Source organism: Allobosea sp. OK403, assembly GCF_900113835.1.
In the GTDB taxonomy this organism is placed as follows: domain Bacteria; phylum Pseudomonadota; class Alphaproteobacteria; order Rhizobiales; family Beijerinckiaceae; genus Allobosea.
On sequence record NZ_FOQV01000016.1, the window covers coordinates 56,530 to 114,200 of the forward strand.

Consider the following 57,671-nt stretch of genomic DNA (forward strand, 5'->3'; position numbering starts at 1 on the left):
GCGGAACCGGATTGGTGGGAAGCCGAATTGCTTTCAGGTCATAGCGGAGCGCTCGGCCACGGCTGCGGCAGAGCCTCCACTGACGGCGACGCATCGCAGCCTTGCGTCGCCATCCGGGCATTTTTCAACAACAGCCCTAGCGGCGGCGTCACACGCATGATAACGGGCCTCGTCAACCCGATCACGGCTCCCCCGCCAGATCTTGAAAACAGGCCGCTCGAACCGGCCCTGGAGTTGACGATGGCATTCCCGACTGACGGCCTCATTCGCGACGGTTTGACCTTCGACGACGTGCTGCTTGAACCCGGCCCGTCCGAGGTCATGCCGGCCGATGTCGATATCTCGACCAAGCTTACCAAGACGATCTCGCTGAACCTGCCGATCATCGCCTCGGCCATGGACACGGTGACAGAGGCTAGGATGGCGATCGCTATGGCGCAGGCAGGCGGCCTCGGCGTCATCCATCGCAATCTGGAGGCCGATCAGCAGGCCGCCCAGGTCCGCCTCGTCAAGAAGTTCGAATCGGGGATGATCGCCAATCCGATCACCATCTATCCCGACGAAACGCTCGCCGACGCGCTTGGATTGATGAAGCAGAACGGCATCTCCGGCATTCCGGTGGTCGAGCGCGGGCCGCAGGGTCATAAGGGCAAGCTCGTCGGCATCCTGACCAACCGCGATGTCCGCTTCGCCGCCAATCCGGAGCAGCCCGTCGCCGAATTGATGACCAAGGATCGGCTGATCACGGTGCGCGAGGGCGTCGATCAGGACGAGGCGCGCCGCCTCCTCCACCAGTTCCGTATCGAGAAGCTCCTGGTCGTCGACGATCATTATCGCTGCATCGGCCTGATCACCGTCAAGGACATGGAGAAGCAGGTCGCCCACCCCAACGCCGCCAAGGATTCGCGTGGCCGCCTCCTGGTCGCGGCCGCGACAACGACCGGCGATCTCGGCTTCGAACGCTCGGAGCTGCTGATCGACGCGGGCGTCGACATCATCGTCGTCGACACCGCCCATGGCCATTCCGCCAAGGTGCTGCAGGCGGTGACACGGGTGAAGAAGCTCTCCAACGCCGTCCAGATCATCGCCGGCAATGTCGCCACTGCGGGCGGCGCCCAGGCGCTGATCGACGCCGGCGCGGATGCGATCAAGGTCGGCATCGGCCCGGGCTCGATCTGCACCACCCGTATCGTCGCCGGCGTCGGCGTGCCCCAGCTCACTGCCGTGATGGACGCAGCCTCCGCCGCGCAGAAGCTGGGCATCCCGGTCATCGCCGATGGCGGAATCAAATACTCAGGCGATCTCGCCAAGGCATTGGCGGCAGGGGCTTCTTGCGCCATGGTCGGCTCGCTGCTGGCGGGCACGGACGAGACGCCGGGCGAAGCCTTCCTTTATCAGGGCCGCTCCTACAAATCCTATCGCGGCATGGGCTCGGTCGGCGCGATGGCGCGCGGCTCGGCCGACCGCTACTTCCAGCAGGACATCAAGGACGCGCTCAAGCTTGTGCCCGAGGGCATTGAGGGCCAGGTCGCCTATAAGGGCCCGGTCTCCAGCGTCCTGCACCAGCTCGCCGGAGGCTTACGCGCCGCCATGGGCTATGTCGGCGGCAAGGATCTCGCCGATTACCAGGCGAAGGCCCGCTTCATCCGCATCACCAGCGCGGGCCTGCGCGAGAGCCATGTCCACGACGTCACGATCGTGCGCGAGAGCCCGAACTATCCGACCCGTTCTTGAGCGCAAGAGCAGGATGCGAAAAAGTGGGAACCGGTTTTTCGCATTAAATCCTGCTCTCACTCTTTGATGAGAGACGGATTCAGATTTCAGATGGGATCACTTCGTGAACCCATCTGAAATCATCCGGCTCTCGAGCAGGATGCGAAAAAGTGGGAACCGGTTTTTCGCATTAGATCCTGCTCCCCACCCTTAGTTGAAAGACGGATTCAGATTTCAGCTGGGATCACTCGGTGATCCCAGCTGAAATCATCCGGCCCCAGCACAGCCTGTGCGTGGTCTCATGAAAGCCGGGAACGGGAGCGCGCGATGACGTTGAAGCTGGTCTACCCCACATTGGCGATGATCCTGTGGATCTTCGTGGTGCTCGTCATCGTCTTCCTGCGCCGCCAAGCCGCTTTCAAGGGTAAGCAGGTGCGCCTGGCCGATATCGCCATCTCCACCGAGGGCTATCCCGAGCCCGCCCGGCTGGCGGCGGCGAATTTCTCGAACCAGTTCGAGACGCCGGTCATCTTCTTCGCGCTGATCATGCTGGCAATGGAGGTCGGCGCGAGCGGCTATGCGATGGCGGGGCTGGCCTGGGCCTTCGTCGCCACCCGCGTTGTCCACACATTGATCCATATCGGTTCGAACGCGATGAAGCCGCGCGCCGGCGTGTTCGCGCTCGGCGTGCTGATCCTGTTCCTGATGTGGATCGGGGTGGTCCTCGCGGTCGTCTGAGACGACGCACGCCAGAGGCGATTCGCGAGCCTGATATATCCTGTCTGGACGCCTGTCACATCCTCGCTACATGCCGCGATAAACCGTGTTTACAGCTTGCGCCCCTGACCCAGCGTCGGCATGCTAAATGCTTGCGGCGGTAACGGTTTGGGGACAACCGTTTGGTGGGGTTCAGAGGCTCGTCCTCCCTCTGGCGCAAGGCTTGACATGGCAGTTCTGACTTTTAGGCGCGTGGCTCTTTTGGCCGTTGTCGGCGCCGTCGGCGCAGGCGCGGGTTTTCATTATGCCGGCAAGCCGGTGCCATGGCCTCTCGACAAGATACCTTACGGCAAGGTCATACCACCTCTGACGGAAGCCGCGCAGCCCGTGCAACGCGCAGCAGCCCCGCAACGCCTGCCGGTAACGATCGTCACCGCCAAGGCCGAGCGGATGCCGATGCCCGTACGGCTCGACGCCATCGGCACGGTGCAGACACTGTCGGCCGTCACTGTGCGCTCCCGCGTCGAAAGCCAGATCATGGAGGTCGGCTTCAAGGACGGCGATTACGTCAAGAAGGGTGACTTGCTCTTCCGGCTCGATTCCCGCCAGCTCGAAACGCAGCTCAGGCAGGCCGAGGCGAATGTCGTACGCGACAAGGCCTCGCTGGTCTCGGCCGAGGCCGATCTGCGCCGCGCTGAGGAACTCGCCAAGCGCGACTTCGCCACCGACCAGCGGCTCGAGACGGCGCGCGCCGCGGCCGCGACCTTGCGGGCCTCGATCCTCGGCGGCGAAGCGGCCGTCGACGGGCTGAAGGTCCAGCTCAGCTACTACACCATCGTCTCGCCGGTTTCGGGGCGCATCGGCGTCGCCGCACTGAAGGAGGGCAACATTGCCAAGGTCGGCGATACCTCCGGCGCCTTGGCGACGATCAACCAGATCGACCCGATCTATGCCAGCTTCGCCCTGCCCCAGCGCTATCTGCCGGCGATCCGCACCGCGATGAACGCCGACACGGCCACGGTGCTGGCTACGCAGCAAGGCGTCGCCAAGGGCGTCGAGGGCAAGATCGCAGTGGTCGACAACACGGTCGACGCCACCACCGGAACGATCCAGCTGCGCGCCATCTTCGACAATGCGGCCGAGGCCCTCTGGCCGGGCGCGCTCTGCCAGATCCGCGTCACCTTGCGCGTCGAGCCCGATGCGCTGACCGTGCCGCGCGAGGCCGTCCAGAACGGCCAGAACGGCCCCTACGTCTTCGTCATCGAAGACAACATCGCCAAAGCGCGCACGGTCGTGCTCGACCGCACCGTGGACGGGCGCGTCGTGCTCGCCTCGGGCCTGCAGGGCGGCGAAGCTATCGTCGTCGACGGCGCACTGCTGCTGACCGATGGCGCCCGCACGATCGAGCGCAATCGCGGCGGCCAGCAGGTGCCGAGCAACCAGACCTCTCAGCGCGGGAGTGCCGGCTGATGAACCTGCCCGAGGCCTGCATTCGTCGTCCTGTGATGACGACGTTGATCATGGCGACCTTCCTGATCTTCGGCTTCTTCGCCTTCAAGCAATTGCCGGTCGCGGCGCTGCCGCGCGTCGATTTCCCGACCATCAATGTCAGCGCCCGCATGCCGGGCGCATCGCCTGAGACGATGGCCTCCTCGATTGCGGCTCCGCTCGAACGCGAATTCGCCTCGATCTCCGGCATCACCTCGATGTCCTCGGTCTCGCAGCAGGGCTCGACCTCGATCACGCTGCAATTCGACCTCAACCGCAACATCGATGGTGCCGCGCTCGACGTGCAGGCGGCGCTGAGCGCGACCGCCCGACGGCTGCCGCCAGAGCTGCCGACGCCGCCAAGCTTCCGCAAGGTCAACCCGGCCGATACGCCGATCCTGTTCATGGTGCTGACCTCGGCCACCAAGCCGCTCTACGAGGTCCATGAGTTCGGCGAGAACGTGCTGCAGCAGCAGATTTCGCAGCTCAACGGCGTCGCCCAGGTCAACATCTTCGGCGCGCAGAAATACGCCGTGCGCGTCAAGATCAATCCCGATGCGGTCTCCTCGCGCGGCCTTGCGCTCTCGGATGTGCGCACCGCCATCGCCGCCGCCAACTCCAATTCGCCCGTCGGAACGCTGAACGGCGAGAACCAGCGCCTGACGCTGGGCGCGACCGGCCAGATGGAGCGCGCCGGCGAATACGGCAATCTGATCGTAGCCCAGAAGAACGGCGTGCCGATCCGGCTCGAGGATCTCGCGACCGTGTATGACTCGGTCGAGAACGACCAGACCGCGAGCTGGTACAATGGCCAGCGCTCGATCCTGCTCGCCGTCTATCGCCAGTCCGACGCCAATACCGTCGATGTCGTCGACAGCATCAAGGCCCGGATCGAGAGCTATCGGTCACAGTTGCCTGCCGCGATCGAGCTGTACGCGCTGAACGACCGCTCGATCCCGATCCGCGAAGCGGTCGAGGATGTCGAGTTCTCGCTCGTCGTCGCGATCGCGCTCGTGATCATGGTGATCTTCTTGTTCCTGAAGAGCCTGGCGGCGACCGTGATCCCGACGCTGGCGCTGCCGATCTCGCTCATCGGCACCTTCGCGATCATGTATGCGCTCGGCTATTCGCTCGACAACATCTCGCTGCTGGCGCTGACGCTGGCGGTCGGCTTCGTCGTCGACGACGCCATCGTCATGCTGGAGAACATCATCCGGCATATCGAGATGGGCAAGAAGCCGTTCCAGGCGGCACTCGACGGCTCGCGCGAGATCGGCTTCACCATCCTGTCCATCACCATCTCGCTGGTGGCGGTGTTCATCCCGGTCTTCTTCATGGGTGGTGTCGTCGGCAAGGTCTTCGCCGAGTTCGCCGGCACGATCGCCGCCTCGATCATCGTCTCGGGCTTCGTCTCGCTGACATTGACGCCAATGCTATGCGCCCGCTTCCTCAAGGCGCATGACCATCACAAGAAGCCCAACATCGTCGAGCGGGTCTTCGAGGCCGGCTTCCAGGCGATGCTCGACGCCTATCGCTGGACACTGGATTGGGTCCTCAAGGCCCGCGTCCTGATGCTGATCTTCACGCTCGGCACCGTCTGGGTCTCGGCGACGCTCTACACCTCGATCCCAAAGGGCTTCTTCCCGACCGAGGATACCGGCCTGTTGCGCGCCTCGACCGAAGGACCGCCCGACACCTCCTTCGAGGCCATGGCGGAGCGCCAGCAACGGGTCTCGGCCATCGTCAAGGCCGATCCCGCAGTCGATTATCTGAACGCCAATATCGGCGGCTTCAACGCCACCAGCAACGGCTTCATGTTCATCTCGCTGAAGCCGAAAGAGGAGCGCGACAAGGCCGAGGTGGTCATTGCCAGGCTCAGACGCGCGACCGCCGAGGTGCCCGGCATCACCGCCGTGTTCCAGCAGGTCCAGAACATCAACCTGAATGCCGGGCGCTCCTCGCGTGCGCAGTACCTCTATTCGCTGCAGGGGCCGGACCTGAATCAGCTCTTCACCTATGCCCCGCTGATGCAGCAGCGCCTGTCGCAGATCCCGCAATTGCGCGACGCCAATATCGACCTGCAACTACGCAATCCGCAGCTCTCTATCGATATCGACCGCGAGCGCGCCGCCAGCCTCGGCATCACCAGCGACCAGATCCGGCAGGCGCTGGGCAACGCCTTCGGCTCGCGCCAGATCGCGACGATCTTCACTCCGGCGACCGACTATCAGGTCATCATGGAGGCCGACCGCATCTACCAGCAGGATCCAGGCGTGCTCTCGCGCCTGCAACTCAAGGCCGCAAACGGTCTCAATGTGCCGCTGGAATCGGTCGCGACGATCAAGCCGAGCGTCGGGCCGCTGGCGGTCAACCGCATCTCGCAGCAGCCGGCGGTGACGATCTCGTTCAACACCGCGCCGGGCATCTCTCTCGGCGACGCGGTCAACGCCATCCGGGCGGCAGAGCGCGACGTCAACCTGCCCACCACCATCGTCACCAGCTTCGCAGGCTCCGCACAGCTCTTCCAGGATGCGCTGAAGGGCCAGGGGCTGCTGATCTTCGCCGCGATCCTGGTGATCTACATCATCCTCGGGATTCTCTACGAGAGCTTCATCCACCCGATCACGATCCTGTCCGGCCTGCCCTCGGCCGGCCTGGGCGCCCTGCTCGCGCTTGAATATTTCGGCATGGACCTGTCCGTGATCGCGATCATCGGCATCCTGATGCTCGTCGGCATCGTCAAGAAGAACGCGATCATGATGGTCGATTTCGCGATCGAGCGGCGCAAGATGGGCGATGACGCGCTTAGCGCCATCCGCGAGGCGGCGCTGGTGCGCTTCCGGCCGATCATGATGACGAGCTTTGCGGCGATCTTCGGCGTGCTGCCGATCGCGCTCGGCCATGGCGCCGGTGCCGAATTGCGCCAGCCCCTCGGCATCGCCGTCGTCGGCGGCCTGATGGTCTCGCAATTGCTGACCCTCTACATCACCCCGGTCGTCTATTTTTATCTCGACAAGGTCGACAGCTGGCTCTCGGGTCGCGACCGGCGGGAGAGCCAGCAGGACATGCTCGTGCCTGGCGTCCCCGTGGCGGTACCTCAGGCCGTCCACAAGCCGGAGCTCTGAGGCAAAGGGGCGATATTCGCCCCTGTTTGCCTGCCTCATGATCCAAAGGGCGCGCTGCGTTAAGCATCGCGCCCTTTTTCCGTGTGCTGCGCCGCAGCGGCGTTGAAGCTTAACAAAAAGTAAACTACACCCATTCGGCGGCGGACGAGTAAACAAGCGTAGGGTGGAGTCGACGCGATGTTACGTGTCCGTGAAGTCCCGGCGGGAGGTTTTTCCCGCAGTGAAAGTCTTGTCGCCGCAAGCACCGCAACGCCATCTGCGTCACGGGGCCACCGTGCGACCAGGCTCATCGCGATGACAGGGCTGGGCTTGGCGCTGGGCGCGGGCGGCGCGATCTTCACCATCTCTCTCGTCCAGGCCGAAGACGATGCGGGCGTCCGCACTTTTCTGCTGCAGGAAGGCGCCAATCGCCGCAGCGCGCAGCACGCAGCCTCAGCCCCCGCCGCGCCGACCGCCTACGCGCCCTCTCGCAGCCGCTGGGAATTGCCGCTCTGGCGCACGCAGGCCGATGGGCGCATCGCCCACCCCACGGTCAGCCTCAACCCGTTCCGACCGCATGACGCGCCCGCCGACGTGGCGCAACGCCAGCACGCCAAGACACTGCAGACCAAGACTCAGCAGGCCAGAACACAGCAAGCGGTCCGGCTCGATACGGTCTCCGGCGCAGCCGATGTCGCCCGCACCATCTGCGTGCGCCTGTGCGACGGCTTTCACGCGCCGATCGGCTATCTGCGCAACCAGTCCGACATGAAGGCGCATGAGGCGCTCTGCCAGGCGATGAATCCGGGCATCCCCGTCAAGGTCTTCCGGGTCGCCGCTGGTGCTGCGACCATCGAGGAAGCCCAGGCCGCCGACGGCAAGCGCTACTCCGCCCTGCCCGTAGCCCATGGCCATGAGACCTCAGCCGATCCCGCTTGCCGGCCTGCGATCGTCCAGGCCGGAGAGCGTCGGGTCTCGCTCTTGCGCGATTTCACCCTGCGTCCCGGCGACAGCGTCGTGCTTGACGGCAAGGTCCGCACCTTCATGGGTGGCTCGCGCTGGCCTTACAGCACCAGCGACTTCCGCGATTTCCGCAAGGCCTCCGAGCTCAGCAAGGGCCAGCGCCAGCAGATCGACGAGCGCGTCGGCATTTCACGCATGGAGGCGCAGGCGCGCGGCCTGCGCCGGCAGATGCTCCTGCGCGAGGCCAGTCTGCATGACGACAGCATCGTCAGCGATGCGGTCCCGCTGCGCGGCACGCTTGATCCCGCCGCGCGTGGGCAGGCCCGCATCATTCCGATCGCGACATCCTCGACGCAGCCCTGATCCTGGCCTCCCCGCTGAAAAAAGGCAGGTTGGGCAACCGTCCAGTCTTTAGAATTCGCCTAAAGTGATGCCAGATTAGAACGCCTTCAAGTCTCTGATCTTGCTCCATTTTCTGTTGACGCAACGCCAGCCTGCCACTACGCCTCCCGGCCTCAAGCCCCAGAAGCGGGCCTTTAATCGAGAGGGAGCGCCCCATGATCCACTCCACCCATCTGTCCGCCCTGGCGCTGGCCACCGGCTTGCTGGCGACACCGGTCATGGCGCAGAACGTCAACCTCTACACCACGCGCGAGCCCGGCCTGCTCAACCCGGTGCTCGCCGCCTTCACCCAGGACACCGGCATCAAGGTCAACGCCGTGTTCCTGAAGGACGGCTTGCAGGAGCGCATCAAGGCGGAGGGTGCCAACAGCCCTGCCGATGTGATGCTGGTGGTCGATGTCGGCGAGATCAACGCGGCCGTGGACGCCGGCATCACCCAGCCGGTCAAGTCGGCTGCCGTCGACAAGATCGTGCCGGTGCAATTGCGCGGTCCCGACGACAGCTGGATCACCCTGACCAAGCGCGCCCGCATCGTCATCGTCTCGAAGGACCGGGTGCAGCAGGACGCGATCACCTATGAGGATCTCGCCGACCCGAAATGGAAGGGCAAGTTCTGCATCCGCGCCGGCCAGCACCCCTATAACAACGCCTTCTTCGCCGCTTACCTCGCCCGCAACGGCGCCGAGAAGACGGAAGGCTATCTCAAGGCGTTGAAGGCCAACACCGCCCGCAAGCCCGGTGGCGGCGACCGCGACGTCGCCCGCGATATCCTCTCTGGCCAGTGCGACATCGCCTTGATCAACACCTATTACATCGGCCTGATGAGCCAGGCTAAGAACGAGCAGAAGGGCTGGTACGACGCGATCAAGCCGCTGAAGACGACCTTCGCCGACGGCGGTACCCATGTGAACGTCTCAGCCGCCGCGATCGCCAAGAATGCGCCCAACAAGGACAATGCGGTCAAGCTGATCGAATACATGCTCACCCCGAAGGCGCAGGAGCTTTATGGCGACGGCAACTTCGAATTCCCGGTCAATGCCGAGGTCAAGGAGAGCGCCGCCGTCAAGCTGCTCGGCGCGATCACGCCCGACAAGACGCCGCTGACCGACATCGCCAGGAACCGCAAGGCCGCGGCCGATCTCGTCGACAAGGTCGGCTTCGACAATTGAGCCTGGGCGCCCCCACCAGATCGCTGCGACGGCCGTCATTCCCATGGCGGCCGTCGACGCGTTTTGCCTGGGCGTCGCTGCTCGGCGCGGGGCTCGTCGCCACGCCTCTCATCGCGCTGGCGCTGACCGCGCTCTCGCCGGCGGCCGCGCAGATCTGGCCGCATCTCGCCACCAACGTCATTCCCCGGGCACTCGGCGACACCTTGCGGCTGCTGCTCGGCGTCGGTGCGCTCTGCGCGGTGATCGGCGTCGCAACCGCCTGGCTCGTCACGCAATATGAGTTTCCGGGTCGGCGCGCCTTCGAATGGCTGCTGGTCCTGCCGCTGGCGATGCCGACCTACATCACCGCCTATATCTACGTGGAATTCCTGGGCTTCCAGGGGCCGTTCCAGACGGTTCTGCGGGCCCTCACCGGCTGGCGCTCGCTGCGCGATTACTGGTTTCCCGACCCCCGCAATCTCGTCGGCGCGATCGTCATCATGGCGCTCGTGCTCTACCCTTACGTCTATCTCAGCGTGCGGGCGCTCTTCGGCCTGCAGGGCGCGGCGATGGTCGAGGCGGCGCGCACTTTAGGCGCCTCGCGACGGCGCCTGTTCTGGCGCATCGGCCTGCCGATGGCGCGCCCGGCTCTGGCCGCCGGCCTGACGCTCGCCTTGCTGGAAACCCTGAACGATGTCGGCGCCACCGAGTATCTCGGCGTGCGCTCGTTGACGCTGTCGATCTACACGACCTGGGTCAATCGGGGCTCGCTGCCCGGCGCAGCCCAGATCGCCTGCGTCATGCTGGTGATGGTGGTCGGGCTGATCCTTATCGAGAAACGCCTGCGCGGCCAGCGCCGCTTCGCGCTCTCGGTGCGCCAGCCGCGCCCCGTCGGGCGCATCAGGCTCACCGGGCGCGCGGCCCTCGGTGCCGCGCTCATCTGCGCCCTGCCCGTCCTGTTCGGCGCGCTCCTGCCAATCGGCTTCCTGCTCCGCGAGGTGCTGTCGCACGGTCTGCTGGAGCAGGTCGACGCCGCCTTGCTGCGAAACTTCGCCAATGCACTGCTGCTCGCGAGCCTCGCCTCAGGCCTCGTCGTCGCGCTCGGGCTGGCCATCGCGGCGGCCAGCCGGCTTGGGCGCGAGGCCTGGCTCCCGGCTCTGGCGCGCACGGCCTCGCTCGGCTACGCCGTGCCCGGCACGGTGCTGGCGCTGGGCCTGCTGGTGCCGCTCGCGGCACTGGACAACAGGCTGGCCGACGCCGCGCAGACCTGGTTGGGCGTTAATCCGGGCCTCCTTCTGATCGGCTCCGGCGCCGCGCTTGTCATCGCCTATACCGTGCGCTTCCTCTCTATCGCGATTGCCGGTATCGAAAGCGGACTCGCACGGGTATCGCCGCGCATCGACGACGCCGCCAGGCTGCTCGGCGCCGGAGCGCCCGAATTGCTGCGGCGGGTACATTGGCCGTTGATGCGCCCGGCGATCACGGCTGCGGCCTTGCTCGTCTTCGTCGATTGCCTGAAGGAGCTGCCGGCGACGCTGCTGCTGCGGCCGCTTAATCTCGACACCCTGGCAACGATCGTCTACGGCCATGCCTCGCGCGGCAGCTTCGAGGACGGTGCGCTCGCCAGCCTGCTGATCGTGCTGGCCGGCCTCTATCCCGCCATCATCCTGGCGCGGGCGGGCGGCAAGTCTGTCTGAAACACGACAAGGCAGGTTCTCGACAAGGCCGGTCACCCCGACGAGGTCCATCATCTCGACAAGGTCTTGGCATCGTCATAAACCGGACACCGGCCGAAAACCGGCTTCAGGCCGGATTCTCGCCACGCAAAGGCTCATGACAAGACGCGCCTCCATTCTCGCCTACGGCCTCGTCATCGCCGTCGTACTGCTCGGATTGCAATCCTGGAGCATCGCGGTTGGGCGGGTCGAACAGCGTGTGATCGCGGCCATCGAGCTGCGCACAGGGCTCGAGGTCACTGGGCTCGAACGCGCCGAGATCGCGCTTCTGCCCTTGCCGCGCATCAGCCTGTCCAAGGTCACCTTCCGGCAGCGCGACGACCTCCTGGCGGGCTCCGCCCTGCGGATCAAGGCCCGCGCGCGCATTCTGCCTCTGCTCATCGGGCAGTTCAGGTTCGACCGCATCGAATTGGTCGTGCCGCAGATCGATGTCGCGGTAGCAGGCACGGATGACGGGCTCGGCGACTGGCTCACTCCGCCCCTGGCCTATCTCGAGAGGCTGAAAGTCCAGAGCCGCATCATCATCACTGCCGGCTCGGTCTTCATGCGGGCGCAGGGCGTGATCCGCACCATCCTGCGCGACGTCAACCTTGTCCTCCAGGACCGCGACGCCGGCGAGCCGCTGAGCCTGTCGGGTTCGTTGACCTGGCGCGGCGTGCCAACGCAGGTCAGCTTGCTCTGGCCGATGGCCGGCGCGAATGCGCGGCTGGCGCTGACGGCGGCCTCACCCGTGATGAACCTGCAATTCGAGGGCACTCGCAGCGGCCTGAACGACCCCGTCGTCAACGGCCGGCTCTCGCTTGTGACCAAGACCTTGCCCGAACTGCTCGGCTGGTTCGGCGAAACACCGCGTCTGGCCTCCGCGATCGGCCCGCTGCAGCTGACCGCCGACGCGCAGATCAAGCCGCATGAGGCCTCGCTGAGCAACGCCGTCGTCAACCTCGAAGGCGAGCGGCTCGAAGGGGCGATCAAGCTCGGCGACGTCGGCGGGCGGCTGGCCCTGTCCGGCACGCTGGCTGGTGCGACGCTCGATCTCGGCCGGCTCTACGGTCGCCTCGGCGTGCTGCCCGTCACTGCGCCGGAGAACGAAAGCGCCCCGCTCGATTTCGACGCCTGGACCGCCCATGACATCGACCTGCGCATCTCCGTCGATGCAGCCAGGGTCAATGGCGCGCGGCTCGATGATGTCGCGACTTATCTCCTGATCAAAAAAGGGCGTTTCGAGGCTGGGCTGCTGCGCGCCGGTGCTTATGGTGGCAGCGTGAAGGGTCGGTTCCTGGCGCTGGCGGCGCCGGGCGGCGTCGACGTCAAGCTCCAGGGCGGCTTCGACAAGGTCAATCTCGGCAAGGCTGCCGGCGATGTGCCGGATCTGGCGAAGCTCGGCGGCACCGGTACGCTGCAAATCGCGCTGGATGGTCTCGGCGCGTCCTCTGAAGAGGTCGTCGCCTCACTCAGCGGCAAGGTCGGCCTGAGCCTGCGCCAGGGCGAACTCGGCGGCGTCGCCTTCGGCGAGCTGCTGCGCCGGATGGAGCGCAATCCGAGCCTCGTGGCGCGCGACTGGCGGCAAGGCAAGACCCCGTTCGACACAGCGGCCGTCAATCTCAGCATCGCCAATGGCGTCGCGATGGTGACCGATGCGCAGATGATCGGACCCGGTTACCAATTGACGCTGGCCGGCCAGGTCTCCCTGCCTGAGCGCGCCTATGAAATGGGCCTCCTGCTCACGCCCAGCAATGGCCCGCTCCGCCTACCCTTCACCTTCAAGGGTCCGCTCGACAACCCGACGCTGGAGCTCGACACCGAGGCGCTGTCGCGCGGAGCCACGGCTTTTCCGACGCAGCTGCTGCGCTGAACAGGGTCTGGCCAGCAAGGTCTGGCACGCCGCTTTTTACGGCTTTCATTGCGGGGCGAATTCCGCTCTCATGCCTTCCAAGGCCGCCGGACGGTCGTTCAAGGGGAGGAAATCGGCATGAAGTACTGGATTGCAGGCGCGGTCGGCGTCGTGGGATTGATGATGACGGGCATGATCACGACGGGCACAGCCCAGGCGCAGGAGCTGATCGTCGAGAAGAAGATCTTCGAACTGCCGAGCTACACCACGCAGGGCGGCCGAACCCTCAAGAACGTCAAGGTCGGCTGGGAGAGCTACGGCACGCTCAACGCCGACAAGTCGAATGCGATCCTGATCTGCCATTTCTTTTCGGCCAACTCGCATGCCGCCGGAAAATACGCCGCCGCGGACGCTGCTCCCGGCTACTGGGACGCCATTGTCGGGCCTGGCAAGGCGATCGACACAAACAAATATTTCGTCCTCTCCTCCGATACGCTGGTCAATCTCAACACGGGCGACCCCAAGACCACGACAACCGGCCCCGCCTCGATCGATCCCGACACCGGCAAGCCCTATGCGCTCGACTTCCCGGTCGTAACAATCGGCGATTTCGTCAATGTCCAGAAGGCTTTGATCGAAAGTCTCGGCATCAGGAAGCTGGCCCTGGTCGCCGGCCCCTCGATGGGCGCGCTGCAGACCTATGAATGGGCGGCGAGCTATCCCGAGATGGTCGCCAAGGCGATGCCGGTGATCGGCGCGGCCGAGGCCGACGCGCAGCTCATCGCCTGGCTCGACGTCTGGGCCGCCCCCATCCTGGTCGACCAGAACTGGAACAAGGGTGATTACTACGGCAAGACCCCGCCCAATGCCGGCCTCGCCAAGGCGCTGGCCGTGGTCACGCTCCAGGCCAATCACGGCGACTGGACCAACGGCACCTTCGGCCGCCGTCCTGCCAAGGAGGGCGACGCTCCGGCCAAGGCGCTCGCCAACAAGTTCCAGGTCCAGAGCATTTTGGACAGTGCCGGCGAGGCCCGCGCAAAAGTCTCGGACGCCAACCATTTCCTCTATCTCGTCAAGGCCAACCAACTCTACGCCGCCGGCGGCATCTCGCTCGCGGACGCGGCCAGCAAGATCAAGGCGCCCATCCTGCTGATCAGCCAGCCCAAGGACCTCGTCTTCACCGCGGACGCGATCGAGCGCACCGCCGAGACGCTCAAGAAGGGCGGCGTCAACGTTACCCAGGCCTTCATCCAGGGCACGCGCGGCCATCTCGACGGCGTTATCTCGATGAAGCAAGCCGAAGGCGCAATCCGGGCGTTTCTGGAGAAATAGCTCTCGTCCCTTGTCGGCCAATCGCGCCTCGTCCCTTCTCCCGCCCATCTCGGGCTTGCCCGAGATGGGCAACCCAAAGTGTCAAAGTCGGCAACAGCCGACTTTGATGCGGGAGAAGGGAAGAGGGCGCCGCTTTCTGAAGCATGCGGGAGCGGGGTTCCCCAGCCCGGCCAGAGCCACAGGTGCGCCCCTATCGGCCGGAACGGCTGTCTTGCTCCCGACGCCAGGCGATCAGGGACAATAATAGCGGCCCTACGGTTAGGGCGATGATGGCGCCGGCTGCCGTCCATCCCAGCGCGCCTCCGCCGATCAGTTCGTCGCTCACGAACGCCGCGGCGAACACTCCCGCGAGCGCGAGCAAGACCTTGGCAACCCAACCGCCTCTGGTCATCGAGAGCTCCGTCCAGTTTCCGTTCTCTGAAATTCGTACGTCTTCGGCCTGGTTCGGCTCCTTCGCAGCCGACCGACGGTCCTCGATAGCTGGTAGCGATTTAAGGAATGTCCGCAATGAGGAGCAAGCGGGTCTAAACGCCCTGCACCCTCAGCCGCTTTAAGCCGGGCTTAAGGTTGTGGCTCTTACGAGGGGAGTTGCGGCCAAAGCATAACCATGCTTTGGATTTGATAAAATAAGACTAGATCTGATCAATTTCTTGATCGGCATCTTGTCGATGCGATGCGAAGGCAAGTTATGAATAGTCAGCATATCCAAGGTATGGTGCAAAATCTGAAAGAAGGTCGTCTATCGCGACGCTCCTTCATCCAGAAGATGGCGGCGTTTGGCATCGGCGCCCCGATCGCGAGCCAGATTCTCGCCTGGAACAATGTCGCGATGGCCAACGCCACGCTCGAATACAAGCCGACCAAGGCCGGCGGCGGCGGGCCGCTGAAGCTCCTGCTCTGGCAGGCGCCGACGCTGCTGAACCCGCATTTCGCCTCCGGCACCAAGGATCAGATCGCCTCCCGCATCTTCTATGAGCCGCTGGCCGGCTGGGACAAGGAAGGCAACCTCATCCCGCAGCTCGCCGCTGCGGTTCCGAGCAAGGAGAATGGCGGCCTCTCGGAAGACGGCACGAGCGTCACCTGGAAGCTGAAGCCGGGCGTGAAGTGGCATGACGGCAAGCCGCTCACCGCCGACGACGTCGTCTTCACCTGGGAGTATGCCGCCGATCCGGCGACGGCCGCCTACACCACCGGCGCCTACAAGGACATCAAGGTCGAGAAGGTCGACGATCTCACCGTCAAGGTGATCTTCAGCAAGCCGACGCCGTTCTGGGCCGACCCCTTCGTCGGCGTCGCCGGCATGATCATCCCGAAGCATCATTTCGCCGAGTACAAGGGTGCCAAATCGCGCGAGGCCCCGGCCAATCTGAAGCCCGTCGGCACCGGACCCTACAAATTCGCCGACTTCAAGCCGGGCGATATCCTCGCCGGCACGCGCAACGAGGACTATCACGTCAAGAACCAGCCGCATTTCGACACGCTCGAAGTGAAGGGCGGCGGTGACGCGGTCTCGGCGGCACGCGCCGTGCTGCAGACCGGCGAATACGACTATGCCTGGGATACGCTGGTCGAAGACGAAGTGCTCAAGCGCCTGGAGACCGGCGGCCGCGGCAAGATCAGCGCCGCGCCCGCGGGCGACGTCGAGTTCATCACCCTGAACACGACCGATCCGTGGACCGAGGTCGATGGCGAGCGCTCCAGCGTCAAGACCAAGCACCCGACGCTGTCCGATCCGGCCGTTCGCCAGGCGATCAACCTGCTGATCGACCGCGACTCCATCCAGAAGTTCATCTATGGCCGCGGCGGCGTCGCCACGGCGAGCTTCGTCAACGAGCCCAAGCAGTTCAAGTCGAGCAAGCTGAAATACGAGTTCAGCATCGAGAAGGCCAACAAGGTTCTTGACGAGGCGGGCTGGAAGAAGGGCGCCGACGGCGTCCGCGAGAAGGATGGCAAGAAGCTCAAATTCGTCTTCCAGACCTCGATCAACGCCCCGCGCCAGAAGGTCCAGGCCATCGTCAAGCAGGCCTGCCAGCGCGCCGGCATCGAGCTGGAGCTGAAGTCGGTCACGGCCTCGGTGTTCTTCTCCTCCGACGTCGCCAACCCCGACACCTACACCAAGCTCTATGTCGACATGGAGATGTACACCACGACGCAGCCGCAGCCCGATCCCGAGCGCTTCCTCAACCAGTTCACCTCCTGGGAGATCGCCAACAAGGAGAACAAATGGCTGGGCCGCAACGTCTCGCGCTACTCCGACCCGGCGGCTGACGAGGCCTACAAGGCCGCCCAGAAGGAGCTCGATCCGGCCAAGCGCGCCGGCCTGCTGATCAAGGTCAACGAGATCTTCTGCGAGGCCAACGTCATCCTCCCGGTCCTTTCAAGGACCAAGGTCGTGGCGGCGGCGCAAAGCCTTTCGCACGACCATAGCGGCTGGGACGTCGATACCTGGAACCTCGCGGCCTGGTATCGCAGCTAAGCGTCAGCGAGCCTCGCGGAGACACCGTCTCCGCGAGGGGCTGCTTCGCAATAAGAAAGCCCGGCGGATTAGATCCGCCGGGCTTTTCATATCTGGCAGGCGCCGGGACAGAGTGAACCGCCCTACCCCGCGGTGATCACCGCCTTCACCCCATCGATTACGAATTGCACCGCGAGCGCCGCCAGGATTACGCCGAGCAGGCGCGTCAGCACGACATTGCCGGTGACGCCGAGCAGCCGGGCCATCGGCACTGCCAGCAGGAAGACGACAAGGCAAGACAGGATCACCAGGCCGCAGATCACGGCGAGCGAAGCCAGCATCAGCGGGTTGCCTTCAGCCCTGCCTGCCAGCAGCATCATCGCCGTCAGCGCGCCCGGCCCTGCCATCAGCGGGATCGCCAGAGGGAAGGCCGCGACATTGCGGATATGGTCCTGCGTGATCGCGATCTCGGCGGTCTGCGCCTTGCGCTCGTTGCGGCGCTCGAACACCATCTCGAACGAAATCCAGAACAGCAACAACCCGCCAGCGATGCGGAAGGCCGGCAGCGAGACGCCGAGCGCCTTCAGCACGATGTCCCCCGCCACGCCGAAGAAGGCCATGATGCCGAACGCGATGATGCAGGCGCGAACCGCGACCTGCCTGCGCTCATCGCCCGTCATGCCGCGCGTCAGTGACAGGAAGATCGGCGCGAGCCCCGGCGGGTCGAGCGTGACGAGCAAGGTCACCAGCGCGGAGGTGAGGAAATCGAGGTTCATCGCGGGCAGTAAGCCATGCCGCAGGCGCGACCGCCAGCGCGAAGGTGGAACGGGTTGGACAGGGCTCCGAAAGGTCGCTTCCGCCGCCAATCAAGGCAGCATTGTGGAACGGGCGGCGCCGCCGCATCTCAGAGGCTCGCAACCATTTGATTTAAATGGCTTATTTTTCCCCCGAAAAGCCAGTCGCCACACTGGCTTCCCCGGCCGGAATCGGGTAGCCAGAAGCCTGAAAAATAGCAGGAATCGGGACCCAATCCCTTGAGCGACGACACAGACGACAAGCGCCCGGACGAGCCGCATTTCGGCGGCGACATCAAGCCGATCGCGATCACCGACGAGATGAAGAAGAGCTATCTCGATTACGCCATGAGCGTGATCGTGAGCCGCGCTCTGCCCGACGTCCGCGACGGCTTGAAGCCCGTGCACCGGCGCATCCTGTTCTCGATGCACGAGAACAAGAACACGCCCGACCGATCCTACACCAAATGCGCCCGCATCGTCGGCGACACGATGGGTAAATACCATCCGCACGGCAATCTCGCGGTCTATGACGCGCTCGTGCGCATGGCGCAGGATTTCTCGCTGCGCCTGCCCTTGATCGACGGCCAGGGCAATTTCGGCTCGATGGACGGCGATAGCGCCGCAGCCGATCGTTATACCGAAGCCAGGCTCGACAAGGCGGCGATGTCGCTGCTGGAGGATCTCGACCTCGACACGGTCGAGTTCCAGCCGAACTATGACGGCAAGGAGCTCGAGCCGAAGGTCCTGCCGGCGCGCTTCCCCAATCTGCTCGTCAACGGCGCCGGCGGCATCGCGGTCGGCATGGCGACCAATATCCCGCCGCATAATCTCGGCGAGGTCATCGATGCCTGCATCGCGCTGATCGAGAACCCCGAGATCTCGATCGACGAATTGATCGAGATCGTGCCCGGCCCGGACTTCCCGACCGGCGCCTCGATCATGGGCCGCAGCGGCATCCACTCCGCCTATCACACCGGCCGCGGCTCGATCGTGATGCGTTCGAAGACGCATATCGAGGAACTGCGCAAGGAGCGCGAGGCGATCATCGTCACCGAGGTTCCCTATCAGGTGAACAAGGCCTCGATGGTCGAGAAGATCGCCGATCTGGTGCGCGAAAAGCGCATCGAGGGCATCTCGGACCTGCGCGACGAATCCAGCCGCGAGGGCGTGCGCGTCGTCATCGAGATCAAGCGCGACGCGGTCGCCGATGTCGTGCTGAACCAGCTCTACCGCTTCACCCCGCTGCAGACCTCGTTTGGCGCCAATATGGTGGCGCTGACCGGCGGCCGGCCGGAGGTCCTGAACCTCAAGGACTTCATCGCGGCTTTCGTCGAGTTCCGCGAAGAGGTCGTCTCACGGCGCACCCGCTTCCTGCTCAACAAGGCTCGCGAGCGCGCCCATGTGCTCTGCGGCCTCGCCACCGCCGTCGCCAATATCGACGAGGTCATCCGCCTGATCCGCACTGCGCCGACGCCGGCCGCCGCCCATGCTTCGTTGATGGAGCGCAACTGGCCGGCAGAGGACATCGCGCCGCTGATCGCGCTGGTCGACGATCCGCGCCATCCGATGAATGCCGACGGCACCTACAAGCTGTCGGACGCCCAGGCCAAGGCGATCCTCGAACTGCGCCTCGCCCGCCTGACGGCTCTGGGCCGCGACGAAATCGGCGAGGAGCTGTCGAAGCTCGCCACCGAGATCGCCGACTATCTCGAGATCCTGCGCTCGCGCGTCCGCATCCAGACGATCATCAAGAACGAGCTGGTCGAGGTAAAGGCCGCCTTCGCCACGCCACGCCGCACGGTGATCCAGGATTGGGGTTCCGACCTAGACGACGAGGATCTGATCGCGCGCGAGGACATGGTCGTCACCGTGTCTCATGCCGGCTACATCAAGCGCGTGCCGCTCTCGACCTATCGGGCGCAGAAGCGCGGCGGCAAGGGCCGCTCCGGCATGGCCACCCGCGACGAGGATTTCGTCGCGCGTCTGTTCGTCGCCAGCACGCACACACCGGTGCTGTTCTTCTCCTCGCATGGCCAGGTCTACAAGGAGAAGGTCTGGCGGCTGCCGCTGGCGGCGCCGAACGCGCGTGGCAAGGCGCTGGTCAACATGCTGCCGCTCGAACTGAACGAGCGCATCACCACGATCATGCCGCTGCCGGAGGATGAGGAGAGCTGGGAGAAGCTCGACGTGATGTTCGCCACCGCCTCGGGCGGCGTCAGGCGCAATAAGCTGTCGGACTTCGTCAACGTCAACCGTGCCGGCAAGATCGCGATGAAGCTCGACGAGGGCGACGCCATCGTCGACGTGCAGATCTGCACCGAGGACAACGACGTGCTGCTGACCACGGCGCTCGGCCAGTGCATCCGCTTCCCGGTGCCGGAGGTGCGCGTCTTCAAGGGCCGCGATTCGACCGGCGTGCGCGGCATCAACCTGGCTTCGGGCGACATCGTCATCTCGATGGCGATCCTGCGCCATGTCGAGGCCGACGGCGAGACGCGCCAGGCCTACCTCAAATTGCGCCGCGCCATCGCCGGTGAGATCGGCGAGGACACCGCGGCGAGCGATGGCGAAGAGGCGACCGGCAATGCCGAGATCAGCCAGGAGCGCTATGTCGAGCTCTCCGAGGCCGAGGAGGTCATCCTGACCATCTCGGTGAACGGCTACGGCAAGCGCACCTCGGCCTATGAGTACCGGATCACCGGGCGCGGCGGCAAAGGCATCGTCGCCATGGCCACGACCGAGCGCAACGGCAATCTGATCGCCTCCTTCCCGGTGGAGGAGAGCGACCAGATCATGCTGGTGACCGATGGCGGCCAGCTCATCCGCTGCCCGGTCGACCAGATCGGCGTCAAGGGTCGCTCGACGCAGGGCGTCACCATCTTCGACACCGCCAAGGACGAAAAGGTCGTCTCGGTCGAGCGCGTCAGCGACGATGGCGGGGATGATGAGGGCGAAGGCGAGGCCGAGGCCGGCTCGGCGCCGGAGGAGAATGGCGGCGAGTGATCCCCTCGCCGGAGGCGACGAAACAGAAAGGGGCTGCATCGCTGCAGCCCCTTTTTTCTTGGCTCTCTATTGGCCCTCGACCCTACGGGCCATCCCGGAGCTCGCGGAGCCTGCCATCGAGCCGGCCGAAAACCGGAGCCGGTGTGATGGCGCCCAGGATGACGCGGTTGTCCAGACAGGCGGAACTGCCTCAAATCGTCTCCAGCAGCCCCTTGATCAGCGCCCGGCGCGGCGCGATCGAGGAGACCAGCCCATACTCGCTCAGCGTATGGGCGCCGCCGCCGTCGATGCCGAGCCCGTCCAGCGTGGGAATGCCCAGCGCTGCGGTGAAATTGCCGTCCGAGCCGCCGCCGGTCATCGGCACATCCTGCAGGTCGAAGCCGATCCCCGCCGCGATGCCGCGCGCCGTCTCGAACAGCCCCGCAACGGCAGTCGATTTCTCATAAGGCGGCCGGTTCATCCCGCCCGTGACCTTGATCACGACATCGGGGTCGCGCGGCGTCAGTCCGATGATGCGGTTCTCCATCATCACGCCATCGGCGAGGCTGGTGACGCGGCAATCGACCGAAAACCAGGCGTGCTGCGGAATCACATTGGCGGCCGTGCCGCCGCCGACCAGCGCGACCGAGGTCGTGATGCCGCGCGCATAATCGGTCATGCCCTCGATCGCCAGGATCTGATGCGCCGCCTCGCGGATGGCGCTGCGGCCATCGGCATGGCGCGTGCCGGAATGGGCGGGCCTACCCTCCAGCTTGACGTCGAAGCGGCCGACGCCCTTGCGCGCGGTGACGATGCGGCCGCCATCGCGTGCCGGTTCCGTCACCAGAACGGCTGCCGATTTGCGCCCAATCTCCTCGATCACGCCACGCGTCGTCGGCGAGCCGATCTCCTCATCGGGTGTGAACAGGAAGACCATCGGCCGCTTGGCCGAGCCCGCGATCGCGACCTCCTTGAAGGCCTGCAGCGCAAGCCAGGCCCCGCCCTTCATATCGCAGGCGCCCGGCCCATAGAGCTTGTCGCCCTCGACGCGTACCGGCAGATCCTTGGCGCTCGTGCCAACCGGATGGACCGTATCGAGATGCGACATCACCGCGACGGCAAGCTCGCCATTATTGGGGCCGGCGCGCAGGATCAGGCTGTCGCCGAGCCCATCGCGGCCCGGCAGGCGCTCGACCGCGATCGGCAGCCCTTCGACCTCCTTGGCGACGAGATCCATCATCCCGTTCACGCCGGGCGCATGGTGGGTGGGGCTCTCCAAGGCAAGCCAGACGGACAGGGCGGAAACGGTGGGATCAATTGTGCTCATGTCGCAAGCTTCGCCAAGAAGCATGGCGCAAGCAAGGACGCGACCTGGCGCGGCACCCCTGCCCTCACCGCATGGCGAGCTGCAATTGCAGGTTGACATAACCTGCCGCCTATACCTAACCATATGGTTAAGTATAGGCGGCAACCAACCCAACCGCGACAGCCCCGATGGAGGACAACATGCCCGGCATCCAGAAGATCACGCCCTTCCTATGGTTCGACAATCAGGCAGAGGAGGCGGTCGCGTTCTATCTTTCGGTCTTCAAGAATGCGAAGCCCGGCCCGGTGATGCGCTCCGGCGATGCAGGTCCCGGCCCCAAGGGCAGCGTGCTCTGCGCATCCTTCGAGCTCGAAGGCCTGCAGCTCACCGCCATGAATGGCGGGCCGCATTTCAAGTTCACCGAAGCGATCTCGCTCCTGATCCATTGCGGCTCGCAGGAGGAGGTCGATTATTTCTGGGAGAAGCTCGGCGAAGGCGGCCAGACCAGCCAATGCGGCTGGCTCAAGGACAAATACGGCCTATCTTGGCAGGTCACGCCCGACCGGCTGCTGGAACTCAACATGGACCCGGACTCCGCCAAGGCGGGCCGGGTCATGCAGGCCATGATGCAGATGACCAAGATCGACATCGCCGCGCTGGAGCGCGCCGCGGCGGGATGAGCATCCCCTTTAGCCAACAGAAGCGCGCTGTCATCCCGGGCGCAGCGAAGCGAAGACCCGGGATCCATTCCGGAACGGCTCAGGAATGGATCCCGGATCAGCGCGGCTTACGCCGCTTGTCCGGGATGACGGCGCGTATTTCCAATAACGAGAGCCCCGCCTTGAAGGCCTCGCCCCTCACACTCGCTTGACGTTCCAGAAGGTCGGGAAGCTCGCCAGCACGCCGGTCAGCGTCTTGCGATAGGCAGTGGGCTGGAAATACTGGCCGAGCGGTGCATAGGGCACGTCCTCGAAGACCTGCTTCTGGATCTCGGCCGCGATCGCCTTCTGCGCGGCAAGGTCGGGCGCCTCGATCCAGGCATCACGCAGCGCCTCGATCTTGGGCGCCACCGGCCAGCCCGGCCAGGCATTGGCGCCATTGCCGCGCAGCGAGAGATGGCCGACGGGGTCGAACATGTCGAGCCCGGCCCAACCGGTGAAAAAGCAGTTCCAACCGCCTTGCGCCGGCGGCTCCTTCTTGGCGCGTCGCGCGACGACGGTGCCCCAATCCATCGCCTGATAATCGACATTCATGCCGATGCGCATCAGCATCTCGTTGGCGACCTCACATTCCGCCTTGAGATTGGCGAGGTCGGTGACGCCGAGCAGCACGACCTTTTCGCCATTATAACCGGCCGCCGCCAGCGCCTGCTTGACTTTGCCGACATCGCGCGGGCCGTTGAGCACCTCCATGCCGGCATCGCTCGCCAGTGGCGTGCCCGGCGGGAACACGCCGACGCCAGGGCGCCACAGGCTCTTATCGGGGCCACCGACCGCCTCCATGAACTCGGCTTGGTCGATCGCCAGCAGGATCGCTCGGCGGATCGCCGGATTGTCGAAGGGCGGATGCAGATGGTTCATCCGCATGATCGCAACCGCACCGGTCGTCTCCTTGATCGCAACCTCGATCGCGGGATTCTTCGCCAGCATCGGCAGCAGATCGGGCAAGGGCTGCTCGACCCAGTCCATCTCGCCGCTCTGCAAAGCGGCTGCGGCCGTCGCCGGATCGGGCAGTGTATGCCATTCGACTCGGTCGAAGTTCACGATCTTGGGTCCGGCAGTGCGGCCGGGCACGCCGCCGCTGCGCGGAATATAGCCGGCGAACTTCTCATAGACGGCACGGCTGCCGGATTGGCGCTCCGCCGCGACGAAGCGGAACGGGCCGCTGCCGACGACCTCGGTGACTTGGGTGAAGGCGTCCGTGTTCGCCAGTCGCTCCGGCATGATCACCGGCATGAAGGCGGTCATCTTGGCGAGCGCATCGGGCAGCAACGGGAACGGCTTCTTCAAGCGGAACTGCAGCGTCCTGTCATCGACGGCTGTGAGCTCGTCGGTCAGCCCCAGCAACGTCTGGCCGAAGGAATCGCGTTTGCCCCAGCGCTTCAGGCTCGCCACGCAGTCGCGGGCCAGCACGCGCGCGCCGTCATGAAAGACGAGGCCGTCGCGCAGTTTGATCGTCCAGACCTTGCCATCGGCATCGGCGACCGCACCCTCGGCCATCTGCGGTTGGGCCTTGTAGGTCTCGTCCTGCCCAAACAGCGTATCGTAGACCATGAAGGCGTGGTTGCGCGTCACCGTCGCCGTCGTCCAGATCGGATCGACCACGGCGAGATCGGCCTGCGGCACAAATTTCAGCACACTCTTGTCGGCCGCACGCCCGATATGCGGAGCGGGCAAGGCCAGCGCCGCGGCGCCAAGCTGGATGAACCTACGCCGTGTCGACATGATCGACCTCCTCTCGCTGAACCGGAAGCGCAGCATGGGCGAGAGCCTATCCTGCAGCCAAAATCAGGCAAGCGGCATGCCAATGCGCGGCAACCCACCGGTGGAGACGATCAAAAAGCCGGGCGGCCCGGACCTCGTCCGAACCGCCCGGGTTGAATGCTTGCCTAAGCATAAAGCCGACTTCGCTCGCCGCCGGGAGACTGGACCGGCCTAGAAGGGAAGAGTCGAACGGAAAATCGCAAGGCAGGCGAAAAGGCACGTATCGGCAACGACATACGCGCTCCCGCCGGTCGATCCAACGAGCGCAAAAGCGACGCAGCGTCGATAACCCCGAGAAACGGCTCCCTGTTGGACGCCGATCACCGGGATTGGCGGAGACTCATTGCCCGCCGATTTCCTCCCTGGGCCTACTTTGCCGCCCCAAGCCTCAAAGCCGTGGCCGGAGTAAGACGCTTACAAAGCCGTGGCACCATGGCTCTGAACTCGCCGTTAACCTCGATCGGTTATTTCGCCAGACCAGTAGTGGCTTCGCGCGGGCAGTATTTGCTGCGGCGCAAGGATGGCAAACCATGCGGCTCATCGTCGGCGCAATCATCGTCTTCCTCTGCGTCTTCGGCAGCTACTCGGCTATGGGTGGCCACCTCGAGGTCCTTTGGCAGCCGTTCGAGTTTGTTATCATCCTCGGTGCAGCGATGGGCGCCTTCGTCATCGGCAACACCGGGCCGGTGCTCAAGGCCGTGCCCGCCATGCTCGGCACGCTCGTGAAGGGCCCCAAATACAAGCAGGAATCCTATGTCGAACTGCTGGGGATGCAGTACTCATTGTACAAGCTCGTGAGGCAGAAGGGCATGCTCGCGGTCGAGCAGCACATTGAAAATCCGAGCGAGTCGACGCTGTTCAACGCCTTCCCGACTTTTGCGGCGAACCATCATGCGGTCGAGTTCGTCTGCGACTACATGCGCATGTTGACGCAGGGCGCCAACAACGTCCACGAAATAGACGCTCTCATGGACGAGGAACTGGAGACGCACCACCAGGAGCAGGAGCGTATCGTTGCGGCCATGCAGTCGCTCGCCGACGGAACACCGGCGCTCGGCATCGTCGCCGCCGTGCTCGGCGTGATCAAGACGATGGGGGCGATCAAAGAGCCGCCGGAGGTGCTGGGACATCTGATCGGCGGCGCGCTCGTAGGCACCTTCTTCGGCGTCTTCGTCGCCTACGGCTTCTTCGGGCCCATGGCGCAGTCGCTCAAGAGCCTCTTCGAGGCGGAATCCAAATACTACCTTTCACTCAAGGCGGGTCTCCTCGCCCATATCAGCGGTCAGCCGCCGGTGATGGCGGTAGAATTTGCCCGCAAGGCTCTGTTTAGCGACGTCCGCCCGAGCTTCAGCGAAGTGGAAGCGGCAACCGCCGGTCTGCCCGCCTAGACCTGACCCAATCTCCAGTAGGGACACGATGACCAAGCCCATCCAGCCGATCATCATCAAGAAGGTCAAGAAGGCCGCTCATGCGCACCACGGCGGAGCCTGGAAGATCGCCTATGCGGACTTCGTGACCGCCATGATGGCGTTCTTTCTGCTGATGTGGCTGATTAGCATGACGACGCAGGAGCAGAAGATCGGCCTGGCGGAATACTTCGCGCCGTCGAATTTGAGTCCTAGCACCAGTGGCTCTGGCGGCATGCTGTGGGGCACCGCCCTGGACACGTCAGGCAGCAAGTCGTCGGCGCCCCGCGACGCGACGATGGGCCTCACCAAGGAGGACGGAACGCATCGGGCCAACCCGGGCCGCACCAGCGACCGCGAGGTCAACCGCCCGGCCGCCAGCGTGCAGGACAACCAAAGCGCCATAGCCAGCCTCCGGCAGGCGCTCCAGAACATGCCCGAAATTGCCGAGCTCTCGCGCAACATCATGATCGAGGCGACCAAGGACGGGGTGAACGTTTCCCTCGTGGACCAGGAAGGCCGCTCCATGTTCCCCGAGGGCGCGGTCCAGCCCCACGAGCGCACACGTCGCGTGTTGGAGGCGCTCGCGCCCACCCTGCGCCGGATGCCCAACCGCCTGTCTGTCACCGGCCACACGGCCGCCGCGCGCCCGGGCTCGGAGCGGGCCGTCAATCCCTGGAGCCTCACCGCCGGGCGCGCGCTCGCCGTGCGCGAGATCCTGTCGGGCGCCGGGCTCCCCGACGACCGCTTCACCTCCGTGGTGGGACGCGCCGACACCGAGCCGGTCTTCCCCGACAATCCCTACATCTCGCCGAACCGACGGGTGACGATCACGCTGCTCAATGAGCCGCCGCCGCTGCCCCCGAGCGCCTTTCGCTGACGACAAGGCGCCTCGGCCGCCTCAGAGATCGCTTGAGATTGAGCTCATTGGCTGACACGACGTAAGAGGCTGACCATTGCGACGTGGATCATGGCCTCGGAGACGTCGATGCGCTGCCCGAAGTCACGAACCGCCTATGCACAACGCCTAACCGGCGAAGCAAGCTTCAAGCGTGCCATGATCCCGCTGCGCGCCGTGGCTCGGATCGGACGGACCAATCGCCCTTCCCAATCAAGTTCGACCCGCAGACAACGTGCGACACTGCTGAAATTTTCTACAAATGCGAAAGTTCCGCACTATCTGAAACCGGCTCTAACCGACAGATATTGGTAAAAAGCAAAAAGGCGTTGTAGAACAACGCCTTAGTGCCTTATTCCTTACATAACCGTCATAGGTATTCGCTAGAACGGAATATCGTCGTCGAGATGGGTCGAGGATGAACGGCCGCCACCGCCGCCGCCCGCCATGGCGGGCTGGCGCGGCGCATTGCCGCCGCCCATCGGGCTCGACCGGCCAAAGGAGCTGCCGCCGCCCGAGCGATCCTCCATCGCACCGCCGCCTTCGCCATATTCGTCCGAACCGCCCTGCCCCCGGCTGTCGAGGATGGTCAGTTCGCCACGGAAGCGCTGCAGCACGATCTCGGTGGTGTATTTCTCCACACCCGACTGATCCTGCCATTTGCGGGTCTGGAGCTGGCCCTCGATATAGATCTTCGAGCCCTTCTTCAGATATTGCTCGGCGACCTTGGCGAGGTTCTCGTTGAAGATCACGACCGAGTGCCACTCGGTGCGCTCCTTCTTCTCGCCCGACTGCTTGTCGCGCCAGGTTTCGGAGGTCGCGATCCGCAGATTGACCACGGGCTCGCCGCTGCCGAGGCGCCGCACCTCGGGATCGCGCCCGAGATTGCCGACCAGAATGACCTTGTTGACGCTACCAGCCATGAGAGGCTCCATTTCCTGCGCACATCGAAACCGGCCATCGACCGGAGCCGGACCCTACCGATCCGTGACGCCACTATCAACGATGTTCTTGTTTTGTTCAAGAGCCTTCACTAGGGTTGTCCCCGGAATTCGTGATTCGATTTTGCCGGGGCCCGCATGCGCCCCGATCAACTCCGCGCCGCCGCTGGCAAAACCTTGCCGGGCAGGAGCTTGCCGGCCTGGGTCTTGCCGGCCTGGGTCTTGCCGGGCAGGACCTTGCCAGGATTGAGGATGCCGAGCGGGTCGAGCGCCTGCTTGATCGCCCGCATGACGTCGACCGCCTCGCCATGCTCGCGCTCCATGAACTGGGCCTTGCCATAGCCGATGCCGTGCTCGCCGGTGCAGGTGCCGTCGCAGGCGATGGCGCGCTCGATCAGGCGCTCGTTCAAGCGCTTCGCCTCAGCGAGCTCGGCCGGAGAATTCGGGTCGATCACCAGGCCGAGATGGAAATTGCCGTCGCCGACATGGCCGACCGTGCCGATATAGAAGCTCGCCGCCTCGATATCGGCTTGCGTCGCCGCAAGGCAGGGCGCGAGCTGCGAGATCGGCACGCAGACGTCGGTGCTCCAGATCCGCGCATCCGGGCGCATCGCCTGCAGCGCGTAATGGATGTTGTGCCGGGCGCGCCAGAGCCGGCGCCGCTCTTCCGCGTCGGTCGCCCAGGCAAGATGCGTCGCGCCATGCTCGCCGACGATCCCCTCCACCGTCCTGGCCTGCTGCTCGACCTCGGCGGGGCTGCCATGCAGCTCGAAGAACAGGGTCGGTGTCTCCGCCAGCTCCAGCTTCGAATGCCGGTTCACCGCCGTGATCGCCCGCGCATCGACCAGTTCCACCCGCGCCACCGGCACGGCGCATTGGATCACCGCCGTGACGGCCTCGACCGCGCCCGCCACCGTGGCGAAAGAGCAGACCAGCGCCGAGACCGCCTCGGGCAGCGGGTGCAGGCGCAGCGTCACCTCAGTGATGATCCCGAGCGTTCCCTCCGAGCCGACGAACAACCGGGTCAAATCGTAGCCAGCCGAGGATTTGCGCGCCCGCCCGCCGGTCCTGATGATGCGCCCATCGGCCATCACCACGGTGAGCGTCACCACATTCTCGCGCATCGTGCCGTAGCGCACCGCATTGGTGCCCGAGGCGCGCGTCGCCGCCATACCGCCCAGCGTGCATTCGGCCCCCGGATCGACCGGGAAGAACAGCCCGACATCGCGCAGCGCCGCATCGAGCTGCTGGCGGGTAACGCCGGCCTCGACCGTCGCGTCGAAATCCTCCGGCCGGATCGCCAGGATGCGCGTCATGCCGGAAAGATCGAGGCTTACCCCGCCCTGCAAGGCCGCGATATGGCCCTCCAACGAGGTGCCCGCGCCGAAGGCGATCACAGGGGTCTCGTGCTCAGCGCAGAGCCGCACGATCGCCGCGACCTCCTCAGTCGTCTGCGCCCTGCAGACAGCGTCGGGCGGGCGGCTGGCATGGTAGGATTCGCCGCGGCCATGATGCTCGCGCTCAGCCAGCGAGGTCGAGAAGCGGGGGCCGAGCAGCGCGCGCAGCGCCTCCGCCAGCGCCGGAGCGAGCCCGCCCTCCGCGGGAGCCGTATCAAGGGAGCGCGAGGCTGGCAGGACGGCTGTCACGGCAATCTCCGGTCGAAGCGGGCGCGGGACAGTGCGGTTGCGCGCCGTCCCGGCATCACCGAGGACTGGCATACAAGCCCGTCTCGTGCAAGGTTCTGTATCTTGCATACAAGACGGAGATTGCCGTGAGCCCTCGCCATTCCCTCGCCGACAGGCTGCGCCAGCCCGGCCTCGTCGTCGCCCCCGGCTGCCATGATGCGATCGGCGCGCGCGCCATCGCGCAGGCCGGCTTCGAGGCGGTCTACATGACCGGCAACGGCCTCTCCGCCAGCCTGATCGGCGCGCCCGATATCGGCCTGCTGACCATGACCGAGATGGTGGCGCGTGGCCGCGCCTTGGCCGCCGCCGTCCCGGTTCCGGTCATCGCGGACGCTGACACCGGCTATGGCAACCTCAACAACGTCGCCCGCACGGTCGCCGAATACGAGGCCGCCGGCGTCGCCGCGATCCATCTCGAGGACCAGGTCACGCCCAAGCGCTGCGGCGCCATGGCCGGCCTTGCCCTGGTCACGCGCGAGGAGCATGCCGAAAAAATCCGCATCGCGGTCGCGACGCGGCGCGATCCCGATTTCCTGATCATCGGCCGCTCGGATGCGCGCCTGCCTTTGGGCCTAGACGAGGCAATCGCGCGCGGGAAGGCCTATGCGCAGGCCGGGGCCGATCTCGTCCTGCTGGAGATGCTGCAATCCGAAGACGAGATGCGCCAGGCCCTGCGCGAGATCGAGGCACCCCTGATGTTCAACTATGTCGAGGGCCGCGTGCCTTCACTCACTGCCGAAGAATTCGGCCGCATCGGATTCAAACTGCTCAGCTATCCCGTCTCGTCTACCCTCGCCTACGTCCATATGATGACGGCCTTCGCCCGCGAATTGAAGCGCAGCGGCACCACGCGCGGCCTGGAGGCCAATATGTTGGACCTGCCGAGCTATGAAGCCTTTCTCGGCCGCGAGCATTATGCCTGATACCGGCATCGAATCGCGGAGGGCCGAAACGTGACGAGCATGAAGGCGATCAGGCGTTTCAAGGTCCAGCAACCGAAATCGCTGGTCACCATCGTCGAGGAACGCCTGCGCAAGGCGATCATCGACGCCGAGATGCGCTTCGGCGAGGCGCTCTCGGAGGATGCGCTGAGCAGCGCGCTCGGCGTCAGCCGCACGCCGGTACGCGAGGCCTTGGCCCGCCTCCAGCTGCAGGGCCTCGTCACCATCGTGCCGAAGAAGGGCACCTTCGTCTTTGCGCCCACGGCCGAGGATGTCGCCGAACTCTGCACCTTCCGCTTCATGCTGGAAACCAACGCGCTGCGCGAATGCCTGGCAACCGCGCGGGAGGCGACGCTGGACGGCATGGCGAGTGCGATCGCGGCTATGGATGCGGCCCAGGCCAGCGGCACGCGCCATGACTATGCGCGCGCCGATACCGGCTTCCACGAGGTCTTCTTCCTGCATTGCGGCAACCGCTATCTCGGCAATGCCTATCGCAGCGTCTCGGGCCGGGTCGCGGCGCTGCGCACGCATCTCTCGGTGCCGCTGGAAGGCGAGCAGGCCCGCTCCATGAGCGAACACCGCCTGATGGTCGAGGCTTTCGCCAGTGGCCGCCTGGCGGATCTCGACGGCCTGCTGCGCCAGCACATCCTGCGCGCCCGGGACGCCTATGGTGATGTCCTGCGGCGCGCGAGCGCCGGCTGAGAACCGCCCGGTCCCAGACACAGCGCCTCACTGCAATCGCCCTGCCCCGCTCGGCAAGCGACGATCCGGGCTAGCCCATTCGCACCACCAACGACACCAACCGTACGCAAATCCATCTTGCATACAGTGTCCTACAGACTATGATCGTGACTAGAGCCATTCAAGGCCGCTGTGATCTCGGGAGGATCCGATGAAGTTCATGCTGAAGGCGGCCGCATTGGCGGCTGCGCTCGCCGCCGCGTCGCCAGCGCTCGCCCAGGACAAGGTCAAGCTCGTCACCATCGCCGAGCTCTCCGGCCCCGGCGCCACGGCCGGCGTCAACTGGAAGAGCGGGATCGAGCTCGCCGTCGAGGAGATCAACGCCAAGGGCGGCATTCTCGGCCGCAAGATCGACTTCGTCGCCTACGACACCCAGACCAATCCGGCCAATGCGCGCGCCGCCGTGCAACGCGCCATCGACGAGGGCACCCATGCCGTGCTCGGCCCGGTCTATACCGGCTCGATCCTGGCCTCGATGCAGGTGGCACAGCGCGCCGAGATCGCCCAGCTCGCGGCCGGCGACGGCGCGGCCTACACCCAGCAGGGCAACCCCTTCATCTTCCGCACCTCGCTCAGCCAGACGGCGTCGATGCCCAAGATCGCGGCCTATCTCAAGGACGTGGTCAAGGCGAAGTCGGTCGCCGTGGTCTGGGTCAACAACGACTTCGGCAAAGGCGGCCATGACGCTATCGTCAAGGAGCTCGCGGGCCGCGACATCAAGGTCGCCGTCGACCTCTCGACCGAGCAAGGCCAGGCCGATTTCACCAATGACGCGATCAAGATCAAGAACATCCAGGCCGACGCCGTCTTCGTCTATTTGAACGAGGAGGAGAGCGCCCGCCTGCTCGTCGCCCTGAACGACCAGAAGGTCGGCAAGCCGATCATCGGCGAGACCACGATCCTGAGTTCCAAGGTGATCGAGCTCGCCGGCAAGGCGGCCGAAGGCGTGCGCGGCCATGTCGGCCAGACGATCGACGCTCCGATCCCGGCCCTGCAGGAGTTCGGCAAGCGCTTCCAGGCACGCTTCAACTTCCTGCCCGACCATAACGGCATCAAGGGCTATATGGCGGTCCATGCCGTGAAATGGGCAACCGAGAAGCAGGGCAAGTTCGAGCCGACCAAGCTCGCCGCGATGCTGCACGGCGCCACCATCACGCCGGCGGAGGAGCCGGGCATCCTGATGGAGACCACCTTCGACAAAAACGGCGACGTCCAGCGCGAGAGCTTCCTCGCCGAGGTCGTCGACGGCCGCCAGAAGATCATCGGCCGCCTGCCGAAGATCAGCAACTGAGGCCGCTGCGGCCGGGCCGGTCGCATGACCGGTCCGGCCGCAGTCCACAACCTCAGAAGGCGTAGCGCAGCCTGAGCGAGCCGGCATAGCTGCGCGCGCTGGACGACACTTCGCTGTCGAGGCGTGCGCCCAGGCTCATCTGCGAGCTGAGCTTCACATCCGCACCGACACTGAGCAGCGCCGCGTCGCGCGCGGGCTTTGCCCCCTCGGTGACGAAACTCGCGCCGCTCAGGCCGACAAGGCTCGCGGAGAAGCCCGCATCGCGCACATAGTAATGCGCCCAGGCCGCCTTGGCGTAGAGATTGACCTGCGCCCCGGCCAGCACGGTATCGAGGTCGAGCTTCGCGCCCAATTCGCTGCGCACGGTGTTGTTGGTGCGCCCGAGCGAGCTCACGCCGAAGGCCGCGCCGGTGAAGCCGTTCGTCTCGGTGAAGCCCGGCGTCCTGACGCTCTGCGCCTGGATCGCAGCGGTAGGCGACAGGGTGACGCCGGCGAAGCTCGCCGCCGCCCGGGCCCCTTCCAGGCGCCCGCTCCAGCCTTCCGCCCGGTACGAGCCCTTGACCGAGTTGACGCCGAGCACCGGCACCGCCCGCCTGGTCTCGACCTGCAGGGACGAATAGGCGCCTGACGCATTGAAGCTGAACGCCCCGAACCGGGTCATGCCGTAGAGGCCGGCCTGATAGACATCGGCCGTCGCCGAACCCATGCCGTTGCCGAGCGTCGCATCCGACTGGCCCCCCGAGACGGCGATGCCGGCGATCGTTCCCGGCAGGATGGCGACATCGACGCCAACAGCAACCTGCCCATCGGAGGTCTTGTTGCGGGCCGCGCCCGCGACGGCATCGCCGTCGAGACGGGCCGAGCCGCCGGCCACAGCGCCCCAGACGCGATAGGTCCTGGGCGCCTCGCGCAGGGCAGGCCGCGGCCCCTTGCCGCTCGGCAGCTCGACCGCACTGCGGCTGGCGGAGAAGGCCGCCGCGCCGAGGCCAGCCTCGGCGGCCGAGACCAGCGTTCCGTCGCGGCCATTGGCGAAGGGGTCGAGCATCATGCCCAGAAACTGGCCGGACGCCTGGACCGCCATGGTGTTGGCGCTGGTGTGGACCTCGCCCGAGAGCGAATTCAGCGCCGCCGGAAGGGCGCCGACCTGGGTGTTGTAGAGATTGAAATAGGCCGACGGGTCCGCCCCACCGGCAACGGCCCGGTCGAAGGCCGAGGCGACGCCGAGCGCGTTGCGGCTGAGCGGTGTAGCCCCGACCACCGAGAGAATGGCGTTAGGATCGAGGCTCAGCAGCACATCCGTGCCGGTATAGCTCACATTCGTCCGGATCGCGGGACCAAACGAGCCTTGCGTGTCCACGCTGGCGAAGCTGCCGGAGCGGCCGCCCTGCGCCGAGATCAGTGTATAGTTCGTCCTGAAGGCATAGGGCCCGGCCAGCGGCACGAGCCGCAGCGTGCCGGCAAGCGCCGCGGTGCCGCTGACGTTGATGCGGTCAGCCGCCGTGCCCTGGATTTCCATCACGGTGGTCGATCCCGCGCTCAGCGTCAGGTTGCCGTTGATCGTGATGGTGCCGATGGAGTTGCCGGGCGAGATCGTGCCGCCGCTGGCGATGGTGACGCTCGGCAAGGTGGAGTTGCCGCCGAGAATGCCCCCCGCGCCGACGCTGAGGCCCGATGAGCCGCTGATCATGCCGTTGACATGCACCTCGCCCGACTGGATCGCCGTCGTCGCGAACCCGCTGATATTGCCGTTGATGGTGAAGCTGCTGCCCTGGCCCAACGCGAAGGTCAGCGTGTTGCTGCCGCTGCCGGCTGTCAGATTGCCGGTGATGCTGCCGCCCTGGATGGTGACGCTGTTGTTGCCGTTGCCGAACAGCACCGCCGTGCCGGCCGCGCTAGCAGCCGTGATCTTGCCCGAGCTGGTCAGGCTGTTATTGCCGTCGCCGAACTGGATGGCGGGGCCCGTGCCGCTCGCCGAGATCGTGCCGGTATTGACGACGGTGTTGTTGCCATTGCCATTGAAGAACAGCGCCGGCTCCGAACCCGTCCCCGAGATTAGGCCGGAATTGGTGACCGAATTGGCGAAATTGCCGACGATCGTCACGCCCGAGCCGGCAAGGCCCTGGATCGTGCCGGCATTGTTGATCGTGATCGCGCCATAGGCCGAGCCATTGGCGCCGTCATCGATGAGGATGCCCCTGACGGCGCCGGAGATCAGCGCGCCATAGGCGTTCTCGATCAGGCCCCCGCCCATGGCGATGCCTTCGGAACCGTTGGTGCGGCCGCCGGAATCGACGCCACCGGCGCCGGTGCCCTGGATGATGCCGAAATTGCGGACCGTGCCGATCAGATCGATATCGACGCCGTCGCCATCGCCGTTCACCGAAGCGGTGCCATCCGAGTTGAAGATGTTGCCGACCCCGGCATAGGCCCCCGTGATGGTGCCGTAATTCGTCACCGTGCCGGTGCCGTCCGAGCCGACGCCGGAACCGTTGCGCCCGATGATCGTGCCGCCGGCCAGGTTGACCACAGTGATGTCGGTGTCGGCGGTGATGCCGTGGCGCGCGCCCGAGATCAGCCCGGTGCTGGTGTTGGTGACCACGATGCCGGTGCGCCCGCCCGCATCGATGCCGTCGGCCGTGCCGCTGGCGCCGCCGGAGGTGTTGGCCCCGAAGCTGCGGATGATCCCGGAATTGCTGATCGAGGTCGCCTGGCCCGGCCTGACCGCGTCATCGGTCAAGGATTCGATGATGCCGGTCGCGCGGTTGACGACGCTGATGCTGTTGCCCGAAGTCGCGGTGATCGCGCGCAGGTCGAGCGCCTGCCCCTGCCCCGCATAACCACTTCCGCCCGCCTGGATCAGCCCGGCATTGTCGATCAGGATGGTGCTGCCGGTCACTGCCGTGTTGATGCGCAGGGTGTCGTTCTGGGTCGAGCGCAGGATCGCGCCCGCCTCGTTGATGAAGGTGTAGTTGCGCGGCGTCAGGGTGCCGCCCGAGCTGTCGATCGCGCGCCCCGTCCCGGTCTGCTGGATGGTGCCGCGATTGGTCAGGATCACATTGCTGGCGGTGTTGTTCCAGGTCACCGCCACGGTCGAGCCCGAGATGCTCAAGGTGCCGCCGGCCTCGACGGTTCCGGTCTGCGTCCCGTTCAGCGTCTTGGCGGTGTTGTCGGTCGTTCCGGTGGTGACCGTGAAGGTCTGGGCTGTGGCCGCCGGCGCCTCGAACATGGCGAGCGCGGCCGCGACCAGCGCGGTGCTGCGCAACAGCATGCGGCGGCGTGACGTGAAGAAAACGCGCACATCGCGGGCAGCACAAATCGCGGCAGAACTCATCGCAGAGGCTCCAGATCGAATTGAGAGAGCGGCTCTTCGGACGAGCAAACAGCGCGGCTCTTCGGGACGAACCTGATCGGAAATTCCGATAGGTCAGTCCGGCACAAAACCGGGCGCAGGCATGAGTTTTATGACAATCGGACACCAACCGCCGCGGACCCTGGGAGGGCTCATCTTCGGCTAGCCAATTGTTACCCACTGTTGCATTTGCAACACGCAGCAACAGCCGGTTCCCTTGCCTCCATGCATCCTCACCGGCTCGCGAGCAGGATGCAAAAAAGTGGGACAATCCTGCCCTGGCTCTTTGATGAGAGCGGCGCCCCTGCCATCCCGGCATTCCAGCCCTGCATGACGCGGCCAATTGCGCTGCTGCGTCCGCGCGCAATCCGGCTCTCATCAAAAAAAGAGAGCAAATCGATGCAAAAAACCGGTTTCCCCTTTTTCGCATCCTGCTCTAAGGCCATCGCCAATCATCGGCCCCTGCGCGCCAGGACAGCCGAGCAAGATAATTGGGGATTTCGAGATGAGCGTCGCAAACGGCCGGGCTTTCCTGGCGACTCCAGGCCCGACCAATATTCCCGACCGGGTTCTCCAGGCGATGATGCGTCCGGCCGAGGAGCTCAGCTCGGCCACGATCGTCAACCTCACCGAGTCAGTGCTCGACGACCTCAAGCAGATCTTCCGCACCACCGGCGAAACCTTCATCTACACCGCCAACGGCCATGGCGGCTGGGAGGCGGCCCTGACCAATGTGCTCTCGCGCGGCGACAAGGTGCTGGTGCTGGCGAGCGGGCGCTTCGCCGTCGGCTGGGGCGAGATGGCGCGTTTCATGGGCGCCGAGGTCGAGGTTCTCGCCGGCACCTGGCGCCGCGCGGTCGATCCCGCCGCAGTCGAGGAGCGTCTGCGGCAGGACACAAGGCACGAGATCAAGGCCGTGCTCATGGTCCAGATCGACACCGCCTCAGGCGTCGTCAACGACGTGCCCGCGGTGCGCAGGGCGCTGGATGCCGCCGGCCACCCGGCCTTGTTCATGGTCGACGGCGTCGCCTCGGTCGGCTGCATGCCGTTCGAGATGGACGCCTGGGGCATCGACGTCGCGATGTCGGCCTCGCAGAAGGGGCTGATGTCCTCGCCCGGCCTCGCCTTCGTCGCCGCCAATGAAAAGGCGATGCAGGCTCATCAGACCGCCACGATGAAAACGCTCTACTGGGACTGGTCCTCCCGCATGAACACGCTGGCCTATATGAAGCATTGCGGCACGGCCCCGGAGCACCTGCTCTTCGGCCAGCGCGCCGCGCTCGACATGATCCTGGGCGAAGGGCTGGAGGCGGTCTGGAAGCGCCATGAACTGCTCGCCGGCGCGACCCATGCCGCGGTGTCGAAATGGATCGAGGGCCAGGCGCTTGCCTTCAACATCCCGGAGCCCTCGCAGCGCGCGCCCTCGGTGACGACGATCCTGACGCAAGGCGTCGAGGCCGCGACGATCACCGACCATGCCCGCGACATCTGCGGCGTGACGCTGGGTCTGGGCATCGGCGACCTGACCGGAAAAGCCTTCCGCATCGCCCATATGGGCCATGTCAACGCGCCGATGGTGCTGGGCGCGCTCGGCGCCGTCGAGATGACGCTGCAGGCCAAGGGCATCCCCCATGGCAGCGGCGGCGTCGCGGCGGCAGTGGCCTTCCTGGCGGAAGGCGTGCGCTGAAAGGGCGTTTCTTAGAGCCCATTCGGCCCCCCAGCCCTCATCTTGAGGAGCCTTCCTTGAAATGAGTCGAGTGATATCAAGAGCTTCTGATCGCTTGCCATCACCCGCACCGTCATCCCGGACAAGCCGCGCAGCGGCGCAGATCCGGGATCCATCGTAGGGCTCCGGAGTCCTACGATGGATCCCGGGACGACCTTCGGTCGCCCAGGATGACGATGCGTGGGCGTTTGAGGCAGTGCCTTTAAAGTCATTGGCCTCATTCGGGCCAAGCTCTGAGGAGCCGCGAAGCGGCGTCTCAAAGGACGGTCCGAGAGGCTCCAAACAGAAGTCTCCAATCGGTTCGGCCTGCGCTGGGGCTGAACCGATCCAGGCCCTTGTCCCGGCGGCTCAGCCCCCAACAGCCCCGGCCGGAACGACGCCCTCAAAACCATAGAGCCTGTGCGCGTTGTCGACGAAGACGCGCTTGCGCGCCGCCTCGTCCGGCACCCACTCGGCCAGGAGGTCGAGCAGCTCGCCGACATTCATCATCCCCTGCCAATGCGCGACATGGGGCCAGTCAGAACCCCAGACGCAGCGCTCGGGCGCCGCCTCATGCAGCAGCCGGGCGAAGGGAATGGTGTCCGCATAGGGCGGCCCCTCGACGCTGTTGCGATAGGCACCCGACAGCTTGACCCAACCGCCATCGCGCAGGAGCGAGAGCAGCGTCTGGAAGCCCTCGTCGCAGAGGCCGCGCGAGACCGGGAAATGGCCCCAATGGTCGACCACGAAGGGAACCGGCAGCGTCCCCAGCTTTGGTGCGAGCGGGACGAGATCGCGCGCGTCGATCAGGAATTGCAGATGCCAGCCCATCTCCCGGGCCAGCGCCGCATAGGCGTCGAGCTGCTCGAAGCCGATGCCGCCGCCATAAAGGATGTTGAGCCTGAGGCCGACGATGCCGGCCTCCTTCAGCTCCGCAAGCTCCCGGTCGCGCAGGCCAAGCGGGATGACGGCGATGCCGCGCAGCCTGTCGCGATGGGCCTTCAGGGTCTCGACGGTCAAGCGGTTGTCGGTGCCATGCACGCTGACCTGGACGAGCACGCCATAGCTCATGCCGGTGGCGTCGAGCATGGCAAGATAGCGCTCCGCTGTGGCCTCCGGTGGCGTGTAGCTGCGGCTGTCCACGAAGGGATAGGCCGGCGGCAGGCCGATGACATGGGCGTGAGTATCGACTGCGCCTTGCGGCACGCGATAGCGCCTCGGCCCGTGAGGGCGAGGATCGGGGCCCGGACATGCCGGAGCCCGATCCTGATGGGAGCCCGCCTCACGCATCGGCATGGAGTACCTTGCCGCGGGTTTCGGGCAAAGCGTAGGCCGCCGCGAAGAACACCACATAGGCGATGACGGCAAAGATGCAGATCGCATTGGCGAGCGTCGTGGTCTGCGAGAGATAGCCGACGAGGAAGGGGAAGAGCGCGCCCATGCCGCGTCCGAAATTATAGCAGAAGCCCTGGCCCGAGCCGCGCAGCCTTGTGGGATAGAGCTCGGTCAGGAACGCGCCCATGCCGGAGAAGTAACCGGAGGCGAAGAAGCCGAGCGGGAAGCCGAGCACCCACAGCACCTCGTTCGAGAGCGGCAATTGCGTATAGGCCGCGACGACCGCGATCGCGCCGAGCGAAAAGACGAGGAAGAGGTTCCTGCGGCCGAATCTGTCGGCATACCAGGCCCCGACGAGATAACCGGCGAAGGAGCCGACGATCAGCGCCGCGAGATAGCCGGTCGAGCTCACGATCGAGAGCTTGCGCTCGGTCGTCAGGAAGCGCGGCACCCAGAAGGTGATGGCGTAATAGCCGCCCTGGCAACCCATCGAGACGAGGGAGGCGAGGACCGTGACCTTCAGGATCGGGCCCTGGAAGATTTCGAGAATGGAGGGGCTCTCACCCTTGGCGGCGACCTTGGCGCGCGTTTCGGCTGCGACCTCGGGCTCCTTCACATAGGCGCGCAGATAGAGCACCAGCAGCGCCGGCAGCGCACCGATCGCAAACATCCAGCGCCAGGCCTGTTCGGGCGGCAGGTAGGAGAACAGGGCAGCCTGTGCCAGCACGGCAAGCCCCCAGCCGACGGCCCAGCCCGATTGCACGGAGCCCACGGCGCGGCCGCGATATTGCGCCCGGATGGTCTCGCCCATCAGCACGGCGCCGGCCGCCCATTCGCCGCCAAAACCCAGGCCGAGCAAGGCGCGGCAGATCAGGAGCTGGTCGAAATTCTGCGCGAAGGCGCAAAGCAGCGAGAAGACCGAGAACCAGATGATCGTCAGTTGCAGCGTCCGCACCCGGCCGATCCTGTCGGCGAGATAGCCCGCGCCCCAGCCGCCGAGCGCCGAGGCCAGCAAGGTCACTGTGCCGGCGAGGCCAGCGGTGCCGGCATCGACCTTCCAGAGCTGGATGATCGTGCCAATCACCAGCGGGTAGATCATGAAATCCATGCCATCGAGGGCCCAGCCGGTGGCGCAGGCCCAGAAGGTGCGCTTCTCCGGGACGGTCATGTCCTTGTAGAAGCCGGTCAGGCTCGTATCCTCGATCGGAACGATCGTTGTTGGTGTCGTCGACATCCTTGCCTCCCTTGCCTCGCCTTCGGACGGGCGAGCGCTAGGGCGGGACGATGTTGCGATGCCAACGGGAATGTCTGCCAGAAAACCGGCGGGCGGCACGCGGAAACCGGCGCCTCTGTCAGAAAATCACTCTTCGCCGCGTTTGAGGCGCCGAAAGCGCGCCGGGCTCAAGCCAGTGATCGCCCGGAACGCCGTGCCGAGATGGGATTGCGAGGAGAAACCGACGGCGAGCGCGATCTCGGCGATCGTCATCCCGGAATCACAGAGAAGATCTCCGGCCGCCTCGACCCGTTGCTCGACGACGAAGCGATGCGGCGTCTGGCCGGTGGAGCGCTTGAAGCTGCGGATGAAGGCCGAAGGGCTGAGGCCTGAGAGTTTCGCCATGTCGGAGAGGGTGATGTCCCGCCCCGGATCGGCCCGGACGAAATCCGCCATCCGCGCGCGCATGCTGGCGTCGAGATCGCGGGGCTGCTCGCCTGATGCGCTGCTCGGAGCGGCGTAGCGATCCGACAGATGCAGCGCCAGCGTATAGGCGAGCTGCTCGGCCAGCAGCGATTGGCCGGAATGGGCGGCGTCGCTCGCCTCGACCAGCCGCTGGGCAGCCTGCGACAGGAACGGGTCGTCGACGTCCCAGGCCTTGTCCATCAATTCGATCGGCGTCGACCTGCCCTGGCCGGCCCCGACATCCCGGAGCAGGGCATCGCCCAGATAAAGCAGCAGCAGCTTTCCGGATGGGACATCGGGCACGGCGTCGACGAAAACCTTCCGTCCCGGCTGCCCGATGCGGAAGCGCCCGGCCGCAACGCGGCCGTCGCGACGGACCCGGCCGTCTTCGATCAGCACATGACGGCGCACATCATAGAGAGTGATCGCGACGGTCGCGACGGGCAGCTCGCCATAATCATAGAGATGCGGGCCCGTGACGTCGCTCAGCGCCGCGGCAAACCCCGTCTTCGACCACAGGTCGACGAGTGCCGACTGCCGGCGGCCGGTCACGAACTCCGCGTGCCGAACTGGATCTAGCCTCATGGGAAACAAACCGGTTTCAGACGATCGGCGACTTTCCGCATACAAGCGCGGCAACCGCAAGAGAGCGCTGCGAAGAGCGCAGATCCCACCGCCGAGCCTTGATCACCTACGCGCCGTCATTCCGGACGCAGCGAAGCCAACCCGGGATCCATCGGAGGCCACAGAACTCTACGATGGATTCCGGATCGGCGCTGCTAACGCGGCTTGTCCGGAATGACGGTGCGGGTGATGGCCAGCGATCGGAGTCCCCGATGCCGCTCTATTCTTGCAGGCCGGTTCCTCAGGATGAGGACTCAGGAGGTTTCCCGCTGCTCGCTTGCGAGGTCCCCCTCGACGACCCGCCCCGCCTCCGACAACGCCTTCAGCGCCTTGACCGTCTCCCTGAGGCCGCGATGCAGGAGCTTGTCGCGGCGGATCACCACCGCGAGCGTGCGATGCAGTCGCGGCGAGAGCGGGTGCACCACAAAACTGTCCCGGTTCTTGTCCCTGCTCACAGCCATGCCCGGCAGCACGGCACAGCCGAGCCCCGCGCCGACCATCTCCTTGATCGCCTCGACGCTGCCCAGCGACATCACCGGCTTCAGGCTCACGCCGCCGCGCGCGAACCATTCATCGGCGATCCGCCTGGTATTGCCGCCGGGCTCGTAGAGGAGCACCGGCAGGCCCGACAGCGCCGCCGCGGTGACGCGCGCGGGCAGGCGCATCTCGGGTGGCGCGATCACGACGAACTCATCCTCCAGGACCGGCGTGATCTCGAAGATGCGGCCGGAGACCGGCAGCGAGACCAGGCCGAGATCGAGCAGGTTCTCATCGATCGCCTTGACCATATCCGAGGTGTTGCCGGTGCTGACCGTGATCTCGAGCGTCGGAAAGCGCCGGCGCAATTCGCGCAGGATCGGCGGCAGCAGGAAGGTGCAGGCGGTCGCGCCAGTACCGAGCCGCACCCGTCCCATCGCGCCCGTGGCATGCCGCGCCATGCCGTCGAGCGCAGCCGACACCACAGCCTCGATCTGGCCGGCATGGCCGAGCAATTCGACGCCGGCCGCAGTCGGCCGCGCCCGCCTTCCGACGCGTTCGATCAGCACCACGCCGAGGCGCCGTTCGAGCTGGCGGATCTGCAGGCTCACCCCCGGCTGGCTCAGATTCAGCTTTTCGGCGGCGGCAGTGAAGCTACCGAGCGCGACGACGTCGCAGAAGGTCTGAAGCTGGTCGAGATTGAAATCGCGCATGCCCGAGAACTTTCTTGGTCCAAGAACCTCCTTGGCCCAAAAGCCGCCTTGGCCCCGAGCCTCCCTTACCAAAGAATTTCTCATGCTTTGCATAATTGGCAAAATCTTCTTTTATCGAATGCCCTCCGGCACTGTGACCCGGTCGCTCGGACAAGCCCCTGAGGCCATCCCCTACCCCACAAGTTCGGCCGCGCCCGGCCGGAGGAGAATCCGTGAGAAATCTGGAATTGCATGAAGCCGTGGCCAGCCGGCCGTCGGTCCTCGTTCGGGACGCGGCCGAGGCCGACATGGCCGCCGTGCAGGCGATTTACGCCCATCACGTCCTGCACGGGCTGGCGAGCTTCGAGGAAACGCCCCCCGGCATCGACGAATTGCTGGCGCGCCGCGCCGCCGTGCTGGAGCTTGGCCTGCCCTATCTCGTCGCCGAGCTCGACGGCAAGGTCGCCGGCTATTGCTACGCCACGGCCTATCGCCCCCGGGCGGCGTATCGGCACACCATCGAGGATTCCGTCTATGTCACTGAGGGACTCAGCGGGCACGGCATCGGCACGGCGCTGCTCGCAGCCTTGATCGCCCGCTGCGAGGCCGGCCCCTGGCGGCAGATGCTCGCCAATATCGGCAATAGCGGCAATGCCGGTTCGATCGCGCTGCACCGGCGCTTCGGATTCGAGCCCGCTGGCACCCTGCGCTCCGTCGGCTTCAAGCTCGGCCAGTGGGTCGATACCATCCTGATGCAGCGCCCCCTGGCCACCGGCGACAGCACGCTTCCCGCGATCGGCTTCAGCTCAGAACCCAGCTCTTGATCCCGCGCCGGACCACCCTTTGCCTTGGCCTGTCGCAGCTCGTCTCCTGGGGCATCTCCTATTACCTGATCGGCAGCTTCGGCGAATTGATCGCCAATGATCTCGGCTGGTCGGGCGCCGTCGTCTATGGCGGCTTTTCCGCCGCGCTGCTGGTGATGGGCCTGACCTCGCCCATCGTCGGACGCCTGGTCGACCGTCATGGCGGCCTGCCCGTGATGACGGCGGGCGCGCTGCTCAACGCCGCCGGCTGCGCAGGGCTCGCTCTCGCCGAGACGATCCCGGCCTATTACGCCGCCTGGATCTGCCTCGGCCTGGCGATGCGCCTGACGCTCTATGACGCCGCCTTCGCGGCGCTGGCGCGGATCGGCGGCCCACAGGCGCGCGGCCCGATCGCACAGATCACGCTGCTCGGCGGGCTTGCCTCTACCCTGTTCTGGCCTGTTGGCGCCGAGCTCGCCGCGCATTTCGGCTGGCGCGGCGCACTCCTGGTCTATGCCGGCATCGCGCTGCTCTCCGCACCGCTCTATCTCGCGATCCCGAACCGCCGCTACCAAAACCCCGTTCCGCGCGGCGCCGCGACCGAGCAGCGCCCCCTCGCCACCAGCCCGCGCGACATCGCGATCGCCGGCGCGCTTTATGCGGCGATCGCGACGCTGGCCAATTTCCTCAATGCCGGCATGTCCGCCCATATGATCGGCATCCTGGCCGGGCTGGGTCTCGCGGCCTCGGTCGCGGTCTGGATCGCCACGCTGCGTGGCGTCGGCCAGTCGCTGGCGCGCCTCTGCGAAGTCCTGTTCGGCCGGCGGATCGAGCCGCTGACCCTCAATCTCATGGCCTGTGCGCTGCTGCCGTTCTGCTTCGTCGCCGGCCTCGCCAGCGGGCACTCCGGCAGCGCGGCCTTCGCCTTCGCCTTCTGCTACGGGGCCGGCAACGGCATCCTGACGATCACGCGTGGCACCTTGCCCTTGCTGCTCTTCGACCACCGCAGCTATGGCAGCTTCGTCGGCAGGCTGCTCGCACCGAGCTTCTTCCTCTCCGCCACCGCGCCCGTCGTCTACGCCTCCGTCATCAGGCATTTCGGCGAGACGGGAGCACTCTATCTGTCGATCGCCGTCGCCGTCCTCATGCTGATCGCGGCCGCCCTGCTCAGGCAGCGCTTCCGGCCGCCGCCGGCTTGATAGGCTCTTTGGAGCCCTGAGCCCTCATCCTGACAGGCTGGCCTGAAATCAACCGAGCAATATCAAGGATCTCCGATTGCCCGCCATCACCCGCGCCGTCATTCCGGACAAGCCGCGATAGCGGCGCAGATCCGGAATCCATCGGAGGCCACCGAACTCTCCGATGGATTCCTGATCTCCGCTTCGCTGCGTCCGGAATGACAGCGCGTTGGCGGCAAAGACAGAGCCATGGAAATCTTCGGGTTCATTTCATCATCCAACGATCCAAGGCTCCGGCAGCGGCAGGCTAGGTGACAGCCAGCCAGCCGACGAAATCGCCGATATCGCTGTCGAGCTCCGCAGAGGTCGACCTGAGTTGCTTGGCCAGGTCGCGCGCCTGTCCGGTCGTCTCATGCAGGATGCCAACCGCATTTTTGACAATCCCGGCGCTCGTCATGGTTCCTTCCGCGATCGTCGAGACCTCCGCAGCATCGCCATAAATCAGCGCTGTGGCAGCGCTCTGCTTTGAAGCCAGTTCCGAGATCGACCGCATCTCCGTTTCCATCTCGCGAATTGTCGCGGAGATCGATTTCACCGCGAGGATGGAGCCGTTTGCGATCGCCTGCAGTGCGGTGATCTGTGCGGAGATATCCCTGGTCGCCAATTCCGTCTGGCCGGCCAGGGCCTTCACTTCGCTGGCGATCACGGCAAAGCCGCGGCCTGCCGAACCCGCCCGCGCGGCCTCGATGGCGGCATTGAGCGCCAGGAGATTGGTTTGCGCCGCGATGGCCGCGATCAGGCCGACGACGGAGCCGATCTGGTTTGCACCCGCGCCAAGGCTTTCGACATTGGCGGAGAGCCTGAGCGCGTCCGCGACGCCACGGACGGCGATGTCCCGGTTGCGCTCCATCGTGCTGCCGATCTCCGCGGCGGCCATCGAGAGCTCTTCCGTCGCCGAGGCGGTCACGGCTGCGCTTTCCCGGGTCCGGCGCGCCGCCGAGCTGACCTCGGCGGTTTCGTGGGCCGCAGCCTCGCTCATCTGCGAGGCGCGATCGGCGCTTTTGAGAAAACGGTCGGATGAATCGTAGACGGCCTGATTCAGCTCGCGCATTTTCATCTGAAAATCGGCAGCGCCCTCGGCGAGGCGCATTTGTCGCGCGGCGCCATCATCCGAGAGCTTCTGCTGCTCCAGGGCGATGGTCGTATTGATATCCAGCGTGAAGACCCGCCCGACGATCTCCATGTCGCGCGCCATTCCTGCCGGCGAGAAACGGTTTTCCCGGGCCAGCACCAGCGCGATCGGCTCGAGCAGACGCATCGCGATCGACAGGCGTGACCGGGCGCCGAGCGACGATTCAATCTCGATATTGCGGAACCTGACGACTGACGCGACGTATTCCTCGTCGAAATTCGCAGCGAACAACACGCTGAAATGGCTCGAAGCACAGGCAACCATTTCGTCCATTCTGGTCGAAATATCCGCCACCTTGTCGGCATGCACGGCCAGAGCTCGTGCGTAATCAAGGTAACACAGCCTCTCGATATTCTTCTCGACAACCGGTTTCAGCCGCCGGAGGAGCGATCGTGTCTTGCTATCGAGCGCAAACATCGGCAGACGTTTGCCGATCTCATGCCTGACGATTTCGACGAGGGCTGTCACAGGACGGCCAGACGGTTGGATACTGAGGCAGAGACTACGCGGCAATTTCCTTAACGGCTCGTTACCGATGGCGCCGATCGGAAAAGTCGACCGCCATCGCCATCCTCATGCGGATCGCGGCGGCCCTGCTCAGGCTGCGCTTCCGGTCACCGCCGGCTTGAGAGGCTGGGCGCTGGGGGGCTCCAAACCGGCGCCGACGCCACGGCCAGAAGCAAGCGATCAGGTCTGCTGACAGCTGTTGTCAGGAGAACGGCTGCGGAACATGGGCTTGCATGCTAATCATGCCCGGCGCGCGAAGCCGGGCCTCGTATGGCCCGACATTTGCCCTATCTCTACCGCTTACCCGAACCGGACGCCCCCATGGCCCGCAAGTCTTCCCTGGTCAGCAAGACCACTCTCGCCGACCAGGCCGCCGCGCTCGAGGATATGTTCGACGCCAACCGCAAGGTCGATTCGCGCGTGATTTCCGTGCGCGGCGCGCGCGAGCATAATCTCAAGAATATCGACCTCGCGATTCCGCGCGACAAGCTCGTCGTCTTCACCGGGCTGTCGGGCTCGGGCAAGTCGTCGCTCGCCTTCGACACGATCTATGCCGAGGGCCAGCGCCGCTATGTCGAGAGCCTCTCGGCCTATGCCCGCCAGTTCCTCGAGATGATGCAGAAGCCCGATGTCGACCAGATCGACGGGCTCTCGCCGGCGATCTCGATCGAGCAGAAGACGACCTCGAAGAACCCCCGCTCGACGGTCGGCACCGTCACCGAGATCCACGACTATATGCGCCTGCTCTGGGCGCGGGCCGGTATTCCCTATTCGCCCGCGACCGGCCTGCCGATCGAGAGCCAGACCGTGCAGCAGATGGTCGACCGCCTGACCGAACTGCCGGAGAAGACGCGCGGCTATCTGCTCGCGCCGGTGGTGCGCGGCCGCAAGGGCGAGTACCGCAAGGAGATGGCCGAGTGGCTGAAGCGCGGCTTCCAGCGCGTCAAGGTCAATGGCGAGTTCTTCGAAATCCCCGACGCGCCCGCGCTCGACAAGAAGTTCAAGCACGACATCGACGTCGTGGTCGACCGCATCGTGATCAGGCCCGACCTCGGCGCCCGCCTCGCCGATTCGCTGGAGCAGGCGCTGGAGCTCGCCGACGGCATCGCCGTCTTCGAATATGCCGATGAGAAGGACGAGAATGGCGAGGCCAGGCGCGTCACCTTCTCCTCGAAATTCGCCTGCCCGGTCTCCGGCTTCACCATCCCCGAGATCGAGCCGCGCCTGTTCTCCTTCAACAACCCCTTCGGCGCCTGCCCGGCCTGCGACGGCCTCGGCCATGAGATGCGCATCGACCCCGAGATGATCGTGCCCGATCACGCGCTCTCGCTGAAAAAGGGCGCGATCGCGCCTTGGGCCAAGTCGACCTCGCCCTATTACGGCCAGACGCTCGACGCACTCGCCAAGCATTTCGGCTTCTCGATGACGAAGCCCTGGAGCGAATTGCCGGAGAAGGCCAAGACCTCGATCCTGTTCGGCACCGGCACCGAGCCGGTGCGCTTCGCCTATAATGACGGCCTGCGCGCCTATGAGGTGAAGAAGCCCTTCGAGGGCGTGATCACCAATATGGAGCGGCGCTGGAAGGAGACGGAGTCGGACTGGGCCCGCGAGGAGATCGGCCGCTTCATGTCCGAGACGCCCTGCGCCGCCTGCAACGGCTATCGCCTGAAGCCGGAAGCGCTGGCGGTGAAGATCGACATGCGCCATATCGGCGAGATCTCGCGGCTTTCGGTCAAGGACGCGCTGGAGTGGGTCAGCGCCCTGCCCTCGCGCCTGTCGAAGAAGCAGAACGAGATCGCCCCGCGCATCCTCAAGGAGATCCGCGACCGCCTGACCTTCCTGCTCGATGTCGGGCTGGAATATCTGACGCTCGCCCGCGGCTCCGGCACGCTCTCGGGCGGCGAGAGCCAGCGCATCCGCCTCGCCTCGCAGATCGGGTCGGGCCTCACCGGCGTGCTCTATGTGCTGGACGAGCCTTCGATCGGCCTGCATCAGCGCGACAATGAGCGCCTACTCGGCACGCTGCGTCGCCTCAGGGACCTCGGCAACACCGTCATCGTCGTCGAGCATGACGAGGACGCGATCCTGACCGCCGATTATGTCGTCGATGTCGGCCCCGGCGCCGGCATCCATGGCGGCGAGATCGTCGCCAAGGGCACGCCGCAGGACATTCTCGACAATCCGGATTCGCTCACCGGCCGCTATCTCACCGGCGAGCTCTCGGTCGCGGTGCCCGACAAGCGCCGCAAGGCTACCAAGGGCCGCTCGCTCAAAATCGTCGGCGCGCGCGGCAACAACCTCAAGGATGTCACGGTCGATATCCCGCTCGGGCTGTTCACCTGCATCACCGGCGTCTCCGGCGGCGGCAAGTCGACGCTCGTCATCGACACGCTCTACAAGGCAGTGGCGCGCAAGCTCAACGGCGCGATCGACCACCCTGCCCCGCATGAGCGCATCGAGGGCATCGAGCTGCTCGACAAGGTCATCGACATCGACCAGTCGCCGATCGGCCGCACGCCGCGCTCCAACCCGGCGACCTATACCGGCGCCTTCACGCCGATCCGCGAATGGTTCGCCGGCCTGCCCGAGGCCAAGGCGCGCGGCTATCAGCCCGGTCGGTTCTCATTCAACGTCAAGGGCGGCCGCTGCGAGGCCTGCCAGGGCGACGGCGTCATCAAGATCGAGATGCACTTCCTGCCCGATGTCTACGTCACCTGCGACGTCTGCAAGGGCAAGCGCTACGACCGCGAGACGCTTGAGGTGAAATACCGCGACAAGTCGATCGCCGATGTGCTCGACATGTCGGTCGAGGAGGCCAAAATCCTGTTCAAGGCCGTGCCCTCGATCCGCGAGAAAATGGAGACGCTGCACCGCGTCGGGCTCGACTACGTCAAGGTTGGCCAGCAGGCCACCACGCTCTCAGGCGGCGAAGCCCAGCGCGTCAAACTCTCCAAGGAGCTCTCCAAGCGCGCCACCGGCCGCACCCTCTACATCCTGGACGAGCCGACCACCGGCCTGCACTTCCACGATGTCGCCAAGCTGATGGAGGTGCTGCACGAGCTGGTCGACCAGGGCAATTCCGTGGTGGTGATCGAGCATAATCTCGAAGTCATCAAGACCGCCGACTGGATCATCGACATGGGCCCCGAAGGCGGCGATGGCGGCGGCGAGGTCGTGGCCCAGGGCACGCCGGAGGATGTGGTACGCATCGGCAAGGGCCACACCGCGCGCTTCCTCAAGGAAGTGTTGGCGCGGCGGCCGATCAAGAAGGGGGCGGGTGCGAGGCAGGCGGCGGAGTGAGGTGGCGGAAGACGGCAATAACTGACCTCAGGCAACATCCCGAAATGCTGCCGGATTCGGCTTTTGGCCGGCGCGGGGACAAAAGCTCTGCGCAAAGCCTGAGAATCTCGGACCGGATGAGGCGCCCAAACCTCCGCGCCCTTTCCCTTCTCCCCTCGCGGGAGAAGGTGGATCGGCGCAGCCGAGACGGATGAGGGGGCGCTCGACGATTGCCGTTTTGCCTTGTGACGCCAGCCGGAAAGGGCACGGCGCCCCCTCATCCGGCGCTGCGCGCCACCTTCTCCCGCCAGGGGAGAAGGGAAGAAAAGCAGCGGAAACGCAGGGGAGCTCTCCTGCGACCGTTGGAAATAGCCGCGAGGAACCCCTCTCCTGTAAGGAGAGGGGTAGGGGTGAGGTGTCGACCCCTGGACCAGTGGCGTGACGTCCTTGCTGTCATTGCGAGCGCAGCGAAGCAATCCAGGGGACGTAGAGCGAACCCTCCTGGATTGCTTCGCTGCGCTCGCAATGACGACGGAGCAACGGTGAGGTCGCGGCCAAAGCGTCAAACGGCCGACCCCTCACCCTGCCCTCTCCCTACGGGAGAGGGTTCCCCGCGCTAACTGGGCTTCGGATTCTCAGGATCAAACGTGCGGCTGCAAGGTCCCATTCGGGCTCAGCGCGTTGATCAGCGTCGGCAGATGCGCGGCGAGGAAGCCGGCCACCTCGTCGGGCGAGCGGTTGAAGGTCGAGGCGATCTTGCCGATGACATTGTCGCCGAGCGCCGCCTCGATCTGATCCGCCGTCACCGGCTGGTTGGCGCCGCTGCCCAGCCAGGACGCGACCTGCGGGCCCAGCCCCGATGCCTTTAATTTGTCGAGCAGCCCCTGCACCGAGCCGAGGCTGGTGCTAGCCAGGGCCTTCGATAGCAATTCGGGCAGCAGTTGCGCCTCCGCCTGTTCGACCAGGCCACCAAGCGCACCTTTCAATCCATCAAACAAACTCATCTCGCCCCACCCCTTTATGTCTCGCAAACCTAAAAAAAGGCCCGCCGCCGATAAATGGCGCGCGGGCCAGGCTCAGGCTATTTTACTCAGGCTTTCTTGCAAGCGTCGCGGAATTTCTTGCGCTCCTTGCCGTGCAGACCCTTCTGGTCGGCCTGTACAGAGCATTCCTTGGACTTCGCCGTCCGCGTCGCGGGAGCCGCGGCGGCAGGCTTGGCAGCAGCGGGGGCCGCGGTGGTGGCGGGTGCGGTCACCGCCGGCTTGGCGGGCGTCGCCGGTGTGGCGGGCGTCGTCTGCGCACCGGCAAACGACATCGACATCAAAAGCAGGCCGGCAGCACCTGAGAGAATTGAGACGTATTTCATGATGAACCTCGCTCGGCTGGCCCGATATCGAGCAGCGAATGCCAAGGAATGACTTAATAAGGGCAGAAATCAGGCGCGGCTGGCTCGCTTCGACGAAGTCATCACAAGCGCCTTGATGCCGCAAGGGACGTTTTCGCCAAGCGGATACTTGCCAGGCTGATACTTGCATGGACGGAGCCCGGCCGGCGAGCCCCGCCTGCGATTTGCGCAGCGCCGCCACAAGGCGCAACTCTCCCCGGCGAAGCTCGACTCGGCATCGCGCCGCAGCCGGGAACGATGCAACTCGACGAGACGACCATGCCTCAAACCGCCGCCCTCTCCGCCCCAGACCTTGCCGCCTATCTCGCCCGGATCGGCTATGACGGCGCGGTCGCCCCGACGCGCACTGCGCTCAACGCCCTGCATCTCCTGCACCCGCAAGCGATTCCCTTCGAGAATCTCGATCCGCTTTCGGGCCGCACGCCGCCGCTCGACCTGCCGGCGCTCGTCGCGAAACTCGTGCACTCCCGACGCGGCGGCTATTGCTTCGAGCAGAACACCCTGTTCAAGGCGGTGCTGGAGGCCTTCGGCTTCAAGGTCGCGCAGATGTCGGGCCGCGTCATGCTCGGCAAGCCAGAGGAGGCGCAGGTCGCGCGCACCCACAAGGTGCTGCGCCTGACTTGCGAGGGACAGGACCTGCTCTGCGATATCGGGCTGGGCGGCCAGGTCCTGACCGGCCCGATGCGGCTCGTCCCCGAGATCGAGCAGCAAACCCCGCACGAGCCCTATCGGCTCGACCGCGCCAGTGAGATCTGGTGGCTGCGTGCAAAGGTCGCCGGCGAATGGCGCCTGCTCTACCGCTTCACCCTCGACGAGACCTGGCCGATCGACGACCAGCTCGCCAACCATTATGTCGCGACCCACCCCGCCTCGCATTTCACCTACAGCCTGATCGCCGCCCGCGTGCTTCCGCAAGGCCGGCTCGCCTTGCTGAACCGGCGCTTGACGGAGCACCGGCTGGGCGAACCCTCGATCATCCAGGAGATCGCGGATAGCGACGCGCTCAGGGCCGTGCTGGCCAAGCGCTTCGGGATCGCGCTCGAGGATGAGGCCTGGGCGAAGGCGGCCGGCAATATTGCGGGATGAGTACGGCCGCCGCGCCCGGTCGGGATAGAAGAGCGCCTTATCAGAAACAGGCGCGGGGAACCCCTCTCCTGCATCGAAGTCGGGTATACCCGACTTCGACACTCTGAGTGCTGAACCCGGGTATACCCGGGTTCAGTGAGAGGGGCAGGGGTGAGGTGTAGGCCCCTGGACCAGTTGCGTGATGTCCTTGCCGTCATTGCGAGCGCAGCGAAGCAATCCAGGAGGGCTCGCTCTACGTCGCCTGGATTGCTTCGCTGCGCTCGCAATGACGATGGAGCAGCGGTGAGGTTACAACCAAAGCGTCAAACGGCCGACCCCTCACCCTGCCCTCTCCCACCAATCTCGGGCTTGCCCGAGATTGGCAGCTAGCATGGCCCAAGTCGGAAACATCCGACTTGGGTGGGAGAGGGTTCCCCGCGCTGGCGGGACCTCGGGTTGCCCTTCCTTCTCCCATCCAGGAGAAGGAAAGACGGCCTCTCAGACCATCCGCCGGCTCACGCCACCCCGTAGGTCTTGAACCAGGCCAGCATCCGGGCCCAGCCGTCATCGGCCGCTGCCTTGCGGTAGCTCGGGCGGTAATCGGCGTGGAAGCCGTGCGGCGTGTCCGGATAGATCACGATCTCGACCGTCTTGCCGGCCGCCTTGGCCGCGTCACGCTGCTTCTCGACATCGGCCACCGGGATGCCGGTGTCGGCGGCGCCATAGAGGCCCAGCACCGGGGCCTTGATCTCGCCGACCACATCGGCCGCCGTCTTGGGCTGGATGTCGCTGCGGTTGCCGCCAAGCGGGCCGTACCAGGCGACGCCGGCCTTCAGCGCCGGGTTGTGGGCGCAGTAGAGCCAGACGCCGCGCCCGCCGCGGCAGAAGCCGGTGACGCCGAGCTTCTGGATATTGCCCTTCGAGCTGGCCGCGGCCCAGGCGGCGGCAGCGTCGAGATCCGACAGCATCTCGGCATCGGGCTTCTTCGCGATCACATCGCGCATGATCTGCTGCACATCGGTCATCTTGGTGAGATCGCCCTGCCGGGCAAAAAGCTCGGGCGCGACGGCGCAGTAGCCGAGCTTGGCGAGGCGGCGGCAGGTGTCCTTGATATATTCGTGGACGCCGAATATCTCCTCGATCACGAGGATGACGGGGAACGGCCCTGCCCCGCTCGGCATGGCCCGGTAGCCCGGCATCATGCCGTCGCTGGTCGGGATCTTGACCTCGCCGGCCTCGAGCCCCGTCGCATCGGTGGAAATGGTCTGGCCCTGCACCACGGTGGTGGCGGCGGTGAAGCCGGTGACCAGCCCGGTCATGACGAAGCCCCGGCGCGAGAAGGGCTCGCGCACGAGGCCGTCCAGGCCCTCCAGCAGGGGTTTGGCGGCTTTCGCGCTGGTGCTGCTCGTCATGGCGGTTCCTCGCATGTCGGAAGGGGCGGCAGAGTGCGGCGGCGCGAGTGCACTGCCAAGGGGCCGAAACGGCGCAATCGGGCGCAAATGGTCACAGCTGCGTGATCGCAAGGCCGTCGGGCGCGGAAAACGCGAATCTTTTCGCGCAAAACCGTGTGCTTGGGCGCCGCTCCCCTTGCGTCAACACGCCGACCCGGCCCTCACGCATGGATTGAGCAGGTGCAGCATGCCTGGAAAGAAGGCAAAGCAGCGATTTGTTAACGGGCAACCGCTTGAATGGCGAACGAATAGGCAGAATCGGATCACCCCCAATGGCCTTGCCAGACCCTCACTGCGGGACAACGCCCGATTTATGAAGCATTTCTTAAATCGACATGCGCAAAGCGCATAACGGAACTGATCTGGCGCCTCTGTTTCAGGCAAGGGTGCTCCCATATATGCAGTGCACAACGAATTCATCGCTGTCAGGGCCAAAAGGCCCCGAAAAAACTGAGGACTTTCACCATGTTCGTCACCATGATTGCTGCCAAGATCCGCTCTTATCTTCGTTACCGTGAGACCGTTCGCGAGCTGTCGCGCCTGACCGACCGCGAGCTGGACGATCTCGGCCTGTCGCGTTCGGAAATCGCTTTCGTCGCGCGGACCCACGCCGCCGTCTGAGCCTTCACGGCTTCTACAAGTAGTTCTCCCGGGTTCGTGTCCTCCCCTCGGACCTGGTCGAAGAGCGAATGCCCGCTTTCGAGCGGGCATTTTGCGTTTTGGGCTCTGCTTACGGCCCGATAGCGGCTTCGCGCAGGCGAAAGCGCCGGCCGATTGCCGGATAAGCGCGCGCAAGATCGATCCGTCTCTTGACCGCGCGCGCCTGTGGCGACACATCGCTGGCATGACAGTCAAACCCATACACATCATCGGCGGTGGCCTTGCCGGTTCCGAAGCCGCCTGGCAGGTCGCAGAGGCCGGCGTGCCGGTCGTGCTGCACGAGATGCGGCCGGTGCGCGGCACGCAGGCGCACAAGACGGAAGGCCTGGCCGAACTCGTCTGCTCCAATTCCTTCCGCTCTGACGATTCGCTCAGCAATGCGGTCGGGCAGCTCCACTGGGAGATGCGCCGGCTCGGCTCGGTGATCATCGCCAAGGGCGACGCGCATCAGGTGCCGGCCGGCGGCGCGCTTGCAGTCGACCGCGACGGCTTCTCGCAAGCCGTGACGGCCGCGCTTGAAGGCCATCCGCTGATCACGATCGACCGCGCCGAGATTGCCGGCCTGCCGCCCGCCGACTGGGACAATGTCATCATCGCGACCGGCCCCCTCACCTCGCCGGCGCTGGCGCAAGGCATCCAGTCGCTCACCGGCGAGGATTCGCTCGCCTTCTTCGACGCCATCGCACCGATCGTGCATTTCGACTCCGTCGACATGGACCAGGCCTGGTTCCAATCGCGCTACGACAAGGTCGGCCCGGGCGGCACCGGCGCCGACTACATCAACTGCCCGCTCGACCGCGACCAGTACGAGGCCTTCATCGACGCGCTGCTCGCCGCCGAGAAGACCGAGTTCAAGGAATGGGAGGGCACGCCCTATTTCGACGGCTGCCTGCCGATCGAGGTCATGGCTGAGCGCGGCCGCGAGACCTTGCGCTGGGGACCGATGAAGCCGGTCGGACTGACCAACAAGCACAACCCGACGGTCAAGGCCTATGCGGTGGTGCAATTGCGCCAGGACAATGCGCTGGGCACGCTGTTCAACATGACGGGCTTCCAGACCAAGCTGAAATATGGCGAGCAGGCCGCGATCTTCCGGATGATCCCCGGTCTCCAGAACGCTGAATTCGCCCGGCTCGGCGGCATCCACCGCAACACCTATCTGAACTCGCCAAAGCTGCTCGATGAGCGGCTGCGCCTGAAGGCCGATCCGCGCCTGCGCTTCGCCGGCCAGATCACCGGCTGCGAGGGCTATGTCGAGAGCGCCGCGATCGGCCTGCTGGCGGGCCGCATGGCCGCCGCCGAGCGCCTTGGCCGGGACCTCGCCCTGCCGCCCGCCACGACGGCTCTGGGCGCGCTGGTCAACCACATCACTGGCGGCCATATCGTCACCATCGACGAGGGCCCGCGCTCGTTCCAGCCGATGAACATCAATTTCGGCCTGTTCCCGCATATCGAGGGCCAGGCGACGCATGGCCCCGACGGCAAAAAGCTGAAGGGCCCGGCCAAGAGCGTCGCGCGCAAGCACGCACTGACCGCGCGGGCGAAGGCGGAGATGGAGGCCTGGGCGGGCGGGGTTGAGATTCAGGCGGCGGAGTAGTCTCTCGTCATTGCGAGCGCAGCGAAGCAATCCAGGAGCGGCAGAGCACTACGGCTTCCTGGATTGCTTCGCTGCGCTCGCAATGACGGATAGGTTCACCGCGCCGCTTTCGCCGCCCGCCAGATCGTCCATTGCCGCTGCCAGGCCGGCAGCGCGATGATCGTGCGATAGGGGTCGTAGCCGCTGCGCTCCATGCGCTTGAGATAGGGCTCGACCAGCGCGACAGGCAGGAAGGCGGGCGCGACCGCAGAGGGCACCGCCTCGCGCATCTCGCGCAGCTTCTTGAGATGCTTGCGCGCGATCTCGCGCAGTTCCTTCAGCGAATAGAGCACGCCCGGCCCGCCGCGCCCGCGCACGATATCGTCGCGGGTCACGCCGTTGCGGGCGAGGATATCGGCCGGGATGTAGACCTGCCCTGCCGCCGAATGCCAGGGAAAGGCCCGCATCAGCCCACACAGCGCATAAGCGACGCCGGCATGGCCGCAAGCCGCCGCGCCGCCCGGATCAGTGCCGTTGGCAAGGACGATCGAGGCGAGCCGGATCAGGGCGCTCGAGGTCTCCCCGGCATAGCCTTCAAGATCGCGCAAGGACGGCATCGGGTCGTCATAGAGATCGAAGATGCGCGCCTCGATCAGCCCCGTCAGCGGCGCGATCGGCAGACGGTAGCGCGCGACCGCGTCGAGCAAGGCAGCCGCGATGGGGTGCGCCTGCCCCTCACGCTTGCCGCCCTGGTCATTGGCCTCGTTCTCCAGCAGGTCGCGCCACCATTGCATGCGCACCTCGCCCGGCAGCGGCTCGCTGACCAGCGCCCGCACGCGAGCGATCTCATGGCTGAAGGCATAGAGCGCAAACAGCGCCGGCCGCTGCGCCTCGGGCGCGTAGAGGGTCGCGATATAGCGATCGTGATCATGCTCGCGCACCAGTGCGGCGCAATGCGCATAAGCCTCCGGCAAGGCCGGCAGCACGGTCTTGGAACGATCGTCGGTCTGCGTCGTCTGCGGCATGGTTTCCGCCTTGGCCAGCTCTCGGAGGGAAGGCCTCGATCTTAAAAGTTGAGAGCATTGCTCATGCGAAAAACCGGTGCCCACTTTTTCGCGCAATGCTCTCGCTCTACCCTCAGTCTAGGCCCAGGATGGGGTGCATGGCTATGCGTTCGTGGACATGGCGGGCGCTCAATCAACCGCGATCAGTGCCGCGGCCACCCGCCGGTCCTCGCCGACCAGCACGTTATAGGTGCGCGCCGCTGCCCCCGTCGCCATGCCCTCGATGGTGATTCCAGCCTCACGGAAGGGCTCGCGCAGGGATGCCGGGATGAAGGCGATGTCGTGCCCGGTGCCGATCAGCAGGAAATCGATGCCCTCGGCCTCGTCGAGGACCTGCTGCAGGCTCTCGCGCGTGATCCCTGCAAAGGCCGTTACCGGCCAGATCCGGATGCCCGCCGGCGTCGCCAGAATCGAGCCACGATGGCTCATATCGGCGAAGCGGAAGCCGCCGGCGCCGAAAGCGTCGATCTGATGCCGGCCCGGAACGAAACCGTCGAAGCGAGCCATGATCGATCCATTCCAATCCAACCACAGCCCTCATCCCTCAAGGCGCCGCTACGCGGCTCCCTGGGCGAGGGCTGAGGCGTGTAATCAGGCTTTCGCTTTGGCCTTGGCCTTGGCGGCGGCGGGAGCCTTTTCCTCGGCGCTTTCCGGGCGGCCGAAGCGGACATCCATGTAGAGCAGCACCGGAGTCGAGACGAACATCGCCGAATAGGTGCAGACCACGACGCCAAACAGCATGACGAGTGCGAACCCCTCGATCGCCGTGCCGCCGAAGAAGACCAGCGCGAGCAGCGACAGGAAGGTCGTCGTCGCGGTCATCGCCGTGCGCGAAAGCGTCGAATTCACGGAGAGGTCGAGCAGTTCGTCGATCGGCATCGTCTTGTAACGGCGCAGCAATTCGCGCGTGCGGTCGAACACCACCACCGTCTCGTTCAAGGAATAGCCGACGATGGTCAGGATCGCCGCGATCGAGGTCAGGTTGAACTCAAGCTGCGTGATCAGGAAGAAGCCAACCGTCAGGACGATGTCGTGCAGCGTGCCCAGGATCGCACCGATCGCCAAGGGCATCTCGAAGCGGAACCAGAGATAGATCAGCACGCCGACGATCGCGAGCACGATGCCGAGCGTGCCGGCCTGTACCAGCTCGCCGGAGACGCGCGGGCCGACCGTCTCGACACGGCGGAAATCATATGTGCCAGCGAAAGCCTCGCGCGCCTTCGTGACGACAGCCTGTTGCGCTGCATCCCCGCCTGGCTGCAGAGCAA

At 65.4% G+C, this 57,671-nt stretch carries 43 protein-coding genes (1 of these 43 running past the window's edge); 24 read left to right on the top strand and 19 right to left on the bottom strand.

Going from position 1 to position 57,671, the window contains the following annotated elements; translation table 11 throughout:
- Nucleotides 1-240 precede the first annotated feature (240 nt).
- From guaB to BMZ97_RS28785, 9 genes are all read left to right on the top strand, one after another.
- Nucleotides 241-1,734, top strand: coding sequence for an IMP dehydrogenase (gene guaB, locus BMZ97_RS28745; RefSeq protein ID WP_092177929.1), 1,494 nt, complete (start codon nucleotides 241-243; stop codon nucleotides 1,732-1,734).
- Nucleotides 1,735-2,040: 306 nt separating this feature from the next.
- Nucleotides 2,041-2,451 (top strand): MAPEG family protein, encoded by a 411-nt coding sequence (locus tag BMZ97_RS28750; RefSeq protein ID WP_092177931.1) that lies wholly within the window; start codon nucleotides 2,041-2,043, stop codon nucleotides 2,449-2,451.
- A 231-nt stretch (nucleotides 2,452-2,682) separates the two neighbouring features.
- Nucleotides 2,683-3,900, top strand: coding sequence for an efflux RND transporter periplasmic adaptor subunit (locus tag BMZ97_RS28755; RefSeq protein WP_175525787.1), 1,218 nt, complete (start codon nucleotides 2,683-2,685; stop codon nucleotides 3,898-3,900).
- Nucleotides 3,900-7,043 carry an efflux RND transporter permease subunit gene (locus BMZ97_RS28760; protein WP_092177935.1) on the top strand — a complete coding sequence of 1,048 codons (3,144 nt, stop codon included), beginning with the start codon at nucleotides 3,900-3,902 and terminating at the stop codon, nucleotides 7,041-7,043. The genes BMZ97_RS28755 and BMZ97_RS28760 overlap by 1 nt, the downstream gene beginning before the upstream one ends.
- A 294-nt stretch (nucleotides 7,044-7,337) precedes the next feature.
- Nucleotides 7,338-8,348, top strand: a complete 1,011-nt coding sequence (locus BMZ97_RS28765; protein WP_175525788.1) for a DUF2865 domain-containing protein — start codon at nucleotides 7,338-7,340, stop codon at nucleotides 8,346-8,348.
- 194 nt (nucleotides 8,349-8,542) lie between these two features.
- A complete protein-coding gene (locus tag BMZ97_RS28770) occupies nucleotides 8,543-9,556 on the top strand; it encodes an extracellular solute-binding protein (RefSeq protein ID WP_092177939.1) in 1,014 nt (337 codons plus the stop codon).
- Entirely contained in the window at nucleotides 9,553-11,232 is a 1,680-nt protein-coding gene (locus tag BMZ97_RS28775; RefSeq protein WP_092177941.1) for an ABC transporter permease, read from the top strand. Before BMZ97_RS28770 ends, BMZ97_RS28775 begins: the two co-directional genes overlap by 4 nt.
- 136 nt (nucleotides 11,233-11,368) lie before the next feature.
- Complete coding sequence (locus tag BMZ97_RS28780; RefSeq protein ID WP_092177943.1) at nucleotides 11,369-13,123, top strand: AsmA family protein; 1,755 nt, start codon at nucleotides 11,369-11,371, stop codon at nucleotides 13,121-13,123.
- 117 nt (nucleotides 13,124-13,240) lie between these two features.
- A complete protein-coding gene (locus BMZ97_RS28785) occupies nucleotides 13,241-14,434 on the top strand; it encodes an E22 family MetX-like putative esterase (protein WP_092177945.1) in 1,194 nt (397 codons plus the stop codon).
- 190 nt (nucleotides 14,435-14,624) lie between these two features.
- Here the strand turns inward: BMZ97_RS28785 and BMZ97_RS28790 are convergent, their stop codons facing one another.
- Complete coding sequence (locus BMZ97_RS28790) at nucleotides 14,625-14,825, bottom strand: hypothetical protein (RefSeq protein ID WP_092177947.1); 201 nt, start codon at nucleotides 14,823-14,825, stop codon at nucleotides 14,625-14,627.
- A 297-nt stretch (nucleotides 14,826-15,122) separates the two neighbouring features.
- Between BMZ97_RS28790 and BMZ97_RS28795 the strand changes: the two genes are divergently transcribed.
- Nucleotides 15,123-16,910, top strand: coding sequence for a peptide ABC transporter substrate-binding protein (locus BMZ97_RS28795; RefSeq protein WP_092177949.1), 1,788 nt, complete (start codon nucleotides 15,123-15,125; stop codon nucleotides 16,908-16,910).
- A gap of 122 nt (nucleotides 16,911-17,032) precedes the next feature.
- Here the strand turns inward: BMZ97_RS28795 and BMZ97_RS28800 are convergent, their stop codons facing one another.
- Nucleotides 17,033-17,665, bottom strand: a complete 633-nt coding sequence (locus BMZ97_RS28800) for a MarC family protein (RefSeq protein WP_069691952.1) — start codon at nucleotides 17,663-17,665, stop codon at nucleotides 17,033-17,035.
- A 258-nt stretch (nucleotides 17,666-17,923) separates the two neighbouring features.
- Between BMZ97_RS28800 and gyrA the strand changes: the two genes are divergently transcribed.
- Nucleotides 17,924-20,689 (top strand): DNA gyrase subunit A, encoded by a 2,766-nt coding sequence (gene gyrA, locus BMZ97_RS28805; protein ID WP_244546656.1) that lies wholly within the window; start codon nucleotides 17,924-17,926, stop codon nucleotides 20,687-20,689.
- A 190-nt stretch (nucleotides 20,690-20,879) separates the two neighbouring features.
- On the opposite strand, the gene BMZ97_RS28810 is transcribed toward gyrA, so the two are convergent.
- Entirely contained in the window at nucleotides 20,880-21,995 is a 1,116-nt protein-coding gene (locus BMZ97_RS28810; RefSeq protein ID WP_092177951.1) for a M20 family metallopeptidase, read from the bottom strand.
- 188 nt (nucleotides 21,996-22,183) lie between these two features.
- Between BMZ97_RS28810 and BMZ97_RS28815 the strand changes: the two genes are divergently transcribed.
- Nucleotides 22,184-22,654, top strand: a complete 471-nt coding sequence (locus BMZ97_RS28815) for a VOC family protein (protein ID WP_092178012.1) — start codon at nucleotides 22,184-22,186, stop codon at nucleotides 22,652-22,654.
- A gap of 177 nt (nucleotides 22,655-22,831) precedes the next feature.
- Here BMZ97_RS28815 and BMZ97_RS28820 read toward each other — a convergent pair whose 3' ends face one another.
- Entirely contained in the window at nucleotides 22,832-24,418 is a 1,587-nt protein-coding gene (locus tag BMZ97_RS28820; RefSeq protein WP_092178014.1) for an ABC transporter substrate-binding protein, read from the bottom strand.
- 569 nt (nucleotides 24,419-24,987) lie between these two features.
- Between BMZ97_RS28820 and motA the strand changes: the two genes are divergently transcribed.
- Together motA and BMZ97_RS28830 are read left to right on the top strand one after the other, a co-directional pair.
- The gene (gene motA / locus BMZ97_RS28825; protein WP_092177953.1) at nucleotides 24,988-25,845 is read left to right on the top strand and encodes a flagellar motor stator protein MotA; all 858 of its coding nucleotides are present in this window, start codon (nucleotides 24,988-24,990) and stop codon (nucleotides 25,843-25,845) included.
- Nucleotides 25,846-25,873: 28 nt separating this feature from the next.
- Entirely contained in the window at nucleotides 25,874-26,743 is an 870-nt protein-coding gene (locus tag BMZ97_RS28830) for a flagellar motor protein MotB (protein ID WP_092177955.1), read from the top strand.
- Nucleotides 26,744-27,144: 401 nt separating this feature from the next.
- On the opposite strand, the gene ssb is transcribed toward BMZ97_RS28830, so the two are convergent.
- Nucleotides 27,145-27,684, bottom strand: a complete 540-nt coding sequence (gene ssb / locus BMZ97_RS28835) for a single-stranded DNA-binding protein (protein WP_092177957.1) — start codon at nucleotides 27,682-27,684, stop codon at nucleotides 27,145-27,147.
- A 167-nt stretch (nucleotides 27,685-27,851) separates the two neighbouring features.
- On the bottom strand, nucleotides 27,852-29,348 hold the full coding sequence (locus BMZ97_RS28840; RefSeq protein WP_244546657.1) for an FAD-binding oxidoreductase: 1,497 nt from the start codon (nucleotides 29,346-29,348) through the stop codon (nucleotides 27,852-27,854).
- Nucleotides 29,349-29,473: 125 nt separating this feature from the next.
- On the opposite strand from BMZ97_RS28840, the gene BMZ97_RS28845 reads away from it, so the two are divergent.
- The 3 genes from BMZ97_RS28845 (at nucleotide 29,474) to BMZ97_RS28855 (ending at nucleotide 32,363) form a co-directional block, all read left to right on the top strand.
- The gene (locus tag BMZ97_RS28845) at nucleotides 29,474-30,310 is read left to right on the top strand and encodes an isocitrate lyase/PEP mutase family protein (protein ID WP_092177960.1); all 837 of its coding nucleotides are present in this window, start codon (nucleotides 29,474-29,476) and stop codon (nucleotides 30,308-30,310) included.
- Between the two features lie 39 nt (nucleotides 30,311-30,349).
- The gene (locus BMZ97_RS28850) at nucleotides 30,350-31,033 is read left to right on the top strand and encodes a GntR family transcriptional regulator (RefSeq protein ID WP_092177962.1); all 684 of its coding nucleotides are present in this window, start codon (nucleotides 30,350-30,352) and stop codon (nucleotides 31,031-31,033) included.
- A gap of 190 nt (nucleotides 31,034-31,223) precedes the next feature.
- The gene (locus tag BMZ97_RS28855) at nucleotides 31,224-32,363 is read left to right on the top strand and encodes an ABC transporter substrate-binding protein (RefSeq protein WP_092177964.1); all 1,140 of its coding nucleotides are present in this window, start codon (nucleotides 31,224-31,226) and stop codon (nucleotides 32,361-32,363) included.
- Between the two features lie 52 nt (nucleotides 32,364-32,415).
- Here the strand turns inward: BMZ97_RS28855 and BMZ97_RS28860 are convergent, their stop codons facing one another.
- Both BMZ97_RS28860 and BMZ97_RS28865 read right to left on the bottom strand, forming a co-directional pair.
- Nucleotides 32,416-35,694 (bottom strand): autotransporter outer membrane beta-barrel domain-containing protein, encoded by a 3,279-nt coding sequence (locus BMZ97_RS28860; RefSeq protein ID WP_092177966.1) that lies wholly within the window; start codon nucleotides 35,692-35,694, stop codon nucleotides 32,416-32,418.
- Between the two features lie 251 nt (nucleotides 35,695-35,945).
- Nucleotides 35,946-36,158, bottom strand: coding sequence for a hypothetical protein (locus BMZ97_RS28865; protein WP_092177968.1), 213 nt, complete (start codon nucleotides 36,156-36,158; stop codon nucleotides 35,946-35,948).
- A 59-nt stretch (nucleotides 36,159-36,217) separates the two neighbouring features.
- Here BMZ97_RS28865 and BMZ97_RS28870 point away from each other — a divergent pair, with 59 nt between their 5' ends.
- Complete coding sequence (locus BMZ97_RS28870; protein ID WP_092177970.1) at nucleotides 36,218-37,399, top strand: pyridoxal-phosphate-dependent aminotransferase family protein; 1,182 nt, start codon at nucleotides 36,218-36,220, stop codon at nucleotides 37,397-37,399.
- A 387-nt stretch (nucleotides 37,400-37,786) separates the two neighbouring features.
- On the opposite strand, the gene BMZ97_RS28875 is transcribed toward BMZ97_RS28870, so the two are convergent.
- The 4 genes from BMZ97_RS28875 to BMZ97_RS28890 form a co-directional block, all read right to left on the bottom strand.
- On the bottom strand, nucleotides 37,787-38,707 hold the full coding sequence (locus BMZ97_RS28875) for an amidohydrolase family protein (protein WP_092178016.1): 921 nt from the start codon (nucleotides 38,705-38,707) through the stop codon (nucleotides 37,787-37,789).
- On the bottom strand, nucleotides 38,700-39,986 hold the full coding sequence (locus tag BMZ97_RS28880; RefSeq protein WP_092177972.1) for an MFS transporter: 1,287 nt from the start codon (nucleotides 39,984-39,986) through the stop codon (nucleotides 38,700-38,702). The genes BMZ97_RS28875 and BMZ97_RS28880 overlap by 8 nt, the downstream gene beginning before the upstream one ends.
- Nucleotides 39,987-40,112: 126 nt before the next feature.
- Nucleotides 40,113-40,982, bottom strand: coding sequence for a helix-turn-helix domain-containing protein (locus BMZ97_RS28885; RefSeq protein ID WP_244546658.1), 870 nt, complete (start codon nucleotides 40,980-40,982; stop codon nucleotides 40,113-40,115).
- A gap of 326 nt (nucleotides 40,983-41,308) precedes the next feature.
- Entirely contained in the window at nucleotides 41,309-42,244 is a 936-nt protein-coding gene (locus tag BMZ97_RS28890) for a LysR family transcriptional regulator (protein WP_092177976.1), read from the bottom strand.
- A 212-nt stretch (nucleotides 42,245-42,456) separates the two neighbouring features.
- Here BMZ97_RS28890 and BMZ97_RS28895 point away from each other — a divergent pair, with 212 nt between their 5' ends.
- The gene (locus tag BMZ97_RS28895; protein ID WP_280141796.1) at nucleotides 42,457-43,047 is read left to right on the top strand and encodes a GNAT family N-acetyltransferase; all 591 of its coding nucleotides are present in this window, start codon (nucleotides 42,457-42,459) and stop codon (nucleotides 43,045-43,047) included.
- Entirely contained in the window at nucleotides 43,044-44,225 is a 1,182-nt protein-coding gene (locus BMZ97_RS28900) for an MFS transporter (protein WP_092177978.1), read from the top strand. Before BMZ97_RS28895 ends, BMZ97_RS28900 begins: the two co-directional genes overlap by 4 nt.
- Before the next feature lie 286 nt (nucleotides 44,226-44,511).
- Here BMZ97_RS28900 and BMZ97_RS28905 read toward each other — a convergent pair whose 3' ends face one another.
- A complete protein-coding gene (locus BMZ97_RS28905; RefSeq protein ID WP_092177980.1) occupies nucleotides 44,512-45,864 on the bottom strand; it encodes a methyl-accepting chemotaxis protein in 1,353 nt (450 codons plus the stop codon).
- A gap of 426 nt (nucleotides 45,865-46,290) precedes the next feature.
- Between BMZ97_RS28905 and uvrA the strand changes: the two genes are divergently transcribed.
- On the top strand, nucleotides 46,291-49,203 hold the full coding sequence (uvrA, locus tag BMZ97_RS28910) for an excinuclease ABC subunit UvrA (protein ID WP_244546660.1): 2,913 nt from the start codon (nucleotides 46,291-46,293) through the stop codon (nucleotides 49,201-49,203).
- Nucleotides 49,204-49,823: 620 nt separating this feature from the next.
- On the opposite strand, the gene BMZ97_RS28915 is transcribed toward uvrA, so the two are convergent.
- A complete protein-coding gene (locus tag BMZ97_RS28915; RefSeq protein WP_092177984.1) occupies nucleotides 49,824-50,186 on the bottom strand; it encodes a YidB family protein in 363 nt (120 codons plus the stop codon).
- Between the two features lie 86 nt (nucleotides 50,187-50,272).
- Nucleotides 50,273-50,548, bottom strand: a complete 276-nt coding sequence (locus BMZ97_RS28920; protein ID WP_092177986.1) for a PsiF family protein — start codon at nucleotides 50,546-50,548, stop codon at nucleotides 50,273-50,275.
- 297 nt (nucleotides 50,549-50,845) lie between these two features.
- Between BMZ97_RS28920 and BMZ97_RS28925 the strand changes: the two genes are divergently transcribed.
- Complete coding sequence (locus tag BMZ97_RS28925) at nucleotides 50,846-51,673, top strand: arylamine N-acetyltransferase family protein (RefSeq protein ID WP_175525789.1); 828 nt, start codon at nucleotides 50,846-50,848, stop codon at nucleotides 51,671-51,673.
- Between the two features lie 494 nt (nucleotides 51,674-52,167).
- Here the strand turns inward: BMZ97_RS28925 and BMZ97_RS28930 are convergent, their stop codons facing one another.
- Nucleotides 52,168-53,064: a dienelactone hydrolase family protein gene (locus tag BMZ97_RS28930; RefSeq protein WP_139221382.1), complete on the bottom strand. Its 897-nt coding sequence runs from the start codon at nucleotides 53,062-53,064 to the stop codon at nucleotides 52,168-52,170.
- 504 nt (nucleotides 53,065-53,568) lie between these two features.
- Between BMZ97_RS28930 and BMZ97_RS28935 the strand changes: the two genes are divergently transcribed.
- Nucleotides 53,569-53,724, top strand: coding sequence for a DUF1127 domain-containing protein (locus tag BMZ97_RS28935; protein WP_082358930.1), 156 nt, complete (start codon nucleotides 53,569-53,571; stop codon nucleotides 53,722-53,724).
- Nucleotides 53,725-53,947: 223 nt separating this feature from the next.
- A complete protein-coding gene (gene trmFO, locus BMZ97_RS28940; RefSeq protein WP_092177990.1) occupies nucleotides 53,948-55,360 on the top strand; it encodes a methylenetetrahydrofolate--tRNA-(uracil(54)-C(5))-methyltransferase (FADH(2)-oxidizing) TrmFO in 1,413 nt (470 codons plus the stop codon).
- A gap of 95 nt (nucleotides 55,361-55,455) precedes the next feature.
- Here the strand turns inward: trmFO and BMZ97_RS28945 are convergent, their stop codons facing one another.
- The 3 genes from BMZ97_RS28945 to secF all read right to left on the bottom strand — a co-directional run.
- Nucleotides 55,456-56,364: a phytoene/squalene synthase family protein gene (locus tag BMZ97_RS28945; protein WP_092177992.1), complete on the bottom strand. Its 909-nt coding sequence runs from the start codon at nucleotides 56,362-56,364 to the stop codon at nucleotides 55,456-55,458.
- Between the two features lie 168 nt (nucleotides 56,365-56,532).
- Nucleotides 56,533-56,910: an Mth938-like domain-containing protein gene (locus tag BMZ97_RS28950; RefSeq protein ID WP_092178022.1), complete on the bottom strand. Its 378-nt coding sequence runs from the start codon at nucleotides 56,908-56,910 to the stop codon at nucleotides 56,533-56,535.
- An 84-nt stretch (nucleotides 56,911-56,994) separates the two neighbouring features.
- On the bottom strand, nucleotides 56,995-57,671 hold the 3' portion of the coding sequence (gene secF, locus BMZ97_RS28955) for a protein translocase subunit SecF (protein WP_092177994.1). 283 nt of this gene lie beyond the right edge of the window; the window shows 677 of its 960 coding nt (coding positions 284-960); its start codon lies beyond the right edge, outside the window; the stop codon is at nucleotides 56,995-56,997.

Excerpts from the sequence above, each read along its gene's own strand:
- motA (WP_092177953.1), top strand. The coding sequence starts at position 24,988 with ATGCGGCTCATCGTCGGCGCAATCATCGTCTTCCTCTGCGTCTTCGGC.
- BMZ97_RS28880 (WP_092177972.1), bottom strand. The coding sequence starts at position 39,986 with ATGTCGACGACACCAACAACGATCGTTCCGATCGAGGATACGAGCCTG.
- BMZ97_RS28855 (WP_092177964.1), top strand. The coding sequence starts at position 31,224 with ATGAAGTTCATGCTGAAGGCGGCCGCATTGGCGGCTGCGCTCGCCGCC.
- uvrA (WP_244546660.1), top strand. The coding sequence starts at position 46,291 with ATGTTCGACGCCAACCGCAAGGTCGATTCGCGCGTGATTTCCGTGCGC.
- BMZ97_RS28865 (WP_092177968.1), bottom strand. The coding sequence starts at position 36,158 with ATGGCCTTAGAGCAGGATGCGAAAAAGGGGAAACCGGTTTTTTGCATC.
- BMZ97_RS28925 (WP_175525789.1), top strand. The coding sequence starts at position 50,846 with ATGCCTCAAACCGCCGCCCTCTCCGCCCCAGACCTTGCCGCCTATCTC.
- BMZ97_RS28790 (WP_092177947.1), bottom strand. The coding sequence starts at position 14,825 with ATGACCAGAGGCGGTTGGGTTGCCAAGGTCTTGCTCGCGCTCGCGGGA.
- BMZ97_RS28760 (WP_092177935.1), top strand. The coding sequence starts at position 3,900 with ATGAACCTGCCCGAGGCCTGCATTCGTCGTCCTGTGATGACGACGTTG.
- BMZ97_RS28780 (WP_092177943.1), top strand. The coding sequence starts at position 11,369 with ATGACAAGACGCGCCTCCATTCTCGCCTACGGCCTCGTCATCGCCGTC.
- BMZ97_RS28920 (WP_092177986.1), bottom strand. The coding sequence starts at position 50,548 with ATGAAATACGTCTCAATTCTCTCAGGTGCTGCCGGCCTGCTTTTGATG.
- ssb (WP_092177957.1), bottom strand. The coding sequence starts at position 27,684 with ATGGCTGGTAGCGTCAACAAGGTCATTCTGGTCGGCAATCTCGGGCGC.
- BMZ97_RS28945 (WP_092177992.1), bottom strand. The coding sequence starts at position 56,364 with ATGCCGCAGACGACGCAGACCGACGATCGTTCCAAGACCGTGCTGCCG.
- BMZ97_RS28890 (WP_092177976.1), bottom strand. The coding sequence starts at position 42,244 with ATGCGCGATTTCAATCTCGACCAGCTTCAGACCTTCTGCGACGTCGTC.
- BMZ97_RS28850 (WP_092177962.1), top strand. The coding sequence starts at position 30,350 with ATGAAGGCGATCAGGCGTTTCAAGGTCCAGCAACCGAAATCGCTGGTC.
- BMZ97_RS28810 (WP_092177951.1), bottom strand. The coding sequence starts at position 21,995 with ATGAGCACAATTGATCCCACCGTTTCCGCCCTGTCCGTCTGGCTTGCC.
- BMZ97_RS28935 (WP_082358930.1), top strand. The coding sequence starts at position 53,569 with ATGTTCGTCACCATGATTGCTGCCAAGATCCGCTCTTATCTTCGTTAC.
- BMZ97_RS28770 (WP_092177939.1), top strand. The coding sequence starts at position 8,543 with ATGATCCACTCCACCCATCTGTCCGCCCTGGCGCTGGCCACCGGCTTG.
- guaB (WP_092177929.1), top strand. The coding sequence starts at position 241 with ATGGCATTCCCGACTGACGGCCTCATTCGCGACGGTTTGACCTTCGAC.
- BMZ97_RS28765 (WP_175525788.1), top strand. The coding sequence starts at position 7,338 with ATGACAGGGCTGGGCTTGGCGCTGGGCGCGGGCGGCGCGATCTTCACC.
- BMZ97_RS28750 (WP_092177931.1), top strand. The coding sequence starts at position 2,041 with ATGACGTTGAAGCTGGTCTACCCCACATTGGCGATGATCCTGTGGATC.
- BMZ97_RS28930 (WP_139221382.1), bottom strand. The coding sequence starts at position 53,064 with ATGACGAGCAGCACCAGCGCGAAAGCCGCCAAACCCCTGCTGGAGGGC.
- BMZ97_RS28950 (WP_092178022.1), bottom strand. The coding sequence starts at position 56,910 with ATGGCTCGCTTCGACGGTTTCGTTCCGGGCCGGCATCAGATCGACGCT.
- BMZ97_RS28785 (WP_092177945.1), top strand. The coding sequence starts at position 13,241 with ATGAAGTACTGGATTGCAGGCGCGGTCGGCGTCGTGGGATTGATGATG.
- BMZ97_RS28860 (WP_092177966.1), bottom strand. The coding sequence starts at position 35,694 with ATGAGTTCTGCCGCGATTTGTGCTGCCCGCGATGTGCGCGTTTTCTTC.
- BMZ97_RS28915 (WP_092177984.1), bottom strand. The coding sequence starts at position 50,186 with ATGAGTTTGTTTGATGGATTGAAAGGTGCGCTTGGTGGCCTGGTCGAA.
- BMZ97_RS28830 (WP_092177955.1), top strand. The coding sequence starts at position 25,874 with ATGACCAAGCCCATCCAGCCGATCATCATCAAGAAGGTCAAGAAGGCC.
- BMZ97_RS28875 (WP_092178016.1), bottom strand. The coding sequence starts at position 38,707 with ATGCGTGAGGCGGGCTCCCATCAGGATCGGGCTCCGGCATGTCCGGGC.
- BMZ97_RS28870 (WP_092177970.1), top strand. The coding sequence starts at position 36,218 with ATGAGCGTCGCAAACGGCCGGGCTTTCCTGGCGACTCCAGGCCCGACC.
- trmFO (WP_092177990.1), top strand. The coding sequence starts at position 53,948 with ATGACAGTCAAACCCATACACATCATCGGCGGTGGCCTTGCCGGTTCC.
- BMZ97_RS28800 (WP_069691952.1), bottom strand. The coding sequence starts at position 17,665 with ATGAACCTCGATTTCCTCACCTCCGCGCTGGTGACCTTGCTCGTCACG.
- BMZ97_RS28795 (WP_092177949.1), top strand. The coding sequence starts at position 15,123 with ATGAATAGTCAGCATATCCAAGGTATGGTGCAAAATCTGAAAGAAGGT.
- BMZ97_RS28820 (WP_092178014.1), bottom strand. The coding sequence starts at position 24,418 with ATGTCGACACGGCGTAGGTTCATCCAGCTTGGCGCCGCGGCGCTGGCC.